58 protein-coding genes (2 of these 58 only partly in view) are annotated in these 57,385 nt (G+C 64.5%); 34 read left to right on the top strand and 24 right to left on the bottom strand.

Going from position 1 to position 57,385, the window contains the following annotated elements; genetic code table 11:
* The 3 genes in view from truA to def are tightly spaced (each overlapping or abutting the next) and all read right to left on the bottom strand, a layout consistent with a single transcriptional unit that may run on beyond the window.
* A protein-coding gene (gene truA, locus SIL87_RS08610; RefSeq protein ID WP_319613764.1) for a tRNA pseudouridine(38-40) synthase TruA crosses the window boundary here: on the bottom strand, positions 1–116 show its 5' end (the start). 655 nt of this gene lie to the left of the window's left edge; the window shows 116 of its 771 coding nt (coding positions 1–116); it begins with the start codon at positions 114–116; its stop codon lies beyond the left edge, outside the window.
* Positions 113–1,015, bottom strand: coding sequence for a methionyl-tRNA formyltransferase (gene fmt, locus SIL87_RS08605; RefSeq protein WP_319613763.1), 903 nt, complete (start codon positions 1,013–1,015; stop codon positions 113–115). Before fmt ends, truA begins: the two co-directional genes overlap by 4 nt.
* A complete protein-coding gene (def, locus tag SIL87_RS08600) occupies positions 1,012–1,557 on the bottom strand; it encodes a peptide deformylase (RefSeq protein WP_319613762.1) in 546 nt (181 codons plus the stop codon). The genes fmt and def overlap by 4 nt, the downstream gene beginning before the upstream one ends.
* 146 nt (positions 1,558–1,703) lie before the next feature.
* Between def and SIL87_RS08595 the strand changes: the two genes are divergently transcribed.
* Both SIL87_RS08595 and SIL87_RS08590 read left to right on the top strand, forming a co-directional pair.
* A complete protein-coding gene (locus SIL87_RS08595; protein ID WP_319613761.1) occupies positions 1,704–2,204 on the top strand; it encodes an Hsp20 family protein in 501 nt (166 codons plus the stop codon).
* Positions 2,205–2,209: 5 nt separating this feature from the next.
* Complete coding sequence (locus SIL87_RS08590; RefSeq protein ID WP_319613760.1) at positions 2,210–2,467, top strand: DUF1150 family protein; 258 nt, start codon at positions 2,210–2,212, stop codon at positions 2,465–2,467.
* A gap of 50 nt (positions 2,468–2,517) precedes the next feature.
* Here the strand turns inward: SIL87_RS08590 and purF are convergent, their stop codons facing one another.
* From purF to SIL87_RS08565, 5 genes are all read right to left on the bottom strand, one after another.
* Positions 2,518–4,017, bottom strand: a complete 1,500-nt coding sequence (gene purF, locus SIL87_RS08585) for an amidophosphoribosyltransferase (RefSeq protein WP_319613759.1) — start codon at positions 4,015–4,017, stop codon at positions 2,518–2,520.
* Positions 4,018–4,101: 84 nt separating this feature from the next.
* On the bottom strand, positions 4,102–4,701 hold the full coding sequence (locus SIL87_RS08580) for a CvpA family protein (RefSeq protein WP_319613758.1): 600 nt from the start codon (positions 4,699–4,701) through the stop codon (positions 4,102–4,104).
* Entirely contained in the window at positions 4,698–6,101 is a 1,404-nt protein-coding gene (radA, locus tag SIL87_RS08575) for a DNA repair protein RadA (RefSeq protein ID WP_405055221.1), read from the bottom strand. The genes SIL87_RS08580 and radA overlap by 4 nt, the downstream gene beginning before the upstream one ends.
* 76 nt (positions 6,102–6,177) lie before the next feature.
* The gene (locus SIL87_RS08570) at positions 6,178–7,245 is read right to left on the bottom strand and encodes a hypothetical protein (protein WP_319613756.1); all 1,068 of its coding nucleotides are present in this window, start codon (positions 7,243–7,245) and stop codon (positions 6,178–6,180) included.
* 18 nt (positions 7,246–7,263) lie between these two features.
* Positions 7,264–7,779, bottom strand: coding sequence for an adenine phosphoribosyltransferase (locus SIL87_RS08565; RefSeq protein WP_319615939.1), 516 nt, complete (start codon positions 7,777–7,779; stop codon positions 7,264–7,266).
* A 199-nt stretch (positions 7,780–7,978) separates the two neighbouring features.
* On the opposite strand from SIL87_RS08565, the gene SIL87_RS08560 reads away from it, so the two are divergent.
* The 10 genes from SIL87_RS08560 (at position 7,979) to kch (ending at position 17,161) form a co-directional block, all read left to right on the top strand.
* Positions 7,979–8,605, top strand: a complete 627-nt coding sequence (locus tag SIL87_RS08560) for a DsbA family protein (RefSeq protein WP_319613755.1) — start codon at positions 7,979–7,981, stop codon at positions 8,603–8,605.
* 6 nt (positions 8,606–8,611) lie between these two features.
* The gene (gene smc, locus SIL87_RS08555; protein ID WP_319613754.1) at positions 8,612–12,109 is read left to right on the top strand and encodes a chromosome segregation protein SMC; all 3,498 of its coding nucleotides are present in this window, start codon (positions 8,612–8,614) and stop codon (positions 12,107–12,109) included.
* Positions 12,110–12,197: 88 nt separating this feature from the next.
* Positions 12,198–12,515, top strand: coding sequence for an AtpZ/AtpI family protein (locus SIL87_RS08550; protein ID WP_319613753.1), 318 nt, complete (start codon positions 12,198–12,200; stop codon positions 12,513–12,515).
* 12 nt (positions 12,516–12,527) lie between these two features.
* Positions 12,528–13,283, top strand: a complete 756-nt coding sequence (locus tag SIL87_RS08545; protein WP_319613752.1) for a F0F1 ATP synthase subunit A — start codon at positions 12,528–12,530, stop codon at positions 13,281–13,283.
* A gap of 81 nt (positions 13,284–13,364) precedes the next feature.
* The gene (locus SIL87_RS08540; RefSeq protein ID WP_319613751.1) at positions 13,365–13,598 is read left to right on the top strand and encodes a F0F1 ATP synthase subunit C; all 234 of its coding nucleotides are present in this window, start codon (positions 13,365–13,367) and stop codon (positions 13,596–13,598) included.
* Positions 13,599–13,623: 25 nt separating this feature from the next.
* Positions 13,624–14,202 (top strand): F0F1 ATP synthase subunit B family protein, encoded by a 579-nt coding sequence (locus SIL87_RS08535; protein ID WP_319613750.1) that lies wholly within the window; start codon positions 13,624–13,626, stop codon positions 14,200–14,202.
* A gap of 12 nt (positions 14,203–14,214) precedes the next feature.
* Positions 14,215–14,736 (top strand): F0F1 ATP synthase subunit B family protein, encoded by a 522-nt coding sequence (locus tag SIL87_RS08530; protein WP_319613749.1) that lies wholly within the window; start codon positions 14,215–14,217, stop codon positions 14,734–14,736.
* Between the two features lie 105 nt (positions 14,737–14,841).
* Positions 14,842–15,606: a phosphoribosylaminoimidazolesuccinocarboxamide synthase gene (gene purC, locus SIL87_RS08525; protein ID WP_319613748.1), complete on the top strand. Its 765-nt coding sequence runs from the start codon at positions 14,842–14,844 to the stop codon at positions 15,604–15,606.
* Entirely contained in the window at positions 15,603–15,842 is a 240-nt protein-coding gene (purS, locus tag SIL87_RS08520; protein ID WP_319613747.1) for a phosphoribosylformylglycinamidine synthase subunit PurS, read from the top strand. Before purC ends, purS begins: the two co-directional genes overlap by 4 nt.
* 68 nt (positions 15,843–15,910) lie before the next feature.
* Complete coding sequence (gene kch / locus SIL87_RS08515) at positions 15,911–17,161, top strand: voltage-gated potassium channel protein (RefSeq protein ID WP_319613746.1); 1,251 nt, start codon at positions 15,911–15,913, stop codon at positions 17,159–17,161.
* 36 nt (positions 17,162–17,197) lie between these two features.
* On the opposite strand, the gene SIL87_RS08510 is transcribed toward kch, so the two are convergent.
* On the bottom strand, positions 17,198–18,088 hold the full coding sequence (locus tag SIL87_RS08510; RefSeq protein WP_319613745.1) for a GGDEF domain-containing protein: 891 nt from the start codon (positions 18,086–18,088) through the stop codon (positions 17,198–17,200).
* Positions 18,089–18,301: 213 nt separating this feature from the next.
* Entirely contained in the window at positions 18,302–19,483 is a 1,182-nt protein-coding gene (locus SIL87_RS08505; RefSeq protein WP_319612316.1) for an IS256 family transposase, read from the bottom strand.
* Positions 19,484–19,674: 191 nt separating this feature from the next.
* Between SIL87_RS08505 and dapD the strand changes: the two genes are divergently transcribed.
* Genes dapD through SIL87_RS08490 form a run of 3 tightly spaced genes read left to right on the top strand, consistent with a single transcriptional unit; the run spans position 19,675 to position 22,237 of the window.
* On the top strand, positions 19,675–20,514 hold the full coding sequence (gene dapD / locus SIL87_RS08500) for a 2,3,4,5-tetrahydropyridine-2,6-dicarboxylate N-succinyltransferase (protein WP_319613744.1): 840 nt from the start codon (positions 19,675–19,677) through the stop codon (positions 20,512–20,514).
* The gene (gene dapE / locus SIL87_RS08495; RefSeq protein WP_319613743.1) at positions 20,511–21,632 is read left to right on the top strand and encodes a succinyl-diaminopimelate desuccinylase; all 1,122 of its coding nucleotides are present in this window, start codon (positions 20,511–20,513) and stop codon (positions 21,630–21,632) included. The genes dapD and dapE overlap by 4 nt, the downstream gene beginning before the upstream one ends.
* Complete coding sequence (locus SIL87_RS08490) at positions 21,629–22,237, top strand: hypothetical protein (RefSeq protein WP_319613742.1); 609 nt, start codon at positions 21,629–21,631, stop codon at positions 22,235–22,237. The genes dapE and SIL87_RS08490 overlap by 4 nt, the downstream gene beginning before the upstream one ends.
* Here SIL87_RS08490 and rsmI read toward each other — a convergent pair.
* Entirely contained in the window at positions 22,212–23,042 is an 831-nt protein-coding gene (gene rsmI / locus SIL87_RS08485) for a 16S rRNA (cytidine(1402)-2'-O)-methyltransferase (RefSeq protein ID WP_319613741.1), read from the bottom strand. The genes SIL87_RS08490 and rsmI overlap by 26 nt on opposite strands.
* Positions 23,043–23,095: 53 nt before the next feature.
* Here rsmI and SIL87_RS08480 point away from each other — a divergent pair, with 53 nt between their 5' ends.
* The 4 genes from SIL87_RS08480 to SIL87_RS08465 all read left to right on the top strand — a co-directional run bounded on the left by SIL87_RS08480 (position 23,096) and on the right by SIL87_RS08465 (position 27,265).
* Positions 23,096–24,412, top strand: a complete 1,317-nt coding sequence (locus SIL87_RS08480; RefSeq protein ID WP_319613740.1) for a penicillin-binding protein activator — start codon at positions 23,096–23,098, stop codon at positions 24,410–24,412.
* 14 nt (positions 24,413–24,426) lie between these two features.
* A complete protein-coding gene (locus tag SIL87_RS08475; RefSeq protein WP_319613739.1) occupies positions 24,427–25,719 on the top strand; it encodes a sensor histidine kinase in 1,293 nt (430 codons plus the stop codon).
* A gap of 77 nt (positions 25,720–25,796) precedes the next feature.
* The gene (locus SIL87_RS08470) at positions 25,797–26,684 is read left to right on the top strand and encodes a cation diffusion facilitator family transporter (protein WP_319613738.1); all 888 of its coding nucleotides are present in this window, start codon (positions 25,797–25,799) and stop codon (positions 26,682–26,684) included.
* Between the two features lie 23 nt (positions 26,685–26,707).
* Positions 26,708–27,265, top strand: coding sequence for a cob(I)yrinic acid a,c-diamide adenosyltransferase (locus SIL87_RS08465; protein ID WP_319613737.1), 558 nt, complete (start codon positions 26,708–26,710; stop codon positions 27,263–27,265).
* 15 nt (positions 27,266–27,280) lie between these two features.
* Here SIL87_RS08465 and SIL87_RS08460 read toward each other — a convergent pair whose 3' ends face one another.
* On the bottom strand, positions 27,281–27,670 hold the full coding sequence (locus SIL87_RS08460; RefSeq protein WP_319613736.1) for a hypothetical protein: 390 nt from the start codon (positions 27,668–27,670) through the stop codon (positions 27,281–27,283).
* A gap of 98 nt (positions 27,671–27,768) precedes the next feature.
* Between SIL87_RS08460 and SIL87_RS08455 the strand changes: the two genes are divergently transcribed.
* The 7 genes from SIL87_RS08455 to SIL87_RS08425 all read left to right on the top strand — a co-directional run bounded on the left by SIL87_RS08455 (position 27,769) and on the right by SIL87_RS08425 (position 34,083).
* Entirely contained in the window at positions 27,769–28,542 is a 774-nt protein-coding gene (locus SIL87_RS08455; RefSeq protein WP_319613735.1) for an SDR family NAD(P)-dependent oxidoreductase, read from the top strand.
* A gap of 25 nt (positions 28,543–28,567) precedes the next feature.
* Positions 28,568–29,461: an NUDIX hydrolase gene (locus SIL87_RS08450; RefSeq protein WP_319613734.1), complete on the top strand. Its 894-nt coding sequence runs from the start codon at positions 28,568–28,570 to the stop codon at positions 29,459–29,461.
* A gap of 100 nt (positions 29,462–29,561) precedes the next feature.
* The gene (nadA, locus tag SIL87_RS08445; protein ID WP_319613733.1) at positions 29,562–30,542 is read left to right on the top strand and encodes a quinolinate synthase NadA; all 981 of its coding nucleotides are present in this window, start codon (positions 29,562–29,564) and stop codon (positions 30,540–30,542) included.
* A complete protein-coding gene (locus SIL87_RS08440; RefSeq protein WP_319613732.1) occupies positions 30,539–31,978 on the top strand; it encodes an L-aspartate oxidase in 1,440 nt (479 codons plus the stop codon). Before nadA ends, SIL87_RS08440 begins: the two co-directional genes overlap by 4 nt.
* A complete protein-coding gene (nadC, locus tag SIL87_RS08435; RefSeq protein ID WP_319613731.1) occupies positions 31,975–32,823 on the top strand; it encodes a carboxylating nicotinate-nucleotide diphosphorylase in 849 nt (282 codons plus the stop codon). Before SIL87_RS08440 ends, nadC begins: the two co-directional genes overlap by 4 nt.
* 19 nt (positions 32,824–32,842) lie before the next feature.
* Positions 32,843–33,325: a DUF3429 domain-containing protein gene (locus SIL87_RS08430; protein ID WP_319613730.1), complete on the top strand. Its 483-nt coding sequence runs from the start codon at positions 32,843–32,845 to the stop codon at positions 33,323–33,325.
* Between the two features lie 350 nt (positions 33,326–33,675).
* Positions 33,676–34,083 carry a GFA family protein gene (locus tag SIL87_RS08425; protein ID WP_319613729.1) on the top strand — a complete coding sequence of 136 codons (408 nt, stop codon included), beginning with the start codon at positions 33,676–33,678 and terminating at the stop codon, positions 34,081–34,083.
* A 4-nt stretch (positions 34,084–34,087) separates the two neighbouring features.
* On the opposite strand, the gene SIL87_RS08420 is transcribed toward SIL87_RS08425, so the two are convergent.
* Entirely contained in the window at positions 34,088–34,390 is a 303-nt protein-coding gene (locus SIL87_RS08420; protein ID WP_319613728.1) for a hypothetical protein, read from the bottom strand.
* Between the two features lie 30 nt (positions 34,391–34,420).
* Entirely contained in the window at positions 34,421–36,502 is a 2,082-nt protein-coding gene (fusA, locus tag SIL87_RS08415) for an elongation factor G (protein WP_319613727.1), read from the bottom strand.
* Positions 36,503–36,949: 447 nt separating this feature from the next.
* Between fusA and SIL87_RS08410 the strand changes: the two genes are divergently transcribed.
* Entirely contained in the window at positions 36,950–37,582 is a 633-nt protein-coding gene (locus tag SIL87_RS08410) for a hypothetical protein (protein WP_319613726.1), read from the top strand.
* A gap of 109 nt (positions 37,583–37,691) precedes the next feature.
* Here SIL87_RS08410 and SIL87_RS08405 read toward each other — a convergent pair whose 3' ends face one another.
* Together SIL87_RS08405 and SIL87_RS08400 are read right to left on the bottom strand one after the other, a co-directional pair.
* Positions 37,692–39,053 carry a glutamate--cysteine ligase gene (locus SIL87_RS08405; protein WP_319613725.1) on the bottom strand — a complete coding sequence of 454 codons (1,362 nt, stop codon included), beginning with the start codon at positions 39,051–39,053 and terminating at the stop codon, positions 37,692–37,694.
* A 15-nt stretch (positions 39,054–39,068) separates the two neighbouring features.
* Positions 39,069–39,785 (bottom strand): 16S rRNA (uracil(1498)-N(3))-methyltransferase, encoded by a 717-nt coding sequence (locus SIL87_RS08400; protein ID WP_319613724.1) that lies wholly within the window; start codon positions 39,783–39,785, stop codon positions 39,069–39,071.
* Here SIL87_RS08400 and ubiA point away from each other — a divergent pair.
* The 7 genes from ubiA to SIL87_RS08365 all read left to right on the top strand — a co-directional run bounded on the left by ubiA (position 39,784) and on the right by SIL87_RS08365 (position 46,088).
* Positions 39,784–40,701, top strand: a complete 918-nt coding sequence (ubiA, locus tag SIL87_RS08395) for a 4-hydroxybenzoate octaprenyltransferase (protein ID WP_319613723.1) — start codon at positions 39,784–39,786, stop codon at positions 40,699–40,701. The two genes, SIL87_RS08400 and ubiA, sit on opposite strands and share 2 nt — an antisense overlap.
* The gene (locus SIL87_RS08390) at positions 40,698–41,351 is read left to right on the top strand and encodes a class I SAM-dependent methyltransferase (protein WP_319613722.1); all 654 of its coding nucleotides are present in this window, start codon (positions 40,698–40,700) and stop codon (positions 41,349–41,351) included. Before ubiA ends, SIL87_RS08390 begins: the two co-directional genes overlap by 4 nt.
* Before the next feature lie 147 nt (positions 41,352–41,498).
* Positions 41,499–41,930 (top strand): succinate dehydrogenase, cytochrome b556 subunit, encoded by a 432-nt coding sequence (gene sdhC, locus SIL87_RS08385; protein WP_319613721.1) that lies wholly within the window; start codon positions 41,499–41,501, stop codon positions 41,928–41,930.
* A complete protein-coding gene (sdhD, locus tag SIL87_RS08380; RefSeq protein ID WP_319613720.1) occupies positions 41,927–42,331 on the top strand; it encodes a succinate dehydrogenase, hydrophobic membrane anchor protein in 405 nt (134 codons plus the stop codon). Before sdhC ends, sdhD begins: the two co-directional genes overlap by 4 nt.
* Positions 42,332–42,350: 19 nt before the next feature.
* Positions 42,351–44,162, top strand: coding sequence for a succinate dehydrogenase flavoprotein subunit (sdhA, locus tag SIL87_RS08375; protein WP_319613719.1), 1,812 nt, complete (start codon positions 42,351–42,353; stop codon positions 44,160–44,162).
* A 16-nt stretch (positions 44,163–44,178) separates the two neighbouring features.
* Complete coding sequence (locus SIL87_RS08370) at positions 44,179–44,961, top strand: succinate dehydrogenase iron-sulfur subunit (RefSeq protein WP_319613718.1); 783 nt, start codon at positions 44,179–44,181, stop codon at positions 44,959–44,961.
* A 179-nt stretch (positions 44,962–45,140) separates the two neighbouring features.
* Complete coding sequence (locus SIL87_RS08365; RefSeq protein ID WP_319612800.1) at positions 45,141–46,088, top strand: IS1595 family transposase; 948 nt, start codon at positions 45,141–45,143, stop codon at positions 46,086–46,088.
* A gap of 51 nt (positions 46,089–46,139) precedes the next feature.
* Here SIL87_RS08365 and speB read toward each other — a convergent pair whose 3' ends face one another.
* The 8 genes from speB to SIL87_RS08325 form a co-directional block, all read right to left on the bottom strand.
* On the bottom strand, positions 46,140–47,084 hold the full coding sequence (speB, locus tag SIL87_RS08360; protein WP_319613717.1) for an agmatinase: 945 nt from the start codon (positions 47,082–47,084) through the stop codon (positions 46,140–46,142).
* Between the two features lie 10 nt (positions 47,085–47,094).
* Entirely contained in the window at positions 47,095–47,730 is a 636-nt protein-coding gene (upp, locus tag SIL87_RS08355) for a uracil phosphoribosyltransferase (RefSeq protein ID WP_319613716.1), read from the bottom strand.
* The gene (locus tag SIL87_RS08350; RefSeq protein ID WP_319613715.1) at positions 47,727–49,076 is read right to left on the bottom strand and encodes a glycosyltransferase; all 1,350 of its coding nucleotides are present in this window, start codon (positions 49,074–49,076) and stop codon (positions 47,727–47,729) included. The genes upp and SIL87_RS08350 overlap by 4 nt, the downstream gene beginning before the upstream one ends.
* A complete protein-coding gene (locus SIL87_RS08345; RefSeq protein WP_319612316.1) occupies positions 49,069–50,250 on the bottom strand; it encodes an IS256 family transposase in 1,182 nt (393 codons plus the stop codon). The genes SIL87_RS08350 and SIL87_RS08345 overlap by 8 nt, the downstream gene beginning before the upstream one ends.
* Positions 50,251–50,423: 173 nt before the next feature.
* Positions 50,424–51,290, bottom strand: coding sequence for a hypothetical protein (locus SIL87_RS08340; RefSeq protein ID WP_319613714.1), 867 nt, complete (start codon positions 51,288–51,290; stop codon positions 50,424–50,426).
* Positions 51,291–51,303: 13 nt separating this feature from the next.
* A complete protein-coding gene (locus tag SIL87_RS08335) occupies positions 51,304–54,207 on the bottom strand; it encodes a glycosyltransferase (RefSeq protein WP_319613713.1) in 2,904 nt (967 codons plus the stop codon).
* Between the two features lie 2 nt (positions 54,208–54,209).
* The gene (locus SIL87_RS08330) at positions 54,210–55,985 is read right to left on the bottom strand and encodes an SEL1-like repeat protein (protein ID WP_319613711.1); all 1,776 of its coding nucleotides are present in this window, start codon (positions 55,983–55,985) and stop codon (positions 54,210–54,212) included.
* Positions 55,986–56,030: 45 nt separating this feature from the next.
* A protein-coding gene (locus tag SIL87_RS08325; RefSeq protein WP_319613710.1) for an HlyD family type I secretion periplasmic adaptor subunit crosses the window boundary here: on the bottom strand, positions 56,031–57,385 show its 3' portion. 97 nt of this gene lie beyond the right edge of the window; 1,355 of the gene's 1,452 nt are visible here — the last part of the coding sequence; the start codon falls outside the window, past its right edge; it ends in the stop codon at positions 56,031–56,033.

Raw genomic sequence — 57,385 nt, 5'->3', positions numbered from 1 at the left:
CACAGATGCGCGCCCGCCTGCTCGACGACCTGCTGCACCGAAACCCCGTTCGACTGCCGCTGCCATCCCACGAAGCCGCGACCGTCATACTCAAGTTTCAACGCAAACCGGGTCAACCCAGCAGCGTCCCGGGCGGGATTGCATGACCGCGCAGGAAATCATCGGCCGACATCGGCCGCCCCCCTGCCCGTTTCACCGCCGTCACTCGCAGCGCCCCGGCACCGCAAGCAACGGTCAACCGATGATCGAGCACGGTACCGGGTTTCCCCTGCCCTTCCCCCACGACGGCCGAAAGTATCTTGAGCGGTTCGCCGTCGAGCCGCGTCTCGGTTCCCGGCCAGGGCGTAAGACCACGGACACGCCGATCGATCGCGGCCACCGGCAAGGTCCAGTCGATCTCCGCATCGGCACGGCTCAGTTTGGGCGCATAGCTCCCTGCCCCCTGCTGGGCAACCGGTACATAATCGCCGTCAATAACCTGAACGACCAGCCGCGCCCCCATCGCCGCCAGACGGTCATGCAAGGTCGCTGCCGTGTCGTCCGGTGCGATCGGCGTGGCTTCGGTGAGCAGAATGGCCCCGGTATCCAGCCCGGCATCCATCTGCATGATGGTCACGCCGGTGCAGGCATCCCCCGCGAGGATCGCGGCCTGGATCGGCGCAGCCCCCCGCCAGCGCGGCAGCAGGCTCGCATGAATATTGAGGCACCCACGCCGTGGCACCGCCAGCACCGCCTCGGGAAGAATGAGCCCGTAAGCCACGACCACGCAACATTCAGCATCGAGCCCGCGGAGATACTCGATTTCCCCGGCATTATTCCGCAAACTCCTCGGCGTTCGTACCTCGATGCCCAATTCATCGGCGGCCTCGTGCACAGCGCATTTTCTGACACGCAGCCCACGCCCGACCGGCTTGGGCGACTGGCAATACACGGCGGCGATCTCGTGCCCAGCCGCGCGCAATCCCCGCAACGCCGGCAAGGCAAAGCCCGGCGACCCCATGAAAACGAGCCTCATCCGCGGCTCGGACGGTCTTGGCCATCCTGTTTCTCGCGCAGATCCTTCGCGAGCTTTCGCAAAACGATGTTCCGCTTCAACGCGGATAAATGATCGACGAACAGAATGCCGTCCAGGTGATCGATCTCATGCTGAATGCAGGCCGCCAGCAACCCCTCCGCCTCGACGGTCCTGCGCTTGCCGTCCTGATCCTCGAAAGCCACCGCCACTTCAGCCGGGCGCGATACTTCCGCATATTGTCCCGGCAGCGACAGGCAGCCTTCCTCGCGGGCCTCCAGCCTCTGGCTCGCCCTGACGATCTCGGGATTGATCAGGATCATTGGCGCCGAAACCCCATCGGTCGCCAGATCGAGCACGACCACGCGCAACGATACCCCGATCTGGGGTCCGGCAAGCCCGATTCCCGGCGCCTTGTACATGGTCCGGAACATGCGCGGGACCAGATCGGCAATCTCCGCACGATCCGCCTCGGTCACCCGGCGTGCCTTCATGCGAAGACGCTTGTCGGGGACGATCAGTATCTCCGGAGTATCGTCAGCCACGGTCTCGCCCTCTCGATCATGAGCGCGATTTACCCCTGCTATGCGCACCGATCAATCGCTGCTTGCAAAATCTGCCGAATATGCCCAATTCAGGTTCACCGGAGTGCCTGTCGGGCTCCGTCTGTCTCGCTCGAAAGGAGGAGGCCATGACCACGAGAGTGTTTACATCCCCATTATTCCTGGGGTTCGACCATCTGGAGCAGATCATCGAACGCGCCGCCAAAACGTCGTCGGACGGTTATCCCCCCTACAATATCGAGCAACTGAGCACGACCAGCCTGCGGATTACGATTGCAGTCGCCGGCTTTATCATGGATGATCTTCAGATCACTCAGGAAGATAATCAGTTGGTCATACGAGGCCGCCAGAACGATGATACCCAGGGCCGGATTTTCCTGCATCGCGGCATTGCCGCGCGGCAGTTCCAACGGGCATTCGTCCTGGCCGAAGGGATCGACGTGAAAGGTGCCTGGCTCGATAACGGCTTGCTGCACATCGATCTGATCCGCCCTCTGCCGGAGGCCCGGATCAAGACGATAGCGATCGAAAAAGGTGCCCACACCCCGTCCGGTTTCGCAACGCCGCGATCTTTTGATGCGGAATTGCCGAAACGGAACAGCCATCAACACGTTCGTGAAAAGGAGTAGGTGCAATGAACGTCAAAACCCATGACGGCTCGACCGACGCCTTCCCCCTTCGCGCTTTCTTCGATCCACATAACATGACTGAAGCACAACTCGCGGAACTCGGTCTCGAACAGATCGCCTATGTCCGTCCGATCATGACCCCGAACGGGCCCGCCTATGGCGTTTTCTCAGCCAACGGCACACCGATGGCCATCGCGACCGACGGCAATCTCGCTCGGGCCGCCATCGTTCAAAACGAGATGGCCCCCGTTTCGGTCCACTGAACCTCAACGCCTCATGAAGCCGGGCTGTCCTAACCGCGACAGCCCGGTTTTCATGCCAATTCGGCCAGCAACGAAAGCTGCGCCTCGCGCGGCTCGGCATGGTCGGTGAGCGTGATCGGATAATCGCCGCTGAAACACGCATCGCAGAAAGCCGGCACCTTCGCATCACGTCCCGGCTGACCCAGCGCGCGGTACAGCCCATCCATCGAAATGAAGGCGAGACTATCGACGCCGATGAGTTTCGCCATTTCCGCCACACTGTTACGCGCGGCCAGCAATTTGCCCCGTTCCGGCGTATCGATACCGTAAAAACACGAATGCGTGGTCGGAGGCGACGATATCCGCATATGCACTTCACGCGCGCCAGCACTACGAACCATCTCGACGATTTTTTTCGATGTGGTTCCCCGGACGATCGAGTCATCGACGAGAATGACCCGCCGCCCCTCAAGGATCGCCCGGTTCGCGGAATGCTTCAATCGAACGCCAAGATGACGGATCTGGTCGGTCGGCTCGATGAACGTGCGCCCGACATAGTGATTTCGAATGATCCCGAGTTCGAATGGAATCCCGCTCTGCTCGGCAAATCCCATGGCAGCCGGAACCCCGGAATCAGGGACCGGCACGATCAGATCGGCATCGACCGGTGATTCCTGGGCAAGCTCACGCCCGATCCGCTTCCGCGCCGCATACACGGAATGGCCTTCCAGAACCGAATCGGGTCGCGCAAAATAGATATATTCGAACACGCAAAAGCGCGGTTTCTGCTGCGCGAAGGGCTTGAGACTGCGGACACCATTGCGATCGATGGCCACAATTTCGCCCGGCTCGATATCGCGAACGAACTCGGCGCCGACCATTTCAAGCGCGCAACTCTCGGACGCCAGAACCCAACCCGGATTGAGGGGATCGGCCCCATTGGTCTGGCCCAAGATCAAAGGCCGAACCCCAAGAGGATCGCGCACCCCGATCAACATGTCGTTGGTCAACGCAACGAGGGAATACGCGCCGGTGACCTGCTTGAGCGCGTCGATCAGGCGATCGAGTACGGTGGCATAAAGGCTGATCGCGATCAGATGAACGAAAACTTCCGAGTCGGTGGTCGACTGAAACAGACATCCACGCCGGATCAAGGCCCGTTTGAGCGTATGGGCATTGGTGAGATTGCCGTTATGGCCGACCGCAAACCCGCCGAATTCGAATTCGGCGAAAAGGGGCTGCACATTCCGTATCAGCGTCCCCCCGGTCGTCGCGTACCTGTTATGGCCGACCGCCCTGGTGCCGGGCAGACCCGCCATCACCTTGGTGTCGCCGTAATTATCGCCGACCAGCCCGATCCCCTTGTGGGCATGAAAGCGAACACCGTCATGTGTGACGATGCCGGTGGCTTCCTGGCCGCGATGCTGGAGCGCGTGGAGCCCGAGGGCGGTTATCGCGGCGGCGTCGGTGACATTCCAGACCCCGATAACACCGCATTCCTCGTGGAATTTATCATCGTCGAACCCACCGGGCGCGCTTGAAGCCTCAGCCGCACTCAAAGGCTGGTTCACGGTCCTGCATCCTTTACGACTTGATACTGTCATCTAATCGCCTGACCCCGTCATGTCGAGCGCTCAAACACATGGCTGCCTATATCACTGGCTGGCCGATCCCGGCGGCGAGCCGGATGCCGGCGCCGACGAAGGCGCCTCTCCCTTATCCGTCCCGGCGGTGGTGGCCTCGATCCGATGGTCCGCGCCAATCTTGTCGATATGGGGCTGATACGCCGCCGGCAGCAGCCCGACGATGAATTTCGACCCGCTCTCGGCATAGGGCAGGAATTTCGCATCGGTGATCCCTGCCGGCCACTCCGGTGGCTGAAGAAAAATCGACAAGCCGATATAGAGCAGACAAACGATCACCACGCCGCGCACAAGACCGAATGCAAGTCCCAGCGTGCGATCGATCCCCGACAGGGCGGAATCCCGCACCATCGATCCCAGCCATGTGCTGAGAATCGACAGCACGACGAGCACGACGATGAACACGAGACCGATCGAAAGCGGCAGGATCAGTTTCGGCTGATGCACGAAACCGGCAAGCTGCGTCTCCACCGCGGGATAAAACTCGAATGCCGCGAGTCCGGCGCCGATCCAGGCCCCGATCCCGAGAACTTCCCGCACCAGACCACGCGCCAGAGCGAGCAGCCCGGACAACACGACGATCCCGAGCGCAACCCCGTCAACCCACGTCATGACTCCAGTCCCCCATCCGATGACGATTTGCCGACGAGCGCGACGAGGTCGCTCAAATGGCCGAATTCGCTGAGCATGATCCCATCCGGCGACGCCGCCCGCCGCGCGCCGCCCGCCACACGCCGTGGCAAGGTCGCACGCTCAAAACCCAGTTTTGCGGCTTCCTTGAGGCGAAGATCGGTTTGCGCCACCTGCCGCAATTCACCGGACAGGCCGATTTCACCAAAAAATACACATTCCGGATCGGTCGGGACCCCGGTTGCCGCCGAAATCAGCGCCGCGGCAACGGCCAGATCGGCGGCAGGTTCCGAAACTCTCAGCCCCCCCGCGATATTGAGGTACACGTCATGCGCGGACAGTTTCACGCCACAACGGGAATCGAGAACCGCGAGCAACATCGAAAGCCGTCCCGCATCCCACCCGATCACCGAACGCCGCGCCGTCCCACCAGGATTCGAAGCCAGCAATGCCTGAACTTCCATCAATACCGGCCGCGAGCCCTCAAGCCCTGCGAATACCGCGCTGCCCGCGACATGCCCGTGCCGTTCCGCCAGAAACAAGGCGGAGGGATTGGCCACCTCAGCCAGGCCGCGCCCGGTCATTTCGAACACGCCGATCTCATCCGTCGCGCCGTAACGATTTTTCGTACCCCGCAAAATCCGGAACTGATGGCCGCGGTCGCCTTCGAAATGCAGCACCACATCGACCATATGTTCCATCACCCGCGGGCCCGCCAACGCGCCTTCCTTGGTCACATGGCCCACCAGCATCAACGCGAACCCCTGTGTCTTGGCCGCGCGGATCAGCGCAAACGCATTGGCCCGCACCTGCGTGACCGTCCCCGGTGCGGAATCGATGGTCTCATCCCAGATCGTCTGGATACTGTCGATCACCACAACGCGCGCCTGCTTTTCAGCGGAGAGTGCCGCGAGAATATCCGCAAGCACCGTCGCGGCGGCAAGATGAACCGGCGCTCCCCGCAATCCGAGCCGATCGGCCCGGAGCCGGATCTGCGCGACTGATTCTTCACCCGAAATATACAGAACGCGGCTGCCCGATCCGGCAAGGCGCGCCGCAGCCTGCAGCAGCAAGGTCGATTTTCCGATGCCCGGGTCGCCACCCACCAGAATTGCGGATGCCGGCACCATCCCCCCGCCCAGCACCCGGTCGAATTCCGCAATCCCGGTTGGAACCCGCGCGGGCAACGGCGTCTCCCCATCGAGCCCGACGAAATCGACACCACGTATGCCCGCCCGCACCGCCCGACGATCGTTCTGACCCGGCGAGGGCGTCTCGGGTTCGAGCGTGTTCCATTCCCCGCATGCCTCACAGCGGCCGGCCCATTTCGGAACGACATTGCCACAGGCGGTACACACAAACACGGTTGCAGGTTTCGCCATCACCCCATCATCCGCTGATACGTACCCATGGGCGGCGCAACCCTGCCTGTCCCCGCCCCCGGTGTCATGGCTCCGGTCAGGACGACCGCCAGCCGAAATGCCGGAACAGGAAAGCCCGCAAAGCCAGGAGGCTCGCTGCCGACACATCGACCGGTGCCACCGCTGTCGCCGCAGCCCCGGCGGCGGTGAGTTCGATCGCGCTCGCCGCCGCAGCCGCCCGCAATGAAGGTGTCCCGATCGCTTCCGTGGCGGCCTGACGCCACAGAGCGACCGTCCCCGGCGTCGTCAGGTGAGGTAGAACCATCACGAAGTCGATCCGGCTTGCCGCGGCCACCGCCTGATAGGCAGCCTCAAGCGGCGGCGCCAGCGGCGGATTCCGTCGCTCGATCGCCAAAGCATGAAGGGTCGGCGCGTCGGCATCTATCCGATCCGAACGGCGTTGATCGGGTCCATCGACCAGGCCGAGCGTCGCGATCGCAATGCCTCCCCCCGCTGCCAGCGGCGCCAGATCGGCGGGAATATCTTCACCGCTCAGCAACACGGCATCGACGGCACCATCGGCAAACGCCCGCGCGACGAGACTTGCGCCCCGCAGGCCGAAAATCGGCGAGGTCGCGACACCAAGACGGTGAAATGCCAGTATCGCGGCAAGATCGACGGCTTCAGGCGACGCCGCGGCCAGCTTGATCGGCGCCGGATCAGCCAGCCGCCGCATCCCCCCGCGCACGACCAGAACCGGCGCGCTCAACCCCGCCATCACCGGTATCCAGTCCCCCGGCTGGAAATGGACCCGCGGATCACCGGCGAGAAATGCAATGAGCGCCTCGCCCGGCATCATCGCCGCCGTCCGCCCGTCAGGAACCACCAGCGTCTGGAGCCGATTGGCCCCGGTCACGCCATCCTGCCCGCCGACGGTACGAAGCACGATCGGCGTCTGCGATGCCAGCGTCCCCGATAACCCCTGGGCCACCGCGCGCCCCCACCGGTCGATCCGCCCGCCATGGGGACCGCACAGCATCATGTTATATCCGGCAACCGATGCCCCCGGCGACTCTGCGATCACCATGGGTGACGCCGCCCGCCCGGTGCGTAACATCAATGCGCCGGCCCCGGCGGCTCCCAGCAATGCGCGGCGGCGCATCATGCCGCGCATCGTCGGTCTTTATTGATCGTACTGAACAAGCGCTTCAAACGGTACGTCCAATCGTCCCCGTCCCTGGAGAAAGGTCAGTTCAATCAAAGCGATCGCCGCGACAACATCCGCCTGCGCGTGTTTCAACAGCGAAATACCGGCGCTCATCGTGCCACCGGTCGCGAGCAGATCATCGACCACCACCACCCGTTGCCCCGGCTTTACCGCGTCCGCCTGAATCTCGATACGGTCCGTTCCATACTCAAGATCGTAATCGAGGCCGATGGTCGCACCCGGGAGCTTGCCGCGTTTCCGCAACATCACGAACCCGCAACCGAGTTTCAGCGCAAGGGGAGCAGCCAGCAGAAACCCCCGGCTTTCAACCCCGGCCAGAACGTCCGGCTGATACGCGCGGACCACGCTGGCGAGCCGGCCCATCGCCACCTGCCACGCATCGGCGTTGCGCAGCAATGTCGAAATGTCATAAAAAAGGATTCCCGGCTTGGGGAAATCGGGCACGCCCCGAATGTGATCTTTCAGATTCATCGCGCCCCTATAGCCGAGGGCGCGCAACCCGCAAACCATAAGCACGGCGCCTGCCCGATACCGTGACCAGAACCCGTCTCGTCACGATGCTCCGCTTCGGGTAATATTGGGGCTCGTCTATCATCAAACCGAGTCGCGATCCGTACCGGACCATGTCAGCGTCGCGAACCGGCAAACATCTTGCTTTGGGGTACTGCCAATGGATCGTCGGACTCTCCTCGCGCTTGCCGGCAGCTTCGGTGCCGCAGCCGGTCTCGTCAGCCCCCGCCTCGCGCTGGCAGCGGCCGAGGCCGATACCCCGTTTTCCCGCCGCAGCCTCGGCAAATCCTCCGCCCCCGTCACCGTCTATGAATATTTCTCGATGAACTGCCCGCATTGCGCGGAATTCGGGCTCAAGGTTCTGCCCAAAGTCATCAAAAACCTCGTGGACACCGGAAAAGTTTTCTACATCTTCAAAGACTTCCCCCTCAACGAAGACGCGGTCATGGCCGCCCAGGTGGCACGGAGCCTGCCCGCCCGCCAATATTTCGATTTCATATCGGAGCTGTTCCGCACCCAGGAACAATGGGCCTACGATCCCAAACTCAAGACCAAACAGGACTACGCCAACGCCCTGTTCCGCTACGCAGCCCTCGCCGGCATGGACCGCAGCACGTTCGATGCCGCACTCGCCAACAAAAAGCTGGAATCCTTCATTCTCAACGAGTTGAAAATCGGTGAGCAGCAATATCATATCGATGCGACACCGAGCTTCGTCATCAATGGCCGCAAGCGGGAAGGTGCGGTCGACTACAAGCAGTTCGCCCGCTGGATCGACGAGGCCTGACCCCCGTTGCCCGCCCGGTTTGCCCGTCTCCGCATTACCGGCTTCAAAAGCTTCGCCGACGCGACTTCGATTGAAATTCTCCCGGGCTTGACCGGTATCGTCGGGCCGAACGGCTGCGGCAAATCCAACATCGTCGATGCCCTTCGCTGGGCCATGGGCGAATCGAGCGCGAAATCGATGCGCGGCGGCGAGATGGATGACGTGATCTTCGCGGGTACCCTCTCACGCCCCGCCCGCAGTATCGCCGAAGTCTCGATCTCCCTCACCGAAACGGCAGGCCTTGCCCCCGCCCCGTTCCAGGCTGAGGCCGAACTCGAAATTTCCCGCAGGATCGAACGCGGATCGGGCAGCACCTACCGGGTAAACCGGCGGGAGACCCGCGCCCGGGATGTCGCGACGCTTCTGGCCGATCTCGCTGCCGGCGCCCGCAATTCCGCAATGATCAGCCAGGGCCGCGTCTCCGCCCTCGTCAGCGCCCGGCCCGATGAACGGCGGATGATCCTCGAAGAAGCCGCAGGCATATCCGGGCTTCACGCCCGCCGCCACGAGGCCGAACTCAAACTGCGCGCGACCGAGGATAATCTCTCCCGCGCCGATGATCTGCGCACCCAGCAGGAAACCCATCTGACCGCCCTGCGCGCCCAGGCGGCCCAGGCCCATCGCTATCGGGTGCTGTCCACCGAAATCCGCAACGCCGAAGCCGAATACCTCACCACCGAGCGTCTTATCGCCGAACAGCGGCGTCAACAGGCGCGTCGCGATCTCGAAGCCGCCAAGGCCGCCGTGATCGAGGCGCAGGCCCGCAAAGACGCGGCACTGGCCGCTGAAATCGCCCGCAACGACGACGTCCCCGCCCTGCGCCTCCGCGAAAGCGAAGCGCGCACGGCGCTGGAGCGGACCCGTATCCACTTCGAGCAGATCGAGACGGAAATCGCCCGGGTCCAGTCGCTCCGCATCGAGTCGCAGCGGCGGCTGGAGTCATTGCTCCGCGATCAGGACCACGCCGAACGCGCCCGCGCGGATGCCGAGGCCGCGCAGACACGCCTGGAACGCGAGGAACAACACCTCACCGCACTCGAGAATGCCACCCCGCAGCAGATCGACTCCGCCCGCGCGGCGGCAGCCTCCGCATCGGCTGCTCTCGAACGGGCCGAAGCCCAGGTCCAGACCGCGACCGATGCCGCCGCCCATTTCGCCGCATCACGGCAGGCCGTCACCAGCCGCCTCGCGCTCACGCGTGAAAAGGCGGCCCAGGCGAAACTGCGTGCGAACCAGGCCGCCGAGGCCCATCGGCGCGCTCAATCCGAACTCGTCGCCCCCGAGCAACTCGCCAGAGCCGCCGCCGAACGCGAGCGGGCCGAGACTGTCCTCCTGGCAGCCGAACAAGCCCTCGATCTTTGCCAAACGATCCTCGATGCCGCGGAACTCACGCGAGCCAAAGCCGCCGAGGCAGCCACCGCCGCCCGCGCCGGGGCGATCGCTGCCGATGCATCCCTCGCCACGGTCCGGATCGAGGCCGAGGCGCTGACCAAACTGCTCGCGCGCAAATTCAGCGAGGAAAACGACCCGGTCCTCGATCGGATCAAGGTGCCCCCCGGCTACGAAACCGCACTCGGCGCCGCGATGCAGAACGAACTCGCCGTCGGAACCCGCGCCGAAGCCGCTCGTCGCTGGCGGCAGCTCCCCCCCATCGAGTCGCAGCATTGTTTCGAACCGCTCTCGACCGTCATCCAGGGCCCGCCGGAACTCGCCCGCGCCCTCGACCACATCCTGCTTCTGCCCGACGGTGACGACGGCAATGCCCAGCAGAGCCGTCTTGCGCCCGGCGAAACACTGGTTTCGAAACAGGGCGAAGTCTGGCGCTGGGATGGTTTCACAGCCCGCTCCGGCGCCCCCGGCGAGGCAGGGATGCGCCTCGCCCAGCGAAACCGCCTCGCGGCGCTACAGGACGATCTGACAACCGCCACCGCCCACGCCGCCGCCTGCAGAACCGGGTTGCGTGACACCGAAGCCGCCGAGAGCGCCGCGCGCCGCGCCGAAGACGAGGCCCGCCGTCAGCGCAAGACAACGGAAGCCGAAATCGATCGCGCCCGGAACGCAAAGCGAACCCTCACCGAGGCAGCCGCCCACCTCGACGCCCAAGCGGAGCGTCAGGCCACCCGTGCCGCCGGCGCGGCAGAGGCGAATGCCCGCTTCGCCGCAGAATACACCGAAATCGCGCAGCAACTGGCGGACGTTCAGGCCGAGTCCGACGCTCTGGGCGATCCGCGCGACACCGCCGCCGCACTCGATACCGCGCGCCACGCCATGCAGGAAGCAAGGCGCGCCGAAGCCGCAAGCCGCAAACAACTCGATCAGCTCGTCACCGAGGCCGAGCAGCGCAAACGCCGCCTGGAACTGGTCGGTCGGGAACGTGCCGACTGGCAGGAGCGATCCCGCGACATCGCCTTCCGCCTGACCGATCTCGCGGCGCGCATCACCGAGGCGAAAGCCGCGTTGGCAGCGCTCCCCGACGATCTTCTGTCCGGTCAGGCACGCGATGCCGCCCGCGCCGCGACCGAGGAGGCCCAGTCGGCCCATCGCACCGCCAAGACGGATCTCGCCAATGCCGAACGCGACCATCAGCTGAGCACGGCGGCGGCAAGGGAGGCGGAACAAGCCGTCGCGACAACGCGCGAAGCCCTGATCGCAGCCGAATCATCCCTCCGCGAAGCCGATTTCGCCTGGGGCTCCATCGCGGAGCGCATGCTCGAACGCCTCGGCGTCGCGCCGGTCCTCCCTTCGATCGAAAACCCGACCCAGCAGAACGCGGACCGCGCGCGCCGGCGGTTCGAACGCCTCACCCGCGAACGCGAGGAGATCGGCCCGGTCAATCTGCGCGCCGACATGGAGGTGAGCGAAATCGAAACCCGCCTCGCCGCGATCGAGAGCGAGCGCGCCGAGCTTTCGACCGCCATCGCCAAGCTCCGCGGCTCGATCGGCAATCTCAACCACGAGGGGCGCGAACGATTATCGGCGGTATTCACCGAAATCGACCGGCACTTCCAATCCTTGTTCTCCCGCATGTTCGGCGGTGGCCGCGCGCATCTGGCCCTGACCGGATCGGACGACCCGCTTCAGGCCGGCCTTGAGATATTTGCCGAACCTCCCGGCAAAAAACTGGCGACCCTGTCGCTGCTCTCGGGCGGCGAACAGGCGTTGACCGCCCTCTCGCTGATCTTCGCGGTCTTCCGCTGCAACCCCGCCCCGTTCTCGGTGCTCGACGAGGTCGATGCCCCCCTCGATGATGCCAATGTCGACCGGTTCTGCACCCTGCTCGACGACATGTCGCGCGAAACCGGCACACGGTTTCTGGTCGTGACCCATCATCACCACACGATGGCGCGCATGGACCGGCTCTACGGCGTCACGATGCAGGAGCGCGGTATCTCGCGCATCCTCTCGGTCGATCTCGGTACCGCCGCCTCATTCGCCGAACGCCCCGAAGCTCTAGCTGCGGAGTAAGTATTTCATGATCGCGATATGTTGACTTCAACGCGCAGCACCGGTAGCAACCCCTCGCCGTCTCATGGGGCGGGCGTAGGGGTGTACGATGGGTGACGATCCGGCTCAGAGACCACAAGATCGGAACGATTTCGATCAGCGTCTCGCCGCAGCGCGCAACCGGGCCGGGCTTGATAAGCCCGAACCGGCGGCCGAGGCGAAGTCCGATGGTTCCAACCCGTTCAGCCTCGCGATGCGACTGGGCGCCGAAATGGTCGCCGCCCTGGTTGTCGCCGTCGCGATCGGCTACGGGCTGGACCGCTTGTTCCATACGGCACCCTGGTTCATGATCGGGTTTGTACCGATTGGCGCGATCGCGGGGTTCCGCAACGTCGTTCGTGCCATGGGAACGACCCCAAAAGACTGACCGGAGGAGGCTATGGCTCAAGAATCGGCGATCAATGCACTGGGACAGTTCCAGTTGACCACCGGTTTCGGCCCGGTCGGCCGGCTCGTGGGCTTTACCAACTCGAATGAAATGATGCTTCTGGCGGCAGCAATCATCACGATGCTGTTCACCGTCGCCCTGCGCCGCAAGGCGATCGTCCCGGGACGCATGCAGGGTCTGGTCGAGATGAGCTACGATTTCGTGCTCCAGATGGTCGACGACACCATCGGGTCCGGAGGGCGGCGGTTCTTTCCCTTCATTTTCACCCTGTTCTCCTTCATCCTGGTCGGTAATCTGCTCGGTCTGTTTCCGTATTTCTTCGCCTTCACCAGTCACATCGCCATCACCGGCGCGCTCGCCCTGTTCGTGTTCCTGCTCTCCACGACGGTCGGGTTCTGGTATCACGGTCTGGGCTTCCTGAAATTCTTCTCCCCGCCGGGCGTGCCGGGCTGGCTCCTGCCCCTGCTGATCCCGATCGAAATCGTGTCCTTCCTGTCCCGCCCGATTTCGCTCTCGGTTCGTCTGTTCGCCAACATCACCGCCGGTCACGTCATGTGGGAAGTCTTCGCCGGCTTCATGATCATGCTGGTGACCAGCCTCGGCGCTGTCGGCGTCGTCGCGGCGATCATCCCGCTCGGCCTCAATGTCGCCCTTACGGCTCTCGAATTCCTGGTCGCCTTCCTCCAGGCCTATGTGTTTGCCGTGCTCACCTGCCTTTATCTGCATGACGCCATTCATTTGCATTGAGACGGTCTTCTGCAGCGATACATTGCCTTCCAACGGCCAACTCGGCCATAATATTCCCCATCTCTGAAAGGATCTCGTCCAATGGCCATCGACTCAGTTCTTCTCGCTCGTGACATCGGTGCCGGTCTGGCCACCATCGGCGTTGCCGGTGCCGGCGTCGGTATCGGCAATCTGTTCGGCGCCTTCGTCGGCGCGGTCGGGCGCAACCCCGCCGCCCGCGACAAAATGTTCCGTGACGTCCTGCTCGGCTTCGCGCTGACCGAAGCGGTCGCCCTCTACGCTCTGGTCATCGCGCTGATCATTCTGTTCACCTGAGCCGCGTGATTTGGGAGTCCGCCTCATGCGCCTCATGATGACCCGCCGATCGATCAGAGTACTCCTCGGCGCCGTCCTCGGGCTGACGCCTTCGGCTGCAATGGCCGGAGGCAAAATGCCTCAGATGGATTTTTCGAATCCGCTGACGGGCGAGCAGGTCGTCTGGATGGCGATCATCATGATCGGCCTCTACTTCATTCTCTCACGTTGGGCCCTGCCGCAGATCGGCCAGGTTATCGAAAATCGGCAGAGCCGCATCCTGTCCGATCTCGATACCGCGCGCGCAGCTAAATCCCGTGCCGAGCATGCGGTTGCGGAACTCAACCTCGCGATCCGCAACGCGCGGGAAGCGAGTCAGAGCGCCATCGCCGAAGCCGTCAACGCCGCCAAGGCCAAGGCGCGGGAGCAATCCGCAGCGTTGACCGCCGAGCTCGACGCCCAGATCGCCCGCGCGGAAGCCGAAATCGACATCAGCCGCCAGCAGGCGGTCGCCGCGCTGCCACCGGTCGCCGAAGAGGTCACAGCGAGCCTTCTGCAGCGCCTGACCGGCACCACCGCCGATCGCGCGCGCATCGAGCGCACGATCGCCGCTATCCTCGCTTAGAAAGACCCAGTCATGGAATACGAGGCGTTACAAGGCGTAATCTGGACCAAGGGAACGTTCTGGGTCACCGTCGCGGTCCTGATCTTTCTGGCATTTTTCGGCGGCAAGATCATCCGCGCGATCATCGGCATGCTGGACCAGCGCAGCAACGCCATCCAGCACGCGCTCGATGAAGCCGCGCGCCTCCGTACCGAGGCCGAGGCCATGCTGCGCGATGCCGAGGCCCGACGCGCCGCCGCAATCGAGCAGGCCAAAGACATGCTCGATCTCGCCGCCCGCGAAGCGGAACGCCTCGCCGCCGAGCTGCTCGCAGACGCGCAGGCCGCGGCACGGCGCCGGGAAAAAATGGCGCAGGAGCGGATCGCCGCAGCCGAAGCGGCTGCCGTTACCGAGGTTCGCAACGCTGCCGTATCGCTCGCCGTCAAGGTGACGCAGACCGTCCTTGCCGAAACGGTCGATGCCGCGCACGACGAGACCCTGATCGATCAGGCGATCTCGGACCTTCCCCGCACCCTCCGCAAACAGGCGGCCTGACGCGCGATTGGCCGCGGGCATGGCGCAAACCTGCTCCGGTTGATATATCCGGGCTCCGGCGGCACGCGCAATTGTCCCTCCGCCGCCGATACATGAGGTTTTCCAATGGCTCGTCGCCGACAGCTCTACGAGGGCAAAGCAAAAATCCTTTTTGAAGGACCGGAGCCGGGAACGCTCGTCCAGTATTTCAAGGATGATGCCACGGCCTTCAACGCTCAAAAAAAGGGCATCATCACCGGCAAGGGTGTTCTGAACAACCGCATCAGCGAGTTTCTGATGCAGCGCCTGAGCGAAGTCGGTATCCCGACTCATTTCATCAGGCGTCTCAACATGCGCGAGCAACTGATCCGCGAGGTCGAGATCGTCCCGATCGAGGTCGTCGTGCGCAATATCGCGGCGGGCAGCATGTGCGCGCGGCTCGGGATCACCGAAGGAACCCGCCTGCCCCGCAGCATCGTCGAATATTACTACAAAAACGACGCGCTCAACGACCCGATGGTCGCTGAAGAGCATATCACCGCTTTCGGCTGGGCCAGCCCTCAGGACATGGACGACATCGTTCACCTCACCCTGCGGATCAACGATTTCCTGACCGGCCTGTTCCTCGGCGTCGGCATCATGCTGGTCGATTTCAAGATCGAGTTCGGTCGGCTTTGGGAAAACGAAGACATGCGCATTGTCCTGGCCGATGAAATCAGCCCGGATAATTGCCGCCTGTGGGACACCAAGACCAACGAGAAAATGGACAAGGACCGGTTCCGCCGCGACCTCGGCAAGGTCGAGGAGGCCTATCAGGAAGTCGCCAAACGTCTCGGCATCCTCCCTGAAGCCGGAATGCGCGACATGAAGGGGCCGGAGTTGATGCAGTGAAGGCCATCGTCACCGTTCGGCTGAAACCGGGCGTGCTCGATCCGCAAGGCAAGGCGATCGGCCACGCTCTTGAGGGGCTCGGTTTCGTCGGGATTGAGGATGTCCGGGTCGGGAAAGTCATCGAACTGGAATTATCCGAAACCGACGAACACAAAGCGCGCGACGCCGCCGAAAAAATGGCGCGCCGGCTTCTGGCAAACACCGTGATCGAGGATTTCGTCATCACGCTCCGCTGATGGCCTGATTGTCATCGCTGAGCCGCCTCCCCATTATATCGGCATGAAACGTACTCCCAAGGTCATGCGTGTTCTCGCGCGGGACTGAATCGGTCTATCCCGCACTCCGATCGATCAGGCTCTTTTATAATCGCTGGTATCGTCGCCTGCGGATGGATATCTGGTTCCCGCATGTGCCGCTGGCCCTGGCCGTCGGCATCGCGGGCGCCCTCGCGATATTGCCGACGGTTCGGCAGTACGCCGCCGAATATCTCCACCTCGACCTGAATCACCTGTTCAACGCCCTCCATCCGATTTCGGGACACGTCCCGGCATTGATTCTATCGGGTGTGCCGACGGTGGTGGTCGGCATATTGCAGATCCTGATCGCCGTCGGGTTGCTGGGCCGGTCGCGAATCGCCTGGCTGTCCGCCGTCGGCATCACCATCGCCCAACTCGCGCTGACCCTGCACACCGGGGCCGCGCCGATCCAGACCAGCGAAATCATCTATATCGTCGCCTTGCTGGTCGCCCTGATCCTCGCGCGCAACTCCTTCGCCCGATCCTCGCTCGCCGCCGGCACCCTCTTCGCCGTCGCGTCAGTCCTGGTTTTGATGGTCTATGGCGTGCTCGGCTCCTACCTTCTCGGCGCCGGTTTCACCCCACCGATCACCAACCTTCCGACATCATTTTATTTTGTAATCGTTACAATGTCGACCGTCGGCTACGGCGACATTCTGCCCAAAAGCGAAGAGGCGCGGCTTTTTGTCGTTTCCCTGATCATTCTCGGCCTCACTGTGTTCGCCACCGCACTGACCGCGGTGATCGGCCCGGTGCTTCAAGGCCGGATTAACGCCACGATCGGCCCCCGGAGAAAAAAAATGAAACGCGTCAACCATTTCGTCATTACCGGCCAGGGCGCGCTCGCCCGGAACACGGCCCGCGAACTGCGAAAACGCGGCGAACCGGTTTTGATCGTGATCGAGGATGGGGATACCAGCTTCGGCGACAGCGAGACGATCGTCGGCGACCCCACCGAACTCGAGACGTTGCGAGACGCAGGATGCGAACACGCGCGGGCAATTCTCGCACTATCCGATGACGATTCCGATAACGCGTTCGTCATTCTCGCCGCTCGGGAACTGGGCACCGATGCAAAGAAGGTCGCCGCCGTCAGCACCCGAAAAAATCTGGAGCGCGTCCGGCGCGTCCATCCCGACATGATCCTGGCCGCCCCCGTGTTCGGCAGCGAAGTTCTGGCGATGGCCCTGACCGAGGAAAAAATTGACGGTGACTGGCTCCTCAGCCGCTTTCTGGATGTCCGGCCCGCAACCAATTGATGCAGCCATCCCTGCAATCGTGGATTAGACACATCTTCAATGTTCCGGCGGCTGCCAGATCCTAACGGTGGGTCGCCCTTGCGATGCGGCCTTGAGCCGGGCCTGCTCCAATCCGCCCCTCGCACGCGCCAGAACGGCTACCGGATCATCGCCCGACCGTGGCCAGCGCGATGCGATGCCGATGGCCGCATGACGTCCGGTGCCGGTCAACAACGCGTCCAGCTTATTGACGATCCGATCCCCCCGCTCCGCCGCAATCAGATGATCGACGCCGTCGCACCAGGCGGCAAGCCGTGTCGGCCCGATGCGCCCGAGCAGATCCACAGGCCGCAGCATTTCCTGCAAACATGAAACCGATGCCCGCACCACCGCAGGCGATGCCTCGGCGGATGAGCCGCCGTCACATCTGACCCAGCCGAACGCAAACATGGTGCCCACCCGGTCCTCGACATCCAGCCGATCGAATCGTCGGTCCGCCTGTTCCATGAATCTCGGCAGCGACCACAACCCGGTTTCGGCATCGACCACATGACGACAATTATCGCCGGCATCAGACGACATACGTTCGATAAATCCGGAAAATCGTGGTGCGATCAGCCGGATCAGGTCCTTGTCATCATCCCCGAACCGACGATCGCCGCAGCTTCGCCACGCCAGCAGATAGGTGCCGCCGCGCCCCCCTCCCTCGTCACACCGGGAAATCGGCGCAGTGAATGTCTCCGCCCCCCCGATATCGGCCATACCAATCCCCGAAGGATAATCCACAAGGATAATATCGCCTCCCCGATCGGACGGCGACGATCGGCGCCCGATCAGAATCCCCGCATCGGTGAGTTCCGCCGCAACCAGCGCACAGGCGGCGGAACATGCCGTGACGGCATCGGGGAGACCATGCAGGGTATCGAGCAATCGTCGCAGATCCGCCATACGCGATTCGGGACCTGCCGATACGTCCCCGCCCGCTCCGCCCACCGTTCGGGGCGGTTCCACGTCATGTTTGGTTCGCTGATCCATCATCCCCACCTTGTCGCACCGAATACTGAACATCCGGTTAACGCCCACATCCGGCGTCAATCACGTCACGTTCCGCGCCGTTGACGATTGAGCAACCTGATGTCTGGAAAATAGGGCGAGCGGGGGTCAGGCATCCTGGTAGTCCCACTTGATGTAGCCCTTGGTGTCGGCGGCCCATTTTTCATCGATTTCGACGAGGACGGCGCTGACGAGGCGTTCGAGGGAGGCTTCGTTGGGGAAGACCCTGATTTTGGTGGTGCGGCGTTTGAGTTCCTGCTGGATGCCGCGTTCCATGGGGTTGGAAGTGCGAAGCCGGCGCTGGTGGGGTTCTGGCAGTGTGAAGACGGTGAGGCCTTCGGGGATATTTCGTTCGAGCCAATCGGCGAGCTTTGGTGCGGTGTCGCGATAGGCATTGACGAGGGTTGTGAGAGCGATCTGGGCAGCGGCGAGGGAATTTGCGTTCCAGACGGTCCGGAGTTCTGCGCCGATGCGTTTGCGGATGGCGTGGTTGGGGGCGTGGTGGATGGCGTTTTGGGCGAGGTGGAACTGGCATCGTTGCCAGTGTGCGGCGCCGAAGACGGCGCGGCGTGCGGCGTGCAATCCGGCATGGTCATCGGAGACGATGAATTCGACGCCTCGCAGGCCACGCTGATGGAGGCTTTCGAGGAAGGCACGCCAATGGACTTCGGCCTCGGAAAGGGCGACCGAGACGCCGAGGACACGGCGGCGTTCATCGGGTCCGATGCCGATGGCCGAGAGCACGGCGGCATCGCGGACGACGCCATTATCGCGCATTTTTTCATATCTGGCGTCGAGGATGAGGTAGCGGATCTCGGCGAGGGGTCGGGTGCGCCAGGCGGCGAGTTCGTCATCGAGCAGCTTGCTGGCGCGGCTGACCTGAGCGGAGGAGAGGCTTTCGATGCCGAATTCGCGCATGACGGCCTCGACGTCGCGGGTGGAGACGCCTTTGATGTACATTTCGGCGACGGCGACCATGACGGCGCGGACCGAGCGTCGGCCGCGTTCGAGGGACTGTGGGTAGAAGGGTTCGCCCACGTGACCGGCGGTTTTGGGGACATCGACGGTGATCGACCCGGCCGGGGTATCGATCCGCTTGGGCTTGTAGCCATTGGCGTAACCCTGACGATCGGGGTTGCGCTCGTAGTGACTGGCGTGGAGGAAGCGTTCGCGCTCGATCTGCATGGCGAGTTCGAAGGTCCTGGCAAATACCGTGGCGATATCGCCTGCGCCGTTTTCGATCAGATGTTCCAAAAGTGCCTCGATAATCGTATCCTTTTTGGCGTCCATTCATCGGTCTCCATGTTGGTGTGAACAACTGCATGGAATACCAGAATGAACAGCCCTTGCCGGGGCATGCCCCGGCAAGGGCACCAACTCCCAACCCAAAATGAATTTCCAGACGTCAGGTTACACCACCCCGTTGACAGCATCCTTTCTCCTGCCCATGGTCCGCCGCACCGCTCACGGAATAAAAGCACATGAACCCCGCCTCGTTGAAATCCGCCATCGCCGAATTATGGGACCGGCGTGAGAGCCTCACTCCCGCCAGCCCCAATGCCGACCGCGCTGCGATCGCAGCCGCACTCGCACTGCTTGACAACGGCGATCTGCGGGTCGCGGCACCGGAAGACGCAGGCTGGATCGTCCACCAATGGCTGAAACAGGCGATTCTGTTGTCGTTCCGGGTGATGCCCAACACGCCGATGCCGGGTCCCGGCGGTGCTCCCGTATACGACAAGGTCGCGATGAAATTCGCCGACTGGACGATGGATCGCTTCGCCGCCGCAAAAATTCGCGCCGTTCCCGGTGCGGTGGTGCGCTACGCCGCCCATATCGGCAGCGGCGCCGTGCTCATGCCCTGTTTCATCAATGTCGGCGCCCGCGTCGGTGAAGACACCATGATCGACACCTGGTCCACAGTCGGTTCCTGCGCGCAGATCGGCCGAAACTGCCACATCAGCGGCGGCGTCGGCATCGGCGGCGTTCTCGAACCCCTGCAGGCCAATCCGGTCATCATCGAAGATGACTGCTTCATCGGTGCCCGGTCCGAAGTTGCCGAGGGCGTCATCGTCGAGCGCGGCGCCGTCCTTTCCATGGGCGTCTTTCTCGGCGCATCCACCCGCATCATCGACCGTGCGACCGGCGAAATCACCTATGGCCGCGTCCCCTCCTATTCGGTGGTCGTACCCGGCAGCATGCCCGGAAAGCCACTGCCGGACGGTTCACCCGGCCCGTCACTCTCGTGCGCCGTCATCGTCAAGCGGGTCGATGCCCAAACAAGGTCAAAAACCGCGATCAACGAGTTGCTGCGCGCGTGATCCCGCACGATCCGCTCCCCCTCGCTCAGGCGCTGATCCGCTGCCCCTCGGTCACGCCGCAGGACCACGGTGCCCAGACCCTGCTGGCAACCACCCTTTCCTCCCTCGGATTCGCGATCGAACACCAGCAATTCGGCCCGGTCTCAAATCTGATCGCGCGCTGCGGCACCACATCGCCCCATTTCGCTTTCGCAGGCCATACCGATGTCGTCCCTCCCGGCGAAGGATGGCACCACCCCCCCTTCGCCGCCGTCATCGATGAGGGCCAGTTATTCGGCCGGGGCGCGGTCGACATGAAGGGCGCGATCGCCGCCTTCATCACAGCCGTTGCAGCCCGGCAGGCCACCGCCCCCAGCCACGGCTCGATCTCCCTGCTGATCACCGGCGACGAGGAAGGCCCGGCGGTCGATGGCACCACCCGCATTCTCGATCACCTCGCAGCCACGAGCGCCCTGCCCGACCTGTGCCTGGTCGGTGAGCCGACCTGTCGCGCCACGCTCGGCGACACCGTCAAAATCGGCCGCCGCGGCTCCCTGACCGCCCACATCACCCTCACCGGCACCCAGGGCCACGTCGCTTATCCCCATCTGGCCGATAATCCCCTGCATCGTCTGCTCCCGGCCCTCAAAGCGCTTCGCACCCGCACTCTCGACACCGGCAACGACTGGTTCGAACCCTCCAGTCTCCAGATCACCACGATCGATGTCGGCAATCCCGCAACCAACGTCATTCCCGGCACCGCACAGGCAAGCTTGAACATCCGTTTCAACAACGAGCACAGCGGTGAGACCCTCACCGCCTGGATACGCGAAACATTATCCCGCTTCGCCCCCCGCTCCACCTGCGACATCCGCGTTTCAGGCGAACCCTTCCTGACCGAACCGGGGCCACTGACCACCCTGCTCACCCATGCCGTCGAACGGATCACCGGCATCACCCCGTCGCTCGATACCGGCGGCGGCACGTCGGATGCCCGTTTCATCGCCAGGTATTGCCCTGTCGCCGAATTCGGGCTGGTCGGACGCAGCATGCATCGCACCGACGAAGCGGTACCCATCGCCGATCTGCGCGCATTGACCGAAATCTATGGTGCCATCCTCGACAGGGTATTCGCGTGAGCGGCAATCGCAGGCGGATCAAACTACCCGAAGGCAACGCCCTGCGCGGCATGTTCCGCCTGATCAAGGGCGATGCCGGCGGCCTGCGCGACTTCGGCAATTCCCCGGCCACATTTTCCGCCTCGCTGGCCCCGCTGATCGCCTTCCCTTTGGTCGGCGCCGCGTGGTTCGCCCTCTCCGGCCACTGGATGCTCGCGCTGGCAATGATGCTCTCCCGGGTCACCGCGGTTCTGCTGCAGCCCGTGGTCACCGAATTCGTCGCCATGAAGGCAGGCCGCAGCCAGACCTGGCTGATGACCAGCACCGCCCTGAACTGGTCGATCTGGCTGCTGCCCCTGCTGATCTTCCTCGCGGCCCTGATCGCCAATGGTCTGGTCACGGTCGGCATGGGTCAGTCCGACGCCATCTCGATCGGCGCGCTCTCGATCTTCGCCTATCTGTTCTGGATTCAGGGCTTCATCCTGCGCACGGGTCTGCAACTGCGCTGGTACACAGCCCTCGCCGTCGTTCTGGCCCTGAATTTCGTGATCCTCGCCATCCTCTATCTTCCCTTCGCCGTGCACCCCGATCTGCTGCCCCTCACTCTTCATCCCCCCGCAAAATGAGAGCGCGCGCGTAAACCTGCTTGCGCGGCAGGTCCAGAGCGCGGGAGACCGCCGCCACAGCATCCTTGATGCTCGATTCGCCCAGCGCCTCTTCAAGCGCCGCATCCAATTGATCCGCCGAAGCAACGTGAACCGGTGCCGGCGCGATCACCAGAGTGATCTCGCCGCGCGGAGCCACCGCCCGGAATGTCTCCGCCAGCTCGCTCAGTCCGCCGCGCCTGACCTCCTCGAACCGCTTGGTCAATTCCCGCCCCACCGAAGCCGCCCGGTCGCCCAGCACCGCAGCGCAATCCTCCAACGAGGCGACCAGCCGATGCGGCGCCTCGTAAAACACCAGCGTGGCATTCAAACCCGCCCGCTCCGCCGCAACGATCCGCTCCAGAACCCCGCGCCGCGCCACCGTCCGCGGCGGCAGGAACCCCATGAACAAAAACGGATGCGGCGGCAGCCCCGACAAGGCCAGCGCCATCATCGCCGCATTGGGTCCCGGCACCGCACTCACCACCAGCCCCGCCGCAATCGCCGCCCGCACCAGCCGATACCCGGGATCGGCGATCAACGGCGCCCCGGCATCGCTCACCAGCGCATATCGCCGCCCCCGCAGCATCGCCTCGACCAGCGGATCGGTCCGCCCCGCCTCATTATGATCATGCAGCGGCTGCACCCGCGTCCCGATGCCGTTGAGCGAGAGTAATGTAGCTGTAACGCGCGTGTCCTCGCACAATATGATATCGGCATCGCGCAATGCGGCCACCGCGCGCGGCGAAAGATCACCCAGGTTGCCGATCGGGGTGGAAACCAGCACAAGAGCGGGCCGCCGGTCCGTTTCGGGCGCATTCGATTGAACGGGAGCTTCTGATGTCACGACACCTATTAACGCCGCTGCGGCTTGCTCTGGCAACCGCCGCCGCCACATCCCTGCTCCTGAGCGGCTGTACCGAGCCGGCACCGGGCCTGCCCGGCCTGCCCATGAGCGGCGCAACCGCTGAGCCGCCCTCCGCCATCCCCGATACCGGTCGAACCTCGGGCCCGGTCGCACTGCTCCTCCCGCTCTCCGGTCCCTTCGCCCCGATCGGCCAATCGATCAAACAGGCCGTGCAACTCGCCTTCAGCGCGCCGGGCGCCCCACCGCTCGACATTCGCGATACCGGCGGCACGCCGCAGGGCGCCGCCGCCGCCGCATCCGCCGCCATCGCCGCCGGCGATGGCCTGATCCTCGGCCCGCTGACCAAAAGCGATACCCAGGCCGTCGCCTCGGTCGCCCACGCCGCGAACGTCAACGTCATCGCCTTCACCAATGATGAAACCGTCGCCGCCCCCGGCGTCTGGCCGCTCGGCATCACCCCCGGCCAGCAGGTCAGCCGCGTGGTCTCCTACGCCGCCGATCACGGCCGCACCCGCACCGCCGCAATCCTCCCCGATAACGCGTTCGGCCGCCTGATGGGCGCCTCGCTCGAAGCCCAGGCGCAAAACCTCGGCGAACCCTCACCCAACATCGGCTATTTCGATAACTCGTTCCAGAGCCTCACCCACACCGTCCGCAGCATCTCCGCGTTCGACAGCCGGGGCGCCAGCATCGAAGCCCAGATCCGCGCCGCCCGCGATCAGGACGATCAGGCCGGCCGGATCAGGGCGGCCAAACTCGAACGCGAGCCGATCCCGCCGCCACCCTTCGATGCGCTGCTGGTCGGCGCCACCGGGGAACAGCTCGCCGAAGTCGGCACCCTGCTGCCTTATTACGAGGCGGGCCCGCCGCAGATCCAGCTGCTCGGCCCGTCCCTCTGGGCCCACGATGCGACGGCGATGGCAACCCATGACAGTCTGCGCGGTGCCGTCTACGCCGCGCCCGACCCCTCGCTCGGCCTCGCCTTCGACCAGAAATTCCAATCCACTTACGGCAGCGCGCCCCCCGGCATCGACAAGATCGGCTTCGATGCCGGTGCCATCGCCGTCCTCGCCGCCCGCGAGGGCGGCTACACCATGCAGGTCCTCACCAACCCGTCCGGCTTCACCGGAACCGATGGGGTCTTCCGCCTCGATCCGGACGGGCACGTCCAACGCGGCCTCGCGGTATTCAAGGTCGAGCCCGGCGGCCCGCAGATCGTCTCGCCCGCACCGGCCACGCTGCCCCCGCCGACCAATCAGGAGGAGCCCGCCGCCCCGCCCACCAGCTGATCCCCGGCATCGCCATGACGCGCCGACACCTCAGCACCCTCGCATGGTCGATCGGACCGCCCGGACTCGTGCTGCTCGGCCTGATCGCCAGCGGCGCGATCGGTCGGCGCGATGGTCTCGCCTGCCTGCTGATCTGGGTCGTCTGGCTGGCGGGACGCGCCCTGTTCATCGCCCGGCAGGAACCCACACCACCGACCGTCCCGCCCGTCACCGCCACCATGCTGGTCTCGGACCCGGCCCACGAACAGCCTCACTCCAGCCAGATCCTGCTCGAACGCCTGCCCGACGCCCTGTTCCGCTACACTGGCCCGGTCGGCGCGCGCCGCATCGCGTGGCGCAACCCGGCAGCCCAGGCGGCCTATGGCGGCGAAGAATCCGCATTGCTGCGCCACCCGGTCCTGCGCACCGCTCTGGCCGCCGCCGAAACCAGCGACGGGCCGATCCGCACGACACTCAGCCTCGCCGCCCCGATGCCGCGCGACGTCGATGTCACCATCATCCCGACCGCGCCCGGCGATGCGGGTCCGCTCTACCTCCTGCTGACCGACCGCACCCACGAGCGGGGTCTCGAACAGATGCGCGCCGATTTCGTGGCCAATGCCAGCCACGAACTCCGCACCCCGCTCACCAGCCTGATCGGCTTCATCGAAACCCTGCGCGGCCCCGCCCTGGGCGATGCCGAAGCCCTGCCGCGATTCCTGAAAATCATGGCCGAGCAGGCCGAACGCATGCAACGCATCATCGCGGATCTGCTCAGCCTGTCCCGCATCGAAATGACCGAGCATCAACCCCCGGTCGATCTGGTCGAAATCGGTGCCGTTCTGCGTCAGGTCGCCGCCTTCATGGAGCCGATCCTGCGCAACGGGCGCACCACCCTCACCCTCGACATCCCCGAACCGCTGCCGCCGGTGCGCGGCGATGCCGGCCAACTCACCCAGGTCTTCGGCAACCTGATCGACAACGCGGTGAAGTACGGCGCCCTCAAGCACAGCGACGGCGGCGGCACGATCCGCGCCACCATCGCCACCACCCCGAGCGCCGGCCACCCCGCCCCCGGTCTGCTGATCAGCATTGCCGATGACGGTCCGGGCATCGCGCGCGAGCATCTGCCGCGTCTGACCGAACGCTTCTACCGCGCCGACAAAGGACGCTCCCGCGCCATCGGCGGCACCGGCCTCGGGCTTGCCATCGTCAAACATGTCGTCTCGCGCCATCGCGGCCGGCTGCTCATCGAAAGCACCGAACGGGTCGGCACCACCTTCCACGTCTGGCTGCCGCAGGGCCAGGAGCCGCCCCCGCGCAGTTGACCGGGGTGCATTCGCCCCGCCGCTGGGTTATGTCACATCATCACCACACGAAACCCCCAAGGACTCCCGCCCCGCCAATGACATCCCCGCTCCGATTCGCCTTCGGAAGCCTCGTCGTCGGCCTCATCGTGTTCGGCATCAAAGGCGCTGCCTGGTATGTCAGCGGCACGGCGGCGCTCTATTCGGACGCGCTGGAATCCCTAGTCAACGTGTTCGCGGCCCTGATGGTCATCGTCGCCCTGCGCACTGCGGCCAAGCCCGCCGATGTCGAGCACCCTTACGGCCACGCCAAGGCCGAACTCCTGAGCGCGATGGCGGAAGGCGGGCTGATCGTGCTCGCGGCGGTCCTGATCCTCGAACAATCCGCCCAGACCATCGGCGACCCCCATCTCCCGGCCAGCCCGGTTCTCGGCCTCGCGCTCAACGCCAGCAGCGGCATCGTCAACGTGATCTGGGCCGTGGTCCTGACCCGTTCGGGGGCCGCGCGAAAATTCCCGGCCCTTGAAGCCGACCGCTCCCACCTCGTCGCCGACGCGATCACCACGGTCGGCGTGGTCGGCGGGCTGATCATCGCCATCCTCGCCGATATCCCCCTGCTCGATCCGCTGATCGCGGTGGGCATCGCAATCCAGATCGCGGTGATCGGCGGGCGCACCATCCTCAACTCGCTGAGCCTCCTGCTCGACCGCGCGCCGCCGCCCGACATCGTCGCCCGCATCCGCAGCCTCGTCGGCACCCACGCCATCGGCGCGATCGAGGCGCACGACATGCGGATGCGCCAGGCCGGACGATCGAGCTTCCTCGAATTCCACCTCGTCGTCCCCGGCACGATGACGGTTTCCGAATCCCACCTTATATGCGATCGGATCGAAGCGGCACTGAAGGAAGAGATGCCCGGCGTCATCATCACCATTCATGTCGAACCCGATCACAAAGCTAAACATCAGGGCGTGCTCGTCGTCTGACCGCCCGGCAGAAGGACATCGGAATGCTCAGACTCGATCGCATCGTCACCCGCGGCGGCGATACCGGCGAAACCTCGCTGGCGGATGGCTCGCGCCTGCCGAAAAATCACCCCCGCATCCAGGTTCTCGGCGCGCTGGATGAAACCAACACCGCCATCGGCGCGCTGCGCGTCACCTGCGCCGACCGCCCCGAAATCGACGCTCTGCTCGCCCGCATCCAGAACGATCTGTTCGATCTCGGCGCCGATCTCGCCACCCCCGGCACCGCGCGCCGTGGCCCCGCCCTGACCGAGGAGTATCTGGCCAAGCTCGACGAGGCCGCCGGAAACCTCAACGAAACCATCGAACCGCTCCGCAGTTTCGTCCTGCCCGGCGGCACCGAAGCCGCCGCCCGCGCCCATCTCGCCCGCACCATCGCCCGCCGGGCCGAGCGCGACCTCGTCGCCCTCGCCGCCGACGAGCCGATCTCGCCGATCCATGTCCGCTACCTGAACCGGCTGTCGGACGTCATGTTCATCCTCGCCCGCCACCTCAACGACAATGGCCGCGCCGACGTCCTCTGGATGCCCGGCGGCGGCTGATCCCGCCGCCTCCGCTCAGAGCAGATGAAACCCGGCAACCTCGCCCTTTTCCAGCGTCAGCCCGGTCAGAACCTGATCGCCGTCATGGAGCGTGACCTCGAAAATATAGGTCAGATAAGCGCCGACCTTCTGCGTGGTGACGAACTTCACCGTATAGGGCTGGCCCAGCGGGATCTTGCTGTCGATCGCCTGCGCCTGCGCCGCAAATTTCGTCGAATCCACACTCGCCTTGAACGCAGGCGAGGCCGGTGCGACGAATTTGGCATAATCCGGATGCGCGATCGCCGCGAGCATCTGCGTCATGTCCTTCGTCGCCAGCGCCGTCCCGGACGTCGCCGCCCGCGCCCCCGGCATACCGAGCGTTGCCGCTGCGACCATCAACCCCGCGTAAACCGATATTTTCATAACCTGTATTTCTCCATGTTCCACCCACGTGAACCGCAACGCCAAATTGCGCCGATCGCGCGGCCCTGCCATCATGGCGACTTGATGGAGACCAATCAATGACCGACCATTTCCGTGGCCGCCTCGCCCTCGTGACCGGTGCCTCCAGCGGCATCGGGGCCGACATCGCCCGCCAGCTCGCCCAGCGCGGCGCCGACCTCATCCTCACCGCCCGCCGCGCCGACCGGCTCGAAGCCCTCGCCACCGAATGCCGCCTGTTCGGCGTCACCGTTCAAACCGCACCCGCCGACATTGCCGACCCCGCCGCGCGCACAGCCCTCGCCGAACGATTCCCGGCCACCGACATCCTGATCAACAATGCCGGCCTCGGCGCCTTCGGTGCGTTCAGCACCACCGACGAGGCGAAAATCACCCAGATGATCGCGGTCAACATCACGGCCCTGACCCATCTGACCCATCTGTTCACCCGCTCGATGACATCGCGCGGCTGGGGCCGCATCATGCTGGTCGCCTCCACCGCCGCATTCCAGCCGGTCCCGCTCTACGCCGTCTATGCCGCGACCAAAGCCTATGTCCTCTCCTTCGGCAACGCGCTCGACGTCGAACTCGCGGCCCAGGGCGTCCGCACCAGCGTCCTCTGCCCAGGCACCACCCGCACCGAATTCTTCGACGTCGCCGAACAGACCAAATCCGCCTTCGTCGAACGTTCCGCCATGACCAGCGCCGATGTCGCGCGGATCGGCCTCGACGGTCTCGCAAAAGGCCGCGCCACCATCGTCGCGGGCACCATGAACACCGCGATGACCATCGGCACCCGCCTCACCCCGCGCAGCCTGAACGCCCGGATCGCCTATCGGATCATGAAACCATGAGTAACGCTCAGACGATCCAGCCCTGATGAGCGGCGCGCAGCCGATCCACGCCGAACTCATCGCCGTCCTGGTCGCCGTCACCGCCGCCACCCCCCGATTCCTCACTCTGCTCGACGGCAGTGCCTTGCCCGCCGGCCCGCTCGAATCGGGTCACCGCTCGCTCCAGGCCGGCCTGCGCAGCTGGGTCGAACGCCACACTGGCCACGCGCTCGGCCATATCGAACAGCTCTACACCTTCGCCGACACCGATCGCAGCCGCGCCGGCCGCAGTATCTCGATCTCCTATCTCGGCCTCACCGCCGAAACCCGCGCCCCGCTCGGCGGCCGCGTCTCCTGGCAGGACTGGTACGATTATTTCCCGTGGGAAGACCGCCGCACCGCATCGGACCTGATCGAAACCCGCATCGCCCCCGGCCTCGCCCGCTGGGCCACCACCGCGGACCGCGCCGCCCGCGCCGCCCGCTGCTTCGCGCTCGATGACACACCCTGGAATGAAGACCTCACCCTCGCCCGCTACGAGCTACTCTACGAAGCCGGCCTGGTCCCCGAAGCCCAGCGCGACGGCTGCCCGCCGCACGGCGATCCCGTCCCCGGCCTGCACATGACCGCCGATCACCGCCGCATCCTCGCCACCGCGATCAGCCGCCTGCGCGCCAAAATCAAATACCGCCCGATCGTGTTCGAACTCCTGCCCGAGTTGTTCACCCTGCTCGATCTGCAACGCTGCATCGAAGCCCTGGCCGGCCACGCGCTGCACAAAGCCAATTTCCGCCGCCTGATCGAGAGCCAATCCCTGCTGGAAGAGACCGAAAGCTTCGCCTCCGGCCCCGGCCGTCCCGCCCGCCTCTACCGCTTCCGCGCCGCCATCCGCACCGAGCGCGCCGAAGCCGGCACCCGCCTGCCGCTCGCCCGGCCTTGACCTCGATATACTCAGCCTTAATATAAAAAGCGCAATCAGCGGCACATATCCCCGCAGATCGAGCCATAAATATACTCATTCCGAGTATAAGGACCGACCCATGAACGCGCTCGCCGACCCCGCCTATCTCAAACTCGCCCACCACATCCCGCCCGCCGAATGGGCATTGATGCACGAGGATGTCACCGCCATCCGCGCCCTCAAACGCGCGCGCAACGCCATCATCCTCGCCCATAACTACCAGACCCCCGAAATCTACCACGCCGTGGCCGACATCGTGGGCGACAGCCTCGCCCTCGCGCGCGAAGCCACCACCACCAGCGCTGCGGTCATCGTGGTCGCCGGGGTGCATTTCATGGCCGAAACCGCGAAACTCCTGAACCCCGGCAAAACCGTCCTCACCCCCGATTCCCGCGCCGGCTGTTCCCTCGCCGACAGCATCACCCCCGCCGATATCCGCGCCCTGCGCGCCGCCCACCCCGGCATCCCGATCATCGCCTACGTCAACACCTCCGCCGCGGTAAAGGCGGAGGTCGATTACTGCTGCACCTCCGCCAATGCCCGCCGCATCGTCGAACACGCCGCGCACGCCGCCGGCACCACCACCGTCATCATGCTGCCGGACCGGTTTCTCGCGGCCAACACCGCGCGCGAAACCGAAATCACCATCATCCCCTGGACCGGCGCCTGCGAAGTCCACGAGCGCTTCACGGAGGCAGATATCGCCCAGGTCCGCGCCCAATACCCCGGCGTTACGATCCTCGCCCATCCCGAATGTCCCGAACCCGTGGTCGCCGCGTCCGATTTCTCAGGTTCCACCGCCGCCCTTGCCGCCTACGTCACCGAACACCGCCCCGCCCGCGCCGCCCTGATCACCGAGTGTTCGATGGCCGACAACATCGCCGCCGCCAATCCGGCCACCGAATTCGTCAAACCCTGCAACCTCTGCCCGCACATGAAGCGCATCACCCTCGCCAACATCCGCCACGCCCTCGAAACCATGACCGAAACGATCGACCTCGACCCCGGCATCCTCGCCCGCGCCCGGATTCCGGTCGAACGGATGCTCGCAATTCCATGAAACACATCATCGGCGCCGGCATCGCCGGCCTCACCGCCGCCCTCGCGATGGCGCCGGAACCGGTCACCATCCTCACCGCCGGCACGCTGGAGCACGGTGCGGCCAGCCTCTGGTCGCAAGGCGGCATCGCCGCCGCCACCCTCCCCGACGACTCGATCGCGAGCCACATCGCCGACACCCTCGCCGCCGGCGACGGTCTCTGCGATCCCGCAGCCGTCGCCCGCATCATCAGCCAGGGCCCCGCCGTCATCGCATCGCTGCGCCGCCTCGGCGTCGCCTTCGACCCCGCACCCGGTCTCGAAGCCGCCCACTCCCACCGCCGCATTGCCCACGTTCAGGACCGCACCGGCCTCGCCATCACCACCGCCCTCGCCCGCGCCGTCCGCGCCGCCCCGCATGTCACCATCCGCGAACACACCAGCGTCACCGCCCTCCACGCCCCGGACGGCATCCTCGCAGGATTATGGGTCGCGCACGGCGCCACCCCCACCTACCTCGCATCCAGTGCCGTACTGATCGCCACCGGCGGCATCGGCGCGCTCTACCACCACACCAGCAACCCGCCCGGCGCCACCGGCACCGGCCTCACCCTAGCCGCCCGTGCCGGTGCCGTCCTGCGCGACCTCGAATTCATCCAGTTCCACCCCACCGGGCTCGACACCGGCCAGACCCCGATGCCCCTGATCTCCGAAGCCGTGCGCGGCGAAGGTGCGACCCTGATCGACGAAACCGGCCAGCGCTTCACCGCCGAACTCGCCCCGCGCGACGCCGTCTCCCGCGCCGTCTTCAACCACCTCGCCACCGGCCACCGCACCTATCTTAGCGCCACCTCGATCCCGCGCTTCGCCGCGAAATTCCCCACCATCGATGCCGCCTGCAAAGCCGCCGGCATCGACCCCGCCACCACCCCGATCCCGGTCCGCCCGCTCGCCCACTACCACATGGGCGGCATCGCGACCGACGCGCAGGGTGCCACCACCATCCCCCGCCTGTTCGCCGCCGGCGAAGCCGCCTGCACCGGGCTGCACGGCGCCAACCGCCTCGCCAGCAACTCCCTGCTCGAAGCCTGCGTCACGGGCGAAGCCGCAGGCCACGCCATGGCCGCCCTCACCCGCGCCACACCCGCCGCCATCCCGCCACGCCCACATCCAGCCACCCGCGCCACCGCCCCGATCCGCGACCTCATGAGCCGCCATCTCGGCGTGCTCCGCACCGATTCGGGCCTCGCCACGGCCATCGCTGGCCTCGCCCCCACCGCCGCGACCAACGATGCCGCCCTGCTCGCCCTGATGATCGCCCTCACCGCCCGCGCCCGCACCGAAAGCCGCGGCGCCCACGCCCGCACCGACCACCCCTCCCACGCCGCCACCGCAACACCCTCCACCATCACCCGCGCCGCAGCCCTCGCCGCCTGCCCCCACCGGATCGCGGCATGACCACCCCGCTCCCCCGCATCCTGATCGAACCCATCGTCCGCGCCGCCCTCCTCGAAGACCTCGGCCGCGCGGGCGACATCACCGCCGATGCCGTCATTCCCGCCGCCACCCGCGCCCGCGTCGCCTTCGTCGCCCGCGATCCCGGCATCGTCGCCGGGCTCGACTGCGCCGCCCTCGCCTTCACCCTGCTCGACCCCAGCCTCACCCTCGATATCCTCCTGCCGGACGGCAGCGCCCTCCACCCCGGTGATATTATCGCCACCATCGAAGGCGACGCCCGCGCCATCCTCTCAGCCGAACGCGTGGCGCTGAACTTCCTCGGCCCCCTCTCCGGCATCGCCACCGCCACCAGCGGCATCGCGCACTCCATCGCCCACACCAGGGCGCGCATCACCTGCACCCGCAAAACCACCCCCACCCTGCGCGCCCTGCAGAAATACGCCGTCCGCTGCGGCGGCGGCGCCAACCACCGCTTCGGCCTCGACGACGCGATCCTGATCAAGGACAACCACATCGCCATCGCCGGCGGCGTCGCCACCGCCATCGCCCGCGCCCGCGCCGCTGCCGGCCACCTCGTCAAAATCGAATGCGAAATCGACACGCTCGATCAACTCACCGAAGCCCTCCGCGCCGGCGCCGACGCACTCCTGCTCGACAATTTCGATCTCCCCACCCTCCGCCACGCCGTCGCCCTGATCGACCGCGCCGCCATTATCGAAGCCTCAGGCCGCATCACACCGCAAACCGCCCCCGCCATCGCCGAATGCGGCGTCGACCTGATCTCCGCCGGCTGGCTCACCCACAGCACCAGAGTGCTCGACATCGGACTCGATTTCCTGCCCTGAGGCTGGCATACCTTCGGCCATGACAAGGTCCTCCTTCACCACGGCCACCCTGCTCACCGCCGCAGGTGCCATCCCCTTCCTCGCGACCCTCGCCATCATCATCACTCAACCGACCAACGCCCCCGCCGCCACAGTCGCGATGATCACCTACGGCGCCTGCATCCTCAGCTTTCTCGGCGCGGTCCACTGGGGTTTCGCCCTCGAACCCGGCGGCATCGTGAACGACCCCAAACTCAACCACCAGCGCCTCGCCTTCGGCGTCGCCCCCGCCCTGATCGCCTGGGCCACCCTGCTCATCCTCACCTTCGCCGCCGCCCCCCGCGCCGCCACCGCCGTCCTCATCGCCGGATTCTTCGCCACCATCATCGGCGAAACCATCGGCCGCGGCCGCAACCTCGTTGCATCGAACTACCTCGCCCTGCGCTGGACCATCTCGATCCTCGTCCTCGCCGTGCTGATCATCACCCTGTTCATCGAAATCATCGGCATGCGGCACGCGTGAGGCAGAGGAAGCAAGCGCTTCTTTTTTGTAAAAAAGAAGCAAAAAACTTTTGAAAATAAAAGGATATTTAATTTGAAAAATAAAAGCTCAACCCTACAAAATTATATTTGTTATAAATTTTAATTTCTTAAAAGTAAAATAAAAATTTTACTCCGTAAGAGATAAATTTTATCCCGAAACTGGGTAATTTTTCTGATTCAGATATAATTTCGCTAAAATCCTGATACGCTCAAATTTAATTGAATTTTTGAGTAGCGCTGTTGGTAATTCTAATACTATACCCAGACGCAGCGATACGCGCCTTGCCTTCAGCGTATACGATGATGCCCCATAAGCTACGGACCGTACCCATGCCCGATCTCACCGGCTCCTGCCATTGCGGTGCCACCAGTTGGACCCTCGAAGGCGATCCCGGCTCGGTCACCGCCTGCAACTGCACGCTCTGCCGCCGCTACGGCGTGCTCTGGGCCTACGATTACGAGAACGAGCGCATCCGCGTCTCCGGCCCCACCAAAACCTACATTCGTGCGGACGACCCTAAACCCGGCATCGAAATCCATTTCTGCCCCACCTGCGGCAACGTCATCTGCTGGCGCGGCCTCGCCACCGACGCCTCGAACCGGCGCCGTATCGCCGTCAACATCCGCCTCGCCCCGCCCGAAACGGTCGCGCATCTGCCCATCGACCATTTCGACGGTCTCGAAACCTGGAAAGACCTCCCGTCCGACGGACGCTGCGTGCGCGATCTCTGGTTCTGAATAATCACAACGCCGCCTCGGCCCGCCTCACCGCCGCCAGCGGCGCCGCCGCGCGCCCGACCACCCGCCCCCCGATCACCGCGAGCCAGTCCCCGTCAGCCGGCGGCAACGGCAACAACCGGATGAGCTTGGCATCCCGGTCGAGCGCAACGGCGCGAAACGTCCCCCGCTCGGTCTCCATCGGCCCGTCCAAATGGATGACGCGGGCAATCGGATTGCCCGCGTCATCCAGTCCCAGCCATTCGCGGGCGCGTTCGCCCGCTTTTGTCACGATGCTGTCGCGGCCACGCACCCAGCGGAGCCGCATCCGGTCAGTCCCGTCCCTGCAGGGACATCGTCATGCACTCTTCGCCATGATCTCGTCGGCGATATTGCGCGGCACCGGATCGTAATGATGGAACTGCATGGTGAACGAGGCGCGGCCCTTGGTCTGGCTGCGCAGGTTCGAAATATACCCGAACATCTCCTTCAACGGCACCTGCGCGCGCACAATGATGGTCGAGCCCGAGCTCTCCTGATTCTGGATCATCCCGCGCCGGCGGTTCAAATCCCCCACCACGTCGCCGACATGATCCTGCGGTGTGGTCACCTCCACATCCATGATCGGTTCGAGAATAATCGGGCTCGCCTTCTTCATCCCCTCGCGGAAACAGGCTTTTGCCGCAATTTCAAAGGCCAGCGCGCTGGAGTCGACGTCGTGGTACTTGCCATCGACCAGCGTGTACTTGAAATCGACCGTCGGGAACCCGGCCAGAACGCCGGTATCCGCCTGCACCTTGATGCCCTTTTCCACCGCTGGGATGTATTCGCGCGGCACCGCACCGCCGACCACCTTGTTCTCGAAGATAACGCCGCCATTGCGCTCCATCGGTTCGAAAATGATCTTCACCTCGGCATACTGCCCCGACCCGCCCGACTGCTTCTTGTGGGTATAGGTCTCGGTATGCGCCCGCGAAATCGTCTCGCGATACGCCACCTGCGGCGCGCCGATATTCGCATCGACGCCATATTCCCGCCGCAACCGGTCGATGATGATCTCAAGATGCAACTCGCCCATGCCCGACAGAATCGTCTGCCCGGTCTCCTGGTCGGTCTTCAGCCGCAGCGAAGGATCTTCCCCGGCCAGCTTCTGCAACGCCAGCGTCATCTTCTCGACCGCTTCCTTGGTCTTCGGCTCGACCGAAATATCGATCACCGGCACCGGGAACGCCATGCGCTCCAACACCACCGGATCATCGGCGGAGGCCAGCGTGTCCCCCGTCCCGGTATCCTTGAGCCCGACGAACGCCGCGATATCCCCGGCATGGACTTCCTTGATCTCCGCCCGCTTGTCCGCGTGCATCTGGAACATCCGGCCGATGCGCTCCTTGTGATCCTTGGTGGTGTTCAGCACCGAATCGCCGGATTTCAGCGTGCCGGAATACACCCGCACGAAGGTCAGGGTGCCGTATTTGTCATTGATGATCTTGAACGCGAGGCCCGAGAACGGCGCATCCGGGTCAGCCTTGATCCGGCGCTGATGATCACCCTCCTCCTCGCCTTCCTCGACCGCAACCTTGATCCCAGGCACATCGACCGGGCTGGGCAGGTAATCGAGCACCGCATCAAGAAGCGGCTGTACACCCTTGTTTTTAAACGCAGTTCCGCACAGAACCGGGCGGAACGCGCCGGTGATCGTGCCGGTCTTGATCGCGCGCTTCAGCGTTTCGACCGAAACATCGCCTTTCTCGAAATACTCTTCCATCCCGGCATCATCGACCGATAGGGCGGTGTCGAGCAGCACCTGGCGGTGCTCCTTCGCCTGCTCCATCATCGCCTCGGGAATCGGCTCATCGTGGAATTTCGCGCCGAGATCGCCGCCCTCCCAGATGATCGCCTTCATCTCGACCAGATCGACCACACCGACGAAACTGTCCTCGATCCCGATCGGCAGCTGCAACGGCAGCGCAATGATATCGAGCTTCTCCTTCAACGTCGCGAACGCCCGGTAAAAATCCGCCCCGGTCCGGTCCAGCTTGTTGATGAAAATAATCCGCGGCACATTATACCGGTCCGCCAGACGCCAGTTGGTCTCGGACTGCGGCTGCACCCCCGCGACACCCTCGATAATGAAAATCGCCCCATCCAGCACGCGCAGGCTGCGATTCACCTCGATGTTGAAATCGATATGGCCCGGCGTATCGATAATATTGATCCGGTGCCCCTTCCACTCGCAGGTCACCGCCGCCGAGGTAATGGTAATCCCGCGTTCCCGCTCCTGGTCCATGTAATCGGTCGTGGTGTTGCCGTCATGCACCTCGCCGATCTTATGCGACACGCCGGTATAATGCAGAATCCGTTCGGTCGTCGTCGTCTTCCCGGCATCGATATGCGCGGTAATGCCGATATTCCGGATCAGGTCGAGCGGGTTGCCGGCCATGAGAGTCTCCAAATTTTAGCTGATCAAGATGAGTGACAGCGATTTCAACGAAAATCGGGCGCGACCACCGATCCAACACGGCAATCCACCCGATCACGACCGGCCTTCGACCAATCCTCCCCCAATAATGCCGCGCACCCGACCAATTTGCAACCCAACCACAGCGGCCCTCCGCACTCCCGCGTGCTGGCGGGTATGTGATCGTGCGCAGGGCGGGAAGGAAGGGTTCTTTTTTGCAAAAAAGAACCAAAAAACTCTCTTGAATCTAGGCCCGTGTCCTCCCGAACGCCCGTGCCCCAACTAACAAAAGTTTTTTGCTACTTTTTTTCAAAAAAGTAGCCCTTCCTTCGCCTTACTTACCTTCCCCTAACCTTTTCCGGCTTTCTCACCCCCCGCCGTCTATGCTTATAGTCCCATGTGACCGAAGCACCCCGCCCTCATGAAGCCTTGACCGAAACCCTCAAAGCCATCTTTGCGGGTTTCCATCGCGAGGCGGTTCGGTTGGCCCAGCACCACCGGGCCGCGATGCCGATGGTCACCCTGTTGCTGGGTTATTTCAACCGCGTCGTGATCCGCTTCGCCCAATCCGCCGCCAAACCCGCAGCGCCACCCAAACCGATCCGCGAACCCGCACTGGAAACCCCCGAGACCGCGCCGCCGACACCCTCGCGCCCGCGCAAACCGTCGCCGTTCTCCACCCAATTCGCTTGGCTGCTCCATCTGCTGCCGACCACCCCGACCACCGGCGTCGTTGCCGCACAGGCCCATTACGACCTGATCGCGTTCGTCAATTCGCCCGAGCTGATCGCCCTGCTCGCCGCCAAGCCAAGCCTCGGCCGCATCCTCCGCCCGATCTGCCGCATGTTCGGGGTCAACCTCCCCGACCACCTCCGCCCGCCACCCCGGGAGCGACGCCAGCGCAAACCCAACCCCAACCCGAAACCCAAACGCATCATCTGGCCGATCCCCCTCGACCCCGCCGATATCCGCATCCCCGACGCCAACTACCACGGCGTCCATTTCGGCCCCGGCAACCGCTTCTGGCCGCCCCGACGAAAATATCGAAAAATTTGCCCCTGACCGAAGGCAGCTTCGCACGCCCAAGTCGTTACGATTCCGTAATATTATCAACGACGTCAATGGCCACCTGCCAGCCACCGAACCGCCCGATTTTATCAGCCCGGTGCGCCTAAAACGCCGCCTCGCCGAAAATCCGGGTGACATCGCCGTGCCACGCACCGTGATACCGCCCGAGCCAATACTCCGCCTGGGTCGGCCCACCATCCGCGATCTCCTGCAACGGTGCGAGATACATGCGCTCATCCTCGCCAGCCGCGTTCAACCGCCCGCGCGCGCGCAACCCCTCGGCGGCGATCGCCACCACCTCACGCGCCAGATCCCGCAACGTGCCTTTGCCGAACGCGATATCCAGCCCCGATCGCGGCACCGCCTCGCGCAGCGCGATCAATTGCTCGTAGGAAATATCCCGCACCAGCGCATGAGCCGCCGCCAGCGCGGCATCGTCGTAAAACAAGCCGGTCCACAACGCCGGCTGGGCCAGCAACATCGCCGGATTGCCCGAATCGGCCCCGCGTGTCTCGATGAACCGCTTCAATCGCACATCGGGAAACGCGGTGGTCGCATGATCGGCAAAATCCCCGATCGTCGGCCCCTGCCCCTCGAACCCGGCCAGTGATCCCGCCATGAAATCCCGGAACGACCGGCCCGACACATCAATGTAGCGTCCATCGCGATAAACGAAATACATCGGCACATCGAGCAGATACTCCGCATAGCGCTCGAAGCCGAACCCCTCCTCGAACACTGCCCGCGGTATCCCCGAGCGCGCATTGTCCACATCGAGCCAGGTCTCCGCCCGGTTCGAAAGCATCCCGTCCGGCTTGCCCTCGCGGAACGGCCCGTTGGCGAACAGCGCGGTCGCCAGCGGTTGGAGCGCATACCCCACCCGCATCTTGCGAACCATGTCCGCCTCGGACGAAAAATCCAGATTGGCCTGCACCGTGCAGGTCCGCAGCATCATATCGAACCCGCGCGACCCAACCTTAGGCATGTAAGCCCGCATGATCGCGTAGCGCCCCTTCGGCATCCAGTCGAAATCCTCCTGCCGAGCAGTCGGATGAAACCCCAACGGCGCAAACCCCAATCCCAATCGCGGAGCAACGCGATGCACCCTCGCAATATGCGCATCGATCTCGGCCTTGGTCTCGTGCAGCGACCCCACGATCCCGCCCGACAATTCGAACTGTCCGCCCGGCTCCAGCGAGATCGAAAAATTCTTCCCGGTCAGCCCGATCGGATTGCCCCGATCCAGAATCGGCGTGAGCCCTTCCTCGGCCCCGATCGTCTCAAGCAATGGCCGTATCCCGCCCTCATAGCGCGGCGGTTGATGCCCGTTCAGGGTGAAACCGAAACTCTCATGTTCGGTGCCGATCCGGAACTCGTCGGCAGGTTTGCACCCGGCCTCGAACCAGGCGGCCAACTGGCTCGCAGATGTAATCGCCGTGGCATCGGCCTCTCCGGGGTTCGACAAGCGCGTCTCCTGATCTCAACTCTGATCCGGTGCGGCAAGGAGGCGCGCAAGTCCGGCGATGGCGGCGGTCTCGGCGCGCAGAATGCGCGGCCCGAGCGAAACCGGCGTAACAAACCCATGCCGTGCCATGCCGTCAAGTTCCCCCGGTGCAAACCCGCCCTCAGGTCCCACCAGCAACGCGCTGGCTTGCAAATGCCGCATCATCGCCAAAGGCGGCGCATCCCGCCGTTCCGCCGCAACGAACAGCTCCCGCCCCTCCGGAAACGCCGCCAGAAACCGCGCCAGTTCCACCGGCTCACGCACCTCCGGCACGCTCAACCGCTCGCATTGCTCCGCCGCCTCGGTCGCGATCGCCCCCAGCCGCTCCCGATTGACCCGCATCGTCTGGCTCCGCTCGGTGAACACCGGACAGATCGCCGAAACCCCGAGTTCGGTTGCTTTCTCGACGATCATATCCGTCGCATCCCGCTTCACCGGGGCGAAAGCCAGCCAGCAATCCGGCTCGGCCTCCATCGCCCGCGCCTGCGCCCCCACAGCGAGCTCCGCCCCGTGCCGGTCGATCCGCCCGATCACCGCCTCGAACTCGCCATCCACCCCGTTGAAAATCCGCAATCCGTCACCGGCACGCCGCCGCATGACGGAACCGAGGTAGTGCGCCTGCGCCTGGTTTATGCCAATGACGGCACCGGTCGCCAGACGCGGCTGCACATGAAGGCGAATGATCGAGACCATGCGAAACGCTCTACCAGCACAACGCCGATTTACCGATATCCGCAACACCGGCTGGGTCACCCGCCTGCCGCCCCGCATCCGCAACTACGCCCTGCTCGCAAGACTCGACCGCCCGATCGGGATCTGGCTGCTGTTCCTTCCCGGCCTGTGGAGCATCCTGCTCGCCGGCGCGACGCCCGAACGCAGCGCCATCCTGATCGCCCTGTTCGCGATCGGCGCGATCGTGATGCGCACCGCCGGCTGCACCGTCAACGACCTCTGGGACCGCAAGCTCGACCGGCTGGTCGCCCGCACCGCCTCGCGCCCTCTGGCCTCCGGCGCGATCTCGGTGCCCCAGGCGATCGTCTTTCTCGCCCTGCTCCTGATCGCCGGCCTCGTCATCCTGCTGCTGCTCGACCGCACCGCCCAGATCCTCGGCGTCGCCTCGCTGGCATTGGTCGCGCTCTACCCGGCTGCCAAACGCGTCACCTTCTGGCCGCAGATGATGCTCGGCTTCACATTCGGCTGGGGCGCACCGATGGGTTACGCCGCCGCCCACGGCAGCCTCGCATGGCCGGTCCTGCCCCTGTATGCCGGAACCATCCTGTGGATTCTCGGCTACGACACGATCTACGCCCATCAGGACCGCGAGGACGATGCCATGGCCGGAATCAAATCGACCGCCCTGAAATTCGGCGCCCGCACCCGGACCTTCCTGACGATCTGCTATGGCGGTGCCATCGCATTGCTCGCCATCGCCTTCATCCTCGCCGGGCTGAACGAACTGGCCCTGATGATGCTGATCCTGCCGGCCATGCTCCTCGGCTGGCAGATCGTCCGGCTCGACATCAACAACCCGGCCCGCTGCCTCGCCCTGTTCAAACTCAACCGCGATGTCGGCCTGCTGATCGCCCTCGCCATCCTGCTGGGGCAATGACCGCCCCGCAGGATTTCATCCGCGACGCGACCACCCTCACCGCCCCCGCCCTGATCCCGGATATCAGCCTCTACCTCGCGACCGAAATCACCCCGATCTGGCAGGCGACCGAAGCCTATCTCGCGGAGTCCGGCATCGCACCCCCTTACTGGGCGTTCGCCTGGCCGGGCTCGATCGCCCTCGCCCGGCACATGCTCGATCATCCCGATCTGGTCCGGGGCAAACGCGTGATCGACTTCGCCGCCGGTTCCGGCCTCGCCGCGATCGCGGCCCATCGCGCCGGAGCCAGCGCGGTCACCGCCATCGAGATCGACCCGATGGCCGGTGCCGCCATCGCCTTGAACGCCGCCTTGAACAAAGCGCCGGTAACCGTCCGGATCGGCGATGTCACCCGCACACAACTCGATGCCGATCTGATCCTGTGCGGCGACATTTGTTACGAAGCGCCGATGACCCGGCACATCTGGCCGTGGCTCCGGGACTGCGCGCGTGATGCGGATGTCTGGGTCGCCGATCCTGGCCGCGCCTATGTCCCCACTGCAGACCTGACCGAATTCGCCCGCTATATCATCCCCACCACGGCGGAACTGGAAAGCCGGACCAGCCGCGAGACAATATTGTATCGCGTGGCGCCTTCGCCCCAAGCGTAAAGTTTTTTGGCTTATTTTCCGAAATCGAAAGCGGCGGTTAACCCGGCCTCACTACATTGACATCTGGTTGACCCCTGCCACCTCGGGCAGTAAGCAAGTGCAGCATTTCGATATGTTTCTCCAACGATCGACTGATTGGTGATCACCATGCAAGATGTGCGTGAAGCCCTGATGCAGGGGCGCAATTCCGCCGGCAAACTCGTCCAACGCCCGTTATCGCCACATCTCCAGGTCTACAAGCCGCAGATATCCTCGGCTCTCTCGATCTTCCACCGGATCACCGGGGTGGCCCTGTCGTTCGGTGCCGTCCTGCTCGCACTCTGGCTGGCCGCCGCCGCAACATCCCCCCATGCTTTTGCCGTCGCTCAATCGCTGGTCGATTCAATCCTCGGCATGATCATCCTGTTCGGCTTCACCCTCGCCCTGTTCTATCATTTCTGCAACGGCATCCGCCACCTGCTCTGGGATGCCGGCTACGGGTTCGATCTGCCGACGATGTATCGCACCGGCTACGCCGTTCTCGCGGCGAGTGCGGGGCTGACGGTGTTGTTCTGGATCATCGGGCTGGTCATCCTATGAGCGCGCCGCGCGGCGATCAGGCGGTCCGGATCATGCGCTCATCGCTCGGGCGCGCCCGTGGCATGGGATCGGCGAAATCCGGACTCGGCCATTGGTGGGCTCAACGGCTGACCGCGATGGCATTGCTGCCACTGGCCCTTTATTTCGTGCTCTCGGTCTTCCTCCTCGAAGGTGCCGATCAGGCCGCGATGCTGCGCTACATGGCCGAGCCGTGGAACGCGGTGCTGTTCATCGCGCTCATTCTGGCCCTGTTCTATCATCTGCAACTGGGTTTGCAGGTCGTCATCGAAGACTACATCCACACCGAGGGCAAACGCCTCGCCAGCCTTCTCGCGATGCGCGCGGCGGTCGGCGCGTTCGGCCTGCTCGCGCTGCTGTCGGTTTTGAAACTGACTTTTTGATCATTCAGGACATCGTCTCATGAACGCCATGTCGAAGCCATCGCTCGGCGCCTACACCATCATCGACCATACCTATGACGTGCTGGTGGTCGGCGCCGGCGGATCGGGTCTGCGCGCCACCCTCGGCATGGGTCAGGCCGGGCTGAAAACCGCCTGCATCACCAAGGTCTTCCCGACCCGCAGCCACACCGTCGCGGCTCAGGGCGGGATCGGCGCCGCGCTCGGCAACATGGAACCCGATGACTGGCGCTGGCACATGTACGACACCGTCAAAGGCTCGGACTGGCTCGGCGATCAGGACGCCATCGAATACATGGTCCGCGAAGCGATCCCGGCGATCTATGAGCTCGAACATTTCGGTGTTCCGTTCAGCCGCACCGAGGATGGTAAAATCTACCAGCGCCCGTTCGGCGGCCACATGAAGGAATTCGGTGCCGCCCCGGTGCCTCGCGCCTGCGCCGCCGCCGACCGCACCGGCCACGCTATCCTGCACACGCTGTATCAGCAGAGCCTCAAGCAGGACGTCGAATTCTTCGTCGAATATTTCGCGACCGACCTGATCATGGACGATGAAGGCACCTGCCGCGGCGTGATGGCCTGGTGCCTCGAAGACGGTACGATCCATCGCTTCCGCGCCCAGTTGGTGGTTCTCGCCACCGGCGGCTATGGCCGCGCCTATCTGTCGTGCACCTCGGCGCACACCTGCACCGGCGATGGCGGCGGCATGGCGTTGCGCGCCGGTCTGCCGATGCAGGACATGGAATTCGTCCAGTTCCACCCCACCGGCATCTTTCCCGCCGGGTGCCTGATCACCGAGGGCGCACGCGGCGAAGGCGGCTACCTCACCAACGCCGAGGGCGAGCGCTTCATGGAGCGCTACGCGCCGACCGCCAAGGATCTCGCCTCGCGTGACGTGGTTTCGCGATCGATGACGATCGAGATCATGGAAGGGCGCGGCTGCGGCCCCAACAAGGATCATATCCTGCTGCATCTCGAAGGGCTGAGACCCGAGCAACTGCACGAGCGCCTGCCCGGCATTTCCGAAACCGCCCGCGTGTTCGCCGGTGTCGAGGTCACCAAGGCGCCGATCCCGGTGCTGCCGACCGTGCATTACAACATGGGCGGTATCCCGACCAATTTCCGCGCCGAAGTCCTCCGCCCCACGGCATCGGACCCGGACGCCACCGTTCCCGGCCTGATGGCGGTCGGCGAGGCCGCCTGCGTCTCGGTTCACGGTGCCAACCGTCTGGGCACCAACTCGCTGCTCGATCTCGTGGTATTCGGGCGGGCCGCCGCGCATCAGGCCGCGAAAATCGTTACGTCCGGTGCCTCGCAACCCAACCTGCCGCCGCGTGCCGGCGAAGCGTCGCTCGATCGGCTGGACGCCACACGTCACGCCAAGGGCGGTACAACCGTCGCCGCCCTGCGCGACAACATGCAGCGCACCATGCAGAACCACGCGGCGGTCTTCCGCAATTCGAAAACGCTCAGGGAAGGTGTCGATAAAATGTCCGGCCTCTGGCACGGTATGAAGGATCTCGCGATTTCCGATCGCGGCATGATCTGGAATTCCGACCTGATGGAAGCCCTCGAACTCCAGAACCTGATGGGCAACGCGATCACCACCATGGTCTCCGCCGAGGCCCGTCACGAAAGCCGCGGTGCCCACGCGCATGACGATTACACTGAACGCGACGATCATGAGTGGATGAAGCACACGCTGGCCCGTTGCACGCCGGACGGCGCGGTTTCGCTCGACTACCGCCCGGTCCGAATGCAGACGATGACCAACGACGTCTCGGTATTCCCGCCCAAAAAGCGCGTGTACTGATCAGGGGATTTGCACAATGGCCGAACTCACCCTCCCGAAGAACAGCCGTGTCACCCAGGGCCACACCTATAAGGCCGAGCCCGGTGCCACCCGCATCAAGACGTTCCAGGTCTATCGCTGGAACCCGGACGATGCGGGCAATCCCCATACTGACAGCTACGAAATCGACCTCGACAAATGCGGCCCGATGGTGCTGGACGCGCTGATCAAGATCAAGAACGAAATCGATCCCACCCTGACCTTCCGCCGCTCCTGCCGTGAAGGTATCTGCGGCTCCTGTGCCATGAACATCGACGGCACCAACACCCTCGCCTGCCTCAAACCGATCGATGACGTGACCGCCGAGGTCAGGATCAACCCGCTGCCGCACATGGCCGTGGTCAAGGACCTCGTGCCCGACCTCACCCAGGCCTACGCGCAATACCGCTCGATCGAACCCTGGCTGCAAGCCGATACCCCCGCCCCGCCGGACGGCGAGCGCCTGCAAAGCATCGAGGAGCGCGCAGAACTCGACGGCATGTGGGAGTGCATCCTGTGTTTCTGCTGCACCACCTCCTGCCCATCCTACTGGTGGAATGGCGATCGCTATCTCGGCCCTGCCGTTCTGCTCGCCGCCTATCGCTGGATCGCCGATTCGCGCGATGAAGCCATGGGAAAGCGTCTCGATGCACTGGAAGACCCGTTCAAACTCTACCGCTGCCACACCATCATGAACTGCACCCAGACCTGCCCGAAAGGCCTCAATCCGGCCAAGGCGATCGGCAAGATCAAGCAGTTGATGGTTGAGCGGCACGGATAGGGTGAAGCGAGCGCTTCTTTTTTGTAAAAAAGAAGCAAAAAACTTTCGCTCGGTGGGGGCACGGGCGTTTTCACCGGCACAGTCCCCGATCGGCAAAGTTTTTTCTGCTTAACCATCTTGATCAGCCGCATTTCGTCATGTACAAAACAGGAACATTGAGGCATGAGCGGAGGTTTTCGATGGCGCGCAATGCGGTGCAGTTACAAAAAGGGCTGAGCGAGGCCGAATTTGATCGGTTGTACGGCACCGAGGAGCAATGCCGAGCTGTCGTGATCAAGCTGCGCTGGCGCGATGGGTTTTCCTGCCCGATCTGCGGCGGGACAACCTACAGTGAAGTCAAGACACGCGACTTGTTCCAATGCAGCACCTGCCGTCGCCAGACCTCACCGATCGCGGGGACGATTTTCGCGTCGACCAAGCTGCCACTGCGCACGTGGTTTCGGGCGATGTATCATCTGACGCAGAGCAAACAGGGCATATCCTCGATCGAACTGGGGCGGCGCCTCGGTGTACGCCAGACCACGGCGTGGATGCTCAAGCACAAGATCCAGCAGGCGATGATGGAGCGCGACGGGCGCAAGCGCCTGAAGGGGCGGGTTGAAATCGACGACGCGGTCCTGGGCGGTGAGCGTTCGGGCGGCAAGCGTGGACGCGGGGCACCGGGCAAGACGCCGTTTGTCGCCGCGGTCGAAACCACCGATGACGGCAAGCCAGCACGCTTGAAACTGCGCCGCGTGGCCGGGTTCACCGGCCAGGCGATTTCACGATTTGCATTGAACAGCCTCGATCCGTCCTGCACCGTGGTCAGTGATGGGCTTGCCTGTTTTCATCGCGTGACCGATGCCGGATGCCAGCATCAGCCGACCCTGACGGGCAGTGGCCCCGCGGCCGTTCGCAACCCCGCCTTCAAATGGGTCAATACCGCGCTCGGCAATATCAAATCCGCAATCAACGGTACCTACCGGGCAATCAGCACCAAACACGTGCCGCGATATCTCGCCGAGTTCGAGTACCGCTTCAACCGCAGATACGACCTCGCCAGCATGATCCCCCGACTCGGCTACGCTATCGTCACGGCGCCGCCTATGCCGTATCGCTTGTTGAAATTGGCTGAGACTTATGGGTAAGCAGGAAGTTTTTTTGCTTCTTTTTGTTCACAAAAAGAAGTCTTCCTTCCCTCACTTCCTTTCGGGCAACACGCACAACATCTCATAAAGCAGATTAGCCCCGATCAGCGCGGTCGTCCCCGTGGTATCGTAAGCCGGCGCGACCTCGACGAGGTCGGCCCCGACCAGATCGAGTCCCGCACAGCCGCGGATGATTTCCAGCGCCTGGATCGTGGTCAGACCCCCGATTTCCGGCGTGCCGGTGCCGGGGGCGACCGAGGGATCGAGACTGTCGATATCATAGGTCAGATAGACCGGCCCGCTGCCCATCAGGCTACGCACCTCTTCCATCAGCGGCGCGAGCGAACGGTGCCAGCACTCCTCGACCGGAACGATCCGGAACCCCTGTTCGCACTGCCAGTCGAAATCGGTGGGTGCGTAGCCGGTCCCGCGCAGCCCGATCTGGATCGCGCGTTGCGGATCGATCGCACCATCCTCCACCGCCCGGCGAAAGGGGGTACCGTGGGCGATGCGTTCCCCGAACATGGTGTCGTTCACATCGGCATGGGCGTCGATATGGATGAACCCGACCGGCCCATGCTTCGCCGCCATCGCCCGAAGCACCGGGTAGGTCAGGGTATGATCGCCGCCAAGGATCAGCGGAATGCAGTCATGCCGGAGCACCTCGGCGATGCCGGTCTCGATCAGCCCGATCGATTTTTCCAGATTGTAGGGGTTGGTTGCGATATCGCCGAGATCGGCGACCTGCATCCGCTCGAACGGGGCCGCGCCGGTCGCCATGTTGTAGGGTCGCAGCATCACCGACTCGGCCCGGATCGCGCGCGGACCGAACCGTGTGCCGGACCGGTTGGAAGTCCCGATATCCATCGGCACCCCGATGAAGGCGGCATCGAGCCCGGCGGCGGTCTCGGCCTGGGGCAGGCGCATCATGGTCGCAATGCCGCCGAAGCGGGGCATGTCGTTGCCGCTGGTCGGCTGGTTGAAGTGCTGCGTCATAAGCCGCTCCCTATTTTGTGCCGAACAACCGGTCTCCGGCATCGCCCAGCCCGGGACGAATGTAAGCGTGTTCATCGAGCTCGCGGTCGATCGCGGCGGCAAAGATCGCAACGTCCGGATGTCCGCGGCGCAGCACCGCGACGCCTTCAGGAGCCGCGATCAGGCAGACGAATTTGATCGCCGAGGCGCCCGCGCGTTTCAACCGGGTGATCGCGGCTTCCGCCGAGTGTCCGGTCGCCAGCATCGGGTCGACCACCACGGTCAGGCGTTCGGCCATGTCCTCGGGAACCTTGAAATAATATTCGATCGGCGTGTGGCTGACCGGGTCGCGATAAAGCCCGATATGCCCGATCCGCGCCGAGGGCACGAGGTCGATCATGCCACCGAGAATACCATCCCCGGCCCGGAGGATCGAGATGAAGCAGAGTTTCTTGCCCGATACCTGTCGCGCGGTCATCGGCTCCATCGGGGTCTGGATATCGACCGGCTGGACCTTGAGGTCGCGCAACACCTCGTAGCCCATCAACAGGCTGATCTCGCGCGCCAGCCGACGAAAATCGCCGGTCGGCGTCTCGATGCTGCGCATCAGGCTGAGCTTGTGCTCGACCAGCGGATGATCGACCACCGTGACCATCGGATCGGTCATACGGCGGTCCCGGCCAGCGCGCCGCGTTTGGCGGCGGAACGGGGTGCCGGCGCCTTCGGCTTTGCGGCTTTTCGAACCGGCGCCGAGGCAGGCGGTGTCAGGGACTGCCCGGTGATCCGCTCGATCTCGGCACGGAATGCGCGCAGATAGGCCTTGAGATCGAGGTTGTCCGCAGCGTAGTCCCGCGCGCCGGCACCGAGCCGGGCGCTCAGCTTGCGATCTTCCAGCATCCGCAGGGTGGTCTCGGCGAGCCGGTCGTGATCGAGCGTCGGCGTCACCAGTCCGGTGGCTTCGTGGTGGACGAATTCGGTCACCGTCGCGGTATCCGAACCAATCACCGGCGCCCCGGTCGCAAGCGCCTCGCGCAGGCTCCACGATGCGACGAACGGGTAGGAAAAATAAACATGCGCGTCGGAACGCTGAAGCAGTTTCACATGATCATCATAGGCCACACGCCCCAGAAAATGCACGCGGTCCGGATCGATCCGGTCCCCGACCTCGGCCATCAACTGCGAGCGCCAGGTCCCGCTCGCCGGCGCGGCGCCATAGCTGACCTCGTCACCGCCCACGATCGACACGACGACATCGCGCCGCGCCGCCAGAACCGCCGGCAATGCCCGCATGAAGGTGTGGAACCCCCGATAAGGTTCAAGATTGCGCGCGACATAGGTGATCAGTTTCTGCTTCGGCCCGACCTTGAGGTTCCCGACCCCGAGATTGCGGCGCCGGGCCATCGGATCGGGTTTGCAGACATCCAGATCCACCCCTTCACGGATGATCGAAATCCGCTCGCGCGCCCATTCCGGGTAGGTCCGCCACTGCCAATGGGTCGGCGTCTGACCATGCTGTTCCAGCGCGATCGCCAGATGGTTCACCCCGTTCTTGGCCCGCACCGCGCCGTACCGGTCATCGGACATCGGGAATTCCGGATCGAAATTCACATCCGTCCCGTCGAGCCGGTAGTAGAACTCGAAATATCCCAGGATCGGCACGCCGGGGAACACATCGCACAGGTTGAGCAATTCGCCCCAGCCGTGATGGCCGATGATCACATCCGGCACGAAGCCGAGCGCCTTGATCTGGTTGGCACCGGCATACCCGGCCTCGGCACGGCGCATCGCGACGTCGAATTCGCGCGCGCTCGGATGCACCGCCGCGTGAGTGGCGGGCGGCCGCGCATAGGTCACCTTGCGCACGCCCGCGAGATTGTTGCGGTTCGGTTCGGTCATGAACACGATCTCATGGCCGCCCTCGGCCAACAGATCGCGCACAATATGGAGATACTGTCCCGGAAAGTGATTGAGCAACCTGATGTCTGGAAAATAGGGCGAGCGGGGGTCAGGCATCCTGGTAGTCCCACTTGATGTAGCCCTTGGTGTCGGCGGCCCATTTTTCATCGATTTCGACGAGGACGGCGCTGACGAGGCGTTCGAGGGAGGCTTCGTTGGGGAAGACCCTGATTTTGGTGGTGCGGCGTTTGAGTTCCTGCTGGATGCCGCGTTCCATGGGGTTGGAAGTGCGAAGCCGGCGCTGGTGGGGTTCTGGCAGTGTGAAGACGGTGAGGCCTTCGGGGATATTTCGTTCGAGCCAATCGGCGAGCTTTGGTGCGGTGTCGCGATAGGCATTGACGAGGGTTGTGAGAGCGATCTGGGCAGCGGCGAGGGAATTTGCGTTCCAGACGGTCCGGAGTTCTGCGCCGATGCGTTTGCGGATGGCGTGGTTGGGGGCGTGGTGGATGGCGTTTTGGGCGAGGTGGAACTGGCATCGTTGCCAGTGTGCGGCGCCGAAGACGGCGCGGCGTGCGGCGTGCAATCCGGCATGGTCATCGGAGACGATGAATTCGACGCCTCGCAGGCCACGCTGATGGAGGCTTTCGAGGAAGGCACGCCAATGGACTTCGGCCTCGGAAAGGGCGACCGAGACGCCGAGGACACGGCGGCGTTCATCGGGTCCGATGCCGATGGCCGAGAGCACGGCGGCATCGCGGACGACGCCATTATCGCGCATTTTTTCATATCTGGCGTCGAGGATGAGGTAGCGGATCTCGGCGAGGGGTCGGGTGCGCCAGGCGGCGAGTTCGTCATCGAGCAGCTTGCTGGCGCGGCTGACCTGAGCGGAGGAGAGGCTTTCGATGCCGAATTCGCGCATGACGGCCTCGACGTCGCGGGTGGAGACGCCTTTGATGTACATTTCGGCGACGGCGACCATGACGGCGCGGACCGAGCGTCGGCCGCGTTCGAGGGACTGTGGGTAGAAGGGTTCGCCCACGTGACCGGCGGTTTTGGGGACATCGACGGTGATCGACCCGGCCGGGGTATCGATCCGCTTGGGCTTGTAGCCATTGGCGTAACCCTGACGATCGGGGTTGCGCTCGTAGTGACTGGCGTGGAGGAAGCGTTCGCGCTCGATCTGCATGGCGAGTTCGAAGGTCCTGGCAAATACCGTGGCGATATCGCCTGCGCCGTTTTCGATCAGATGTTCCAAAAGTGCCTCGATAATCGTATCCTTTTTGGCGTCCATTCATCGGTCTCCATGTTGGTGTGAACAACTGCATGGAATACCAGAATGAACAGCCCTTGCCGGGGCATGCCCCGGCAAGGGCACCAACTCCCAACCCAAAATGAATTTCCAGACGTCAGGTTACACCACCCGGAAAGTTCTGATGGACGAACAGGAACCGCACGGCGCGTCGCTCAGCGACGGCCGCGTGCCACGGCCTTCACCTTCGCACGCGGCATCAGCGTGAGCCGCACGGCTTCGAGGGCGGCGAGACTCTCGGCTTCGCAGGTCTCGTCACTGCCGACCGGACCCGCCTTGGAACCGTCGATGAAGCTCGCCTCGCATGAAAGTTCGTATTGCTCCGCCGCCGCCCCCTGCAACCGCACCCGCAGCCCGAGAAGCGGCAGCGCCATGCCGCGGCTGCCGCAATAGGCTCCCGCTTCGACCCAGGGAGACAGCCAGCCGCGCCCGAGCACCGCCTGATACGAGAGATCCTCGGCGGCGATACCGTCTGGCGCCGAAATCGCGATGCCTTCGATCCAGTTGGCCGAACCGGGCTCGCCCAGCCAGTCACCGAATTTCGCACCGACATCGCCCCGGGTCTGGATATGCGCCAGAACATCCATCACCTCGGGTTCGACCGGCGCGGGTGCCGGTGCCGCTACCCCGTTTGCCAGGCGCATCACCTGCAGCCGCGGCGAGGCATCGGCGCGCCCTGCGATCTGATAGACCGTGACCAGCACCTGTGCCGGCCCTTTGGTGACGCGGACCAGCGCCGCATCGCCCAGACCATCGAGCCAGCCATCGGGACGAAACCCGGTGATCTCGACCCCGCCACCGCCGACCGGCGGCGGCGATACCCGTACCCCGGGCAGGCCCTGATCGGCGGTCGCACCCGCATTGGCCTCATTGACGATGCAGAACAGGCCGGTATCGAGGGTCATCAGATGTGCCGAAACCTTCAGCTCCTGGATCGATCCTGCCTGCAAGGCAGCAGCGGGTTCAGGCACCGGGGGCATCGCCGGAGTGGCGGCTGCGGTCTTGGCGGCGGATTTGGACATCAAGGCGTCTCCGTTAGGAATTCGGGTTGGCGAGTGCGAACGTGTCGTTGATCGGAGGTTGTAATCGATTATTGAGATTGCCTAAATCCGGCCGCCACGCAAGCAGGGTCTGGTTGATCCGTGCTGCCGGCAAACCGAGCGGGAGCAGAAAACCCCGACCTGTGGCTTTGATGCGCGCCGCCTGAGCGCCGAGATCGAACCCGGCGGCGTATAATCCGCCGCGCCACATCTCACCCAGGGCGAAACACCAGGTTTCCGGCCAGATTGAGGGCAGAAACCCCAGATGGGCGCCTGAACGGGCGATCAGCATCGCGGCCTCGCCTTCGGCATAGGCGCCTGTGATCATGACACGCCCGGTCTCGATCAGCGTCGGATCCCGCTCGCTGGTGCCGATCAGCACGAAACGCAAAGGAAGGTCGCGGGCCGCCGCATCGCGCGCACAATCGAGCAGCACGTCATACCCCTTGGCCGGACCGATCCCGCCGACCACGGCAATCAGCCGCGCCCCGGTTGCCGGAGGGTTACGCAGCGATACCGGTGCCCGATCATCTTCCCACGGGGTCACAGTGACGGAAATGCCCGGAAAATGCCGTCGCAGCCGCCGTGCGGTGTCCTCGCACGGCACGCTGACCCGGCGCGCCCCTCGCAACTGTGCCGATGAACGAGCCACCAGACCGGCAGGGCCGATCGGGTCGGTCAGTTCGCTGCCTGCCTCGGCAAGGCAGGAGGCACACGCCGCGACATCCGGCTCCCCGCAATAGCGCCGTGCCGGACCGATCAGGTTCACCCTCTTGCAGAAATGCGCGTAATCATGAACCACGAATTCAGCGGGAATCCCCAGCGCCGCGGGCAGATCGAGCAGGGATGGATCATGGCCGAGCATATGGTGGAACTCGACATAATCAGGATTCGCCGCGCGCAACACGGCGATCAGGGATGCGAACTGCGCCGGCAGCCGGTAACACAGATTTGGATACGCCGAAGCCGCCCGGTCGGTCAGTCGCGCGGTGCCGATGCCGCGTGCGCGCGACCCGGGATCGGAGAAATCGGGCTGAATCAGGATCGGGCAGACCCCCGCCGCGCGGAGCGCGCTCATCCGCGCCGTCACGATCCGCGCGATCCCGCCGCCGTGGTCATGCGAGACCAGGATGACCGACGGTCCCACCCCGACCTCTGCGCGAAACCGTGCCCGATCGAGCCGAAATCGCACCCGGCGGAGCGGGTCAGCGGCATGATGCGCCTCGATCAGGGCGTGATAGCCGGGATGGCGGCGTTCCAGAAGTTCGAGGTTTCGCGCGCAGAGCGCCGAACCGGCGGCACCGAACGAGACCCCGCCATGATGGGCCACGAACACGCCCGGCACCGCGACATTGCGGAACCCCAGGGCCACCGCGCGTCGGCACCAATCGTTCTCCTCGGCATAGCCCTGCGCGAACAGAGCAACGTCGAAACCACCGACCGCGCGCAAGGCGTCGTGCCGGATCGCCATACAGAAGCCGATCGCGGTGGGGATCGTGACAACCGCACTGCCGTTGACCCGGCGCGCCAGCCGATCGATCCGGTCGAGTGCGGCGCGGTCCGGCACGGGATTGCTGCCGCTGCGGTCCGGGTAGCTCAGAATGGTCGCCTCATTCGAAAGCGGTGTGGCGCTCGCGATATCATCACCGGCATAGAGTGCTGCCTGCAGTCGAGCGGGCGCGCCGGGCGGCAATTCGATATCCGCATTGAGCAGCAGAATATCGCAGCCCGGCACAAGCCGCCGCGCGAGACGAAAGCCAGCATTGGCGGCGGCGGGAAACCCCCGATTATGCCGCTGGCGCCGCAGCACGATGCGTCCCGCCACCGCCTCGGCGCGCAACCAGTGAGCCAAAGCGGGGTCCGGACTTGCATCGTCGATCACGATGATCGGCATCTCCGGTGCCGCCGCAACGGCTGATTCCAGGGCGATTCGCGTTGCCGCCTCATCGCGGTAAACCGGCATCACCGCCACCAGCGGCGCTCTGGTCCCCGGCATCGCGACTGTCCTGGATCGCGGGCGCACCACCGCAGCGGGCAGGTTGTGCAACGCCGGATCGATCGGCGTCCCGGCGACAATCTGCCCTTCGGACCCCACGATCCGGAACGGCGGTGCGAGGCCGCTCAGGCGCGCTGCGCCGAGGCGGAATCCATGGCGTGGCAGGAACCCTGATGCGGCAACCGGTTCGAGCACGGCGCGGGGACGGATCATGCGCGTGACGCCGCACCGATCGATCAGATGGAGGTCAGGCGCGGTCTCGGGTGCCGCCGGCCGAACCACCCACCCGGCCAGCCCGCCGCCTGCGGCGGCAACGATCCCGACGAGACGACGCATCCGGCCGAGATCGAGCGGGCTCCCCAGCATATCCGCGCCCGCGATGGTCGCCCGGAGAGACGCAACCGATCCGAGGTCGTGAGGCAGGCGATCCACCGGTCGCCCATCGGCCTCGAACCGCGCCTCCTCACCGCGCATGACGATGGCGGTTCCGCTCATCGCGATCCAGCCGGGATACCCCGCAGTCGCCGCCGTGCGGGTCAGGAAATCGGTAAAGTCCGGCGAGGGATCGATCACATGCCGCGACAGCAGCCTCGCGAGGGCGTCCGCCGCGCTCGCGAAATCGTTCCGCCGCGCCGCGTGTCGGGCCAGCGCAATCCAGGCCGGTGCATGATCGCATTCAAGGGCGCTCGCCCGCAAGGCGGCACCGGCATCCGGTGCATCCAGTGCGGCGATCACCAGAGCGCATTCATAGCGTGGCCGCGGGTCCTGCGGCGCGATTCGACTGACCCGTTCGAGCCAGAGCCGTGCCGCGGTCAGATCACCGGTCTCGATCGCCCGACGCCCGCGTTCCCACGCATCGGCCGCCTCCGCGAGGCGGCGCTGGCGGGTGGCATCAGCCGTCACGCTCAGTCGCCGGCGGCTTGACGCGGCTGGGGATCGTGCTGCTGGGCGATTTCCGCAAGATCGACCCGAGCCTCGTCGACCCCCTGCGCGAGCGCCCGGTTGAGCCATTGTTTCGCGGCAACCACATCAGCCGGACCCGCAAGACCTTTGCGCAGATAGCGCCCGAGCATGAGTTGCGCGACCGGATGATTGAGCGCCGCCGCCTTGGCGAACCATTCCTGTGCCGCGACCCGATCGGTCGGAATGTCGTGCCCCCCGCCGTGGAGAGCGCCGAGCGCAAATATCGCACCGACATGCCCTGCCTGGGCGATCTGCAGGAAAATATCGCGCGCGCCGGCATGATCGCGAGGGCAACCCTGGCCATGCAGCTTCATCTCGGCCTGCAGGGCCAGCGCTTCCACCATGCCGGTCGCGGCGGCGGTTGAAACCCACCGGTACGCCTCGACGAAATCGACCGGAACCCCACGCCCCTCGCGCAACAGCCTGCCGTACCAGAACTGGGCGTTCACGATACCTTCGGCGGCCCGGCGCAGCCAGATCGCGGCCCGCGCCTCGTCGCGTTTCACCCCGATACCTTCAGCGAGACACACACCGAAATTGAATGCCCCGATCAGATCGCCCGATTCGGCGGCGCGCTCGAACCACTCGTGGATCGGCAGCCCATCCACCGAGGATTGCCGCACCTCGCCCTTGAGAATGAGATTACCAAGGTCGGCACCGGCAGCGGTATCCCCCTGTTCGGCGGCGCGAGCGAGCCATTTGGCGGCTTCCTCGGAATCGCGCGCAACGCCGGCACCGGTCAGATAAAGCATCCCCAGCGCGCGCGCCGCCACCCGATGCCCGGCTTCGGCCGCAACGCGGAACCATATCGCCGCCTCGGCGTAATTCGGCGGCAGATGCCCGCCACGGGCATAGACATCGGCGACGAGCGCCGCCGCTTCCGGATCTCCTGCGATCGCGGCCCTCCGCAGCCAGGATTCGCCCTCGACGGGATCGGGCGCGCATCCGTGTCCGGCCAGCAGCATCGCACCGAGCTTGGCTTGCGCATTGCGGATGCCATGAATTGCCGCGTTGCGGTAATGAGTGAGCGCCTTGGCCGGATCGGGCAGAACCCCGACGGCCTGTTCATGGATCACGCCGAGCAGATAATGTGCGGTCGGCAGATCGGCCTTCGCGGCCTCCTCGAACTCATGGCGGGCGGCAACGGTCTTCTCGGCCGTATCCGCCCCCCGCATCAAAATCATGCCGAGGCCGAGATGCCCCTGCGGCCATTTCTGCGCCGCCGATTTGCGATACCAGAGCTCCGCTGCGTCAGGATCGCGAATTCCCTCCGGTCCGTGAGTCAGAACATAGGCGAGCAGCGCCTGGCCGTCAGCGGAGCCGGCCTCCGCCGCACGGCGTGCCCAGATCAGAGCCGAGGGGTAATCGGCCTCGGTCTCCGCCGTTGTTCCACCATCCCCGAACAAGGCGGAATTCGCATCGAACCGGCGATTCTGCAGCCCGTGGATGAACAGGCCGGCCAGACGACACTGGCTTTCGACGTGCCCCGCTTCGGCCGCCCGAAGAAACCATCGGGCCGCTTCGCGCGGGTTAGGCGTGAGTCCACCGCCCGGCATGTAAGCGGCGCCGAGTGCGTGCTGCGCCTCGACCAGCCCGGCATCGGCGGCAACAACGTACAGACGGGCGGCCCGCGCCCATTCACCCGCGCCAGCCAGATCGTCGGCGCGCCGCAACGCCCGCTTCGGCGAGAGCGACGCGATACGGTCGATCGCGCTCATGACATCATGCGTGAGCTACGATCGTGATCCGATCCCTGAACCACATCATGGTTCACGCATACTGTCATAAGCGACCGGCATGATCTTGGTGATGAAGTAGGACATGATCGTCCGCCGTCCGACCTTGATGTTGGCGTTCAGCGGCATGCCCGGCACCAGCCGAAATCCTGGTGGCACGTTGTGCAGCATCAACTCATCGAGGGAGATATTGGCCCGATAATAGAGCGAGTGAGGGCGGTTGGGCAGGGTGGAGCCACCCTCGCCGGGTGCCGTTTCGGGGCTGAAACTGTCGGCGCTGATCGACTGTAGCGTGCCTTTGGCGGAGCCGTAGCGCAGAAAGTCGAAGGTATCGAAATTGATCGTGACCGGATTGCCGACATGCACATAGCCGGATTCAGTGCCGCTGATATCCGCCTCGATTTCCAGCGGTGCATCGATCGGGACGAGGGAGATGAATTTCTGGCCCGACTGCAGAACCGAACCGACCGAGACATGTGCCACGGTCAGCACAATCGCATCGCGGGGTGCGCGCAGCACCACAAGCTGGCTCTGCAATTCCGCCTTCGAAAGATCCTGCTGCGCCGTGACCAGCTTGCTGGTGGTTTCAGCCAGATTCTCCGAAACCGTCGCCGCCCATTTTTTTTCATAGGCGTCGCGTTCCGCGCGCTGTGCCGCAAGATCGCTTTCACCGGCTGCGGCGGTCGAGACCGCGCTCGACAGCGAACTCGAAACCGACAGCCGGTCGTTCAACGCGATCAGGGAGTTCAGCTTGCTGCCGACCTGCATTTTCTGCAACTGGGTCCGCATGTTCTCGACATCCTGAGCGACGTTGACCCGCTTTTTGTAAAACCCGGCCTCCTCCTCGCTCTTGGTGACGATCATCCGGAGTTCAGCGATTTTTTGATTGTAGTTTTCGATCGTATAGGTTCGCTCCGCCTTGCGACTCTGGAATATCGCGGCCTGAAGCGTCTGGGCCGGATTGGCGTGGTCGGGCGCATAGACGCCACCGCTCGCCTCGGCCTCCAGACGGGCCTTTTGCGCTGACAAAGCGACGACCTGGGCGCGCAAGGCGGTCAGATTGGCGCGAGCGAAGGTCGGGTTAAGCCGCGCCAGGAGTTCGCCCTTGTGAACGATCTGCCCTTCGTGAACATCGATCGACTGCACAATCGATGTATCGAACGGCTGCAGCATGATCGTCGGGGCCGAGGACACCAGCTTGCCTTCAGCGGTCACGACCTTGCTGACCTTTACGGTGGCGGCGATCACCAGCAGGGCGAAAACCAGCGCGGTGACGATCAGGGCCGTATAGCGCGAAATCGGCGGCACCGGCGTTGCGATCACCGCGGCGGTGGGCGACTGGAACTCCAGCAGCGCCATCGGCGTATCGTCGAGCTGACCCG

Origin of the sequence: Acidiphilium acidophilum, assembly GCF_033842475.1 — a bacterium.
Classification (GTDB): Bacteria; Pseudomonadota; Alphaproteobacteria; order Acetobacterales; family Acetobacteraceae; genus Acidiphilium; species Acidiphilium acidophilum.
The sequence above is the reverse complement of the archived record's forward strand: the minus strand, read 5'-3'. Positions and strand labels throughout refer to the sequence as shown.

Coding starts and splice junctions, on each gene's coding strand:
- ubiA (WP_319613723.1), top strand. CDS start 39,784: ATGCGAAACGCTCTACCAGCACAACGCCGATTTACCGATATCCGCAAC.
- sdhA (WP_319613719.1), top strand. CDS start 42,351: ATGAACGCCATGTCGAAGCCATCGCTCGGCGCCTACACCATCATCGAC.
- SIL87_RS08420 (WP_319613728.1), bottom strand. CDS start 34,390: ATGCGGCTCCGCTGGGTGCGTGGCCGCGACAGCATCGTGACAAAAGCG.
- SIL87_RS08390 (WP_319613722.1), top strand. CDS start 40,698: ATGACCGCCCCGCAGGATTTCATCCGCGACGCGACCACCCTCACCGCC.
- SIL87_RS08540 (WP_319613751.1), top strand. CDS start 13,365: ATGGCCATCGACTCAGTTCTTCTCGCTCGTGACATCGGTGCCGGTCTG.
- purC (WP_319613748.1), top strand. CDS start 14,842: ATGGCTCGTCGCCGACAGCTCTACGAGGGCAAAGCAAAAATCCTTTTT.
- SIL87_RS08480 (WP_319613740.1), top strand. CDS start 23,096: ATGTCACGACACCTATTAACGCCGCTGCGGCTTGCTCTGGCAACCGCC.
- SIL87_RS08425 (WP_319613729.1), top strand. CDS start 33,676: ATGCCCGATCTCACCGGCTCCTGCCATTGCGGTGCCACCAGTTGGACC.
- SIL87_RS08570 (WP_319613756.1), bottom strand. CDS start 7,245: ATGATGCGCCGCCGCGCATTGCTGGGAGCCGCCGGGGCCGGCGCATTG.
- fusA (WP_319613727.1), bottom strand. CDS start 36,502: ATGGCCGGCAACCCGCTCGACCTGATCCGGAATATCGGCATTACCGCG.
- SIL87_RS08340 (WP_319613714.1), bottom strand. CDS start 51,290: ATGTCCAAATCCGCCGCCAAGACCGCAGCCGCCACTCCGGCGATGCCC.
- sdhC (WP_319613721.1), top strand. CDS start 41,499: ATGCAAGATGTGCGTGAAGCCCTGATGCAGGGGCGCAATTCCGCCGGC.
- SIL87_RS08505 (WP_319612316.1), bottom strand. CDS start 19,483: ATGGACGCCAAAAAGGATACGATTATCGAGGCACTTTTGGAACATCTG.
- SIL87_RS08350 (WP_319613715.1), bottom strand. CDS start 49,076: ATGCCTGACCCCCGCTCGCCCTATTTTCCAGACATCAGGTTGCTCAAT.
- SIL87_RS08530 (WP_319613749.1), top strand. CDS start 14,215: ATGGAATACGAGGCGTTACAAGGCGTAATCTGGACCAAGGGAACGTTC.
- SIL87_RS08370 (WP_319613718.1), top strand. CDS start 44,179: ATGGCCGAACTCACCCTCCCGAAGAACAGCCGTGTCACCCAGGGCCAC.
- fmt (WP_319613763.1), bottom strand. CDS start 1,015: ATGAGGCTCGTTTTCATGGGGTCGCCGGGCTTTGCCTTGCCGGCGTTG.
- nadC (WP_319613731.1), top strand. CDS start 31,975: ATGACCACCCCGCTCCCCCGCATCCTGATCGAACCCATCGTCCGCGCC.
- SIL87_RS08535 (WP_319613750.1), top strand. CDS start 13,624: ATGCGCCTCATGATGACCCGCCGATCGATCAGAGTACTCCTCGGCGCC.
- SIL87_RS08595 (WP_319613761.1), top strand. CDS start 1,704: ATGACCACGAGAGTGTTTACATCCCCATTATTCCTGGGGTTCGACCAT.
- SIL87_RS08550 (WP_319613753.1), top strand. CDS start 12,198: ATGGGTGACGATCCGGCTCAGAGACCACAAGATCGGAACGATTTCGAT.
- upp (WP_319613716.1), bottom strand. CDS start 47,730: ATGACCGATCCGATGGTCACGGTGGTCGATCATCCGCTGGTCGAGCAC.
- SIL87_RS08560 (WP_319613755.1), top strand. CDS start 7,979: ATGGATCGTCGGACTCTCCTCGCGCTTGCCGGCAGCTTCGGTGCCGCA.
- SIL87_RS08455 (WP_319613735.1), top strand. CDS start 27,769: ATGACCGACCATTTCCGTGGCCGCCTCGCCCTCGTGACCGGTGCCTCC.
- SIL87_RS08475 (WP_319613739.1), top strand. CDS start 24,427: ATGACGCGCCGACACCTCAGCACCCTCGCATGGTCGATCGGACCGCCC.
- nadA (WP_319613733.1), top strand. CDS start 29,562: ATGAACGCGCTCGCCGACCCCGCCTATCTCAAACTCGCCCACCACATC.
- dapD (WP_319613744.1), top strand. CDS start 19,675: ATGAACCCCGCCTCGTTGAAATCCGCCATCGCCGAATTATGGGACCGG.
- SIL87_RS08440 (WP_319613732.1), top strand. CDS start 30,539: ATGAAACACATCATCGGCGCCGGCATCGCCGGCCTCACCGCCGCCCTC.
- SIL87_RS08400 (WP_319613724.1), bottom strand. CDS start 39,785: ATGGTCTCGATCATTCGCCTTCATGTGCAGCCGCGTCTGGCGACCGGT.
- SIL87_RS08590 (WP_319613760.1), top strand. CDS start 2,210: ATGAACGTCAAAACCCATGACGGCTCGACCGACGCCTTCCCCCTTCGC.
- SIL87_RS08365 (WP_319612800.1), top strand. CDS start 45,141: ATGGCGCGCAATGCGGTGCAGTTACAAAAAGGGCTGAGCGAGGCCGAA.
- SIL87_RS08450 (WP_319613734.1), top strand. CDS start 28,568: ATGAGCGGCGCGCAGCCGATCCACGCCGAACTCATCGCCGTCCTGGTC.
- radA (WP_405055221.1), bottom strand. CDS start 6,101: ATGGCGAAACCTGCAACCGTGTTTGTGTGTACCGCCTGTGGCAATGTC.
- SIL87_RS08580 (WP_319613758.1), bottom strand. CDS start 4,701: ATGACGTGGGTTGACGGGGTTGCGCTCGGGATCGTCGTGTTGTCCGGG.
- SIL87_RS08330 (WP_319613711.1), bottom strand. CDS start 55,985: ATGAGCGCGATCGACCGTATCGCGTCGCTCTCGCCGAAGCGGGCGTTG.
- SIL87_RS08470 (WP_319613738.1), top strand. CDS start 25,797: ATGACATCCCCGCTCCGATTCGCCTTCGGAAGCCTCGTCGTCGGCCTC.
- SIL87_RS08345 (WP_319612316.1), bottom strand. CDS start 50,250: ATGGACGCCAAAAAGGATACGATTATCGAGGCACTTTTGGAACATCTG.
- speB (WP_319613717.1), bottom strand. CDS start 47,084: ATGACGCAGCACTTCAACCAGCCGACCAGCGGCAACGACATGCCCCGC.
- SIL87_RS08510 (WP_319613745.1), bottom strand. CDS start 18,088: ATGGCGGATCTGCGACGATTGCTCGATACCCTGCATGGTCTCCCCGAT.
- SIL87_RS08460 (WP_319613736.1), bottom strand. CDS start 27,670: ATGAAAATATCGGTTTACGCGGGGTTGATGGTCGCAGCGGCAACGCTC.
- sdhD (WP_319613720.1), top strand. CDS start 41,927: ATGAGCGCGCCGCGCGGCGATCAGGCGGTCCGGATCATGCGCTCATCG.
- SIL87_RS08545 (WP_319613752.1), top strand. CDS start 12,528: ATGGCTCAAGAATCGGCGATCAATGCACTGGGACAGTTCCAGTTGACC.
- SIL87_RS08565 (WP_319615939.1), bottom strand. CDS start 7,779: ATGAATCTGAAAGATCACATTCGGGGCGTGCCCGATTTCCCCAAGCCG.
- SIL87_RS08465 (WP_319613737.1), top strand. CDS start 26,708: ATGCTCAGACTCGATCGCATCGTCACCCGCGGCGGCGATACCGGCGAA.
- SIL87_RS08430 (WP_319613730.1), top strand. CDS start 32,843: ATGACAAGGTCCTCCTTCACCACGGCCACCCTGCTCACCGCCGCAGGT.